The sequence below is a fragment of the Staphylococcus parequorum genome (assembly GCF_039237145.1).
GTDB classification, from domain to species: Bacteria; Bacillota; Bacilli; order Staphylococcales; family Staphylococcaceae; genus Staphylococcus; species Staphylococcus equorum_A.
Map to the genome: position 1 here is coordinate 1,038,086 of NZ_CP150682.1, position 57,671 is coordinate 1,095,756.

The following is a 57,671-nucleotide window of genomic DNA, read 5'->3' on the forward strand; positions in this document are numbered from 1 at the left end:
TACATGAATTCACTTCAACGAATGAAGGTGTGATGCATGCATGTGGACATGATATACACATGGCCAGTATATTAGCGGTAGCAACAAGACTTAAAGATATTGAAAGCCAATTAAAAGGACGTGTCCGTATTATTTTTCAACCTGCAGAAGAACTGGGTTATGGGGCGCTACATATCACTGAATCAGGAGCGATTGATGACGCAAAAGCTGTATTAGGCTATCACAACTATCCGTCGTTAGATGTGGGTGAATTTGCAGTGAAGTCGGGTGTAATTACATCGTCTGTAGACCGTTTTGAATTTAAAATAAAAGGTACAGGTGCGCATGCTGCTAAACCAGAACAGGGTAACGACCCTGTCATCGTTCTAGGACAATTAATTAATAGTGTTCAATCGATTGTAAGCAGAAATTTATCTGCTTTTGATAGCGCAGTCGTAACTATAGGTGAAGTATCTAGTGGCAATACATGGAATGTTATTGCTGATCAAGCGTACGTCCAAGGTACTGTGAGAAGCTTTGATGAAGATAAACGTGTTTATATTGAAGAACGACTTAGAGCAATTGGAAGTGGACTTGCAGAAGCCTTTGATGTCGAAATAGAAACACTATATCATCGTTTACCAGGTGCCGTTAAAAACGATGAAAAATTAACGAATGACGCTATCGAAGTAGCCAAACAAGTTGGATATAATGTAGAAGTTATGGATAAACCTTTAACAATTGGCGAAGACTTTTCTGGTTTTGCAAATAAATATCCAAGTGTCTTTGCATTCATTGGGTCGAATAGTGAATATGATTTACATCACCCTAAGTATGACCCAGATGAACGTATTCTAGAAAAAGTGCCTGAGTATTTTGTTACATTTGTTCAAAAATTATTGAACGAAGTATAAGTTGTTAAACACTTTGTATATGTATTAACTCCTATAAAATTTGGGTAATGTATAGATATAATAATTATTTAAGGAGTGTTGTATTATGGCAGCCCAAGATCCAAGAACAAAATTTTCAAATGAAGATTTTCCAAAACAAGAACAAACGCTTCCTGGTTTACAAAAAGAATTAGAACCTAAACCAGATTGTGGGGAAACTTCATATATTGGTTATGGTAGATTAACAGATTATAAAATGTTAGTGACGGGTGGAGATTCTGCCATTGGAAGAGCTGCTGCTATAGCGTATGCGAAAGAAGGCGCAGATGTAGCGATAAATTATCTTCCTGAAGAACAAGCAGACGCCGAAGAAGTACAAGAAGTGATTGAATTAGCAGGTAGAAAAGCTGTTTTAATACCAGGAGATCTCCGAAATGAACAATTTAACTATGATTTAGTTGAGCAAGCTTATAATGAATTAGGTGGTTTAGATAATGTAACCCTTGTAGCAGGACACCAACAATACAGAGATGATTTAAAAAGTTTCGATACAGCTTCATTTACTGAAACATTTGAAACAAACGTTTATCCTATATTTTGGACAGTTCAAAAAGCACTAGATTATTTACAACCGGGTGCTACAATTACGACAACATCATCCGTGCAAGGGTATAATCCAAGTCCTATCCTACATGATTATGCAGCATCAAAAGCAGCAATCATTTCATTAACTAAAAGTTTATCAGAAGAATTAGGTGCCAAAGGTATTCGTGTGAATTGTGTAGCACCTGGGCCATTTTGGTCACCCCTACAAATATCTGGCGGACAACCACAATCGAAGATACCTACATTTGGTCAAAAAGAAGTGTTAGGTAGAGCAGGGCAACCTGTTGAACTTTCAGGAGTATATGTACATTTAGCTGCTGAAGAGTCGAGTTATACGACTGGGCAAGTTTATGGTGTAACAGGCGGAACTCAGTTAGACTAATGATATCAAAAGTTAGTAATCTCTTATAGATTATCTAGCTTTTATTTTTTGAAGGGTATGGTAATAAAATATGAAACAATTTAAAGCAGATACACTCTCTAAAAAACAAAATTATAAATTATTGAGTGGGAGTATAATTCCAAGACCGATTGCATTTGTTACTTCTCAAGATAAATCAGGTCATTTAAATGCAGCGCCATTCAGTTTCTTTAATATAGTGAATAGCGCACCGCCAATGATTATGATTTCTACGGTCCGTTCAGAAGGTGAACGAAAAGATACCTCAGTAAATATCGAAGAAACCGAAGAATTTGTCGTTCATATTACTGATGAAACAATTGTTGAAGAAGTTAATAAAACGGCAGCACCAATAGAGCGTAAGCGTAATGAGCTAGAAAGAACAAATTTAACATGTATTGATTCAGAACTTGTTTCTGTCCCAGGGATACAACAAGCAAAAGTCCGCATGGAATGTAAATTAAACAGAATTATTCCATTGGGCGATCCACAAGAAGGTTCTGATTTAATTATTGGTGAAGTCGTTATGTTCCATATCGATGATGATGTATACTTTGAAGATAGTAAAATTGATGCTCAGGCATTAGCAGCTGTCTCGCGCTTAGCCGGCAATGACTATGCGTCGTTAGGAGAAACATTTACGATTGTGCGACCTACTGAATAAGGTGTCGCACTTTTTGTATATAGCGTATGATTGCAAAGTAATGTTGACAAACGTGCTTTAACGTATTAAGCTAAATCAGTATTTGACGAATTACAGTTGAAAATGTACTGTAATAGAACAATTTAATAACTTATCTAGAGAAGTGGAGGGACTGGCCCGTCGATACTTCGGCAACATGATGATGCGTGTGCCAATTCCAGTAGCATAAATGTATGCTAGAAGATAAGAATGAAAACACAACGTTTACTCTTTTCTTCAATAGAAAAGAGTTTTTTTATTTTCAAAAAGGAAAAACAAAGAAATAGCGATGAGTAAATTTCACGCTTTTACCCTTATAGAAAGTTGGTTTTGTATGGAGAAGATAAAGAAAGGTAACGCTTGGGCATTGATTCCATTGCTCGTATTTGTAGGCTTATTTTTAGGTGTAGGTATTGGTACGGGTGATTTTTCAACAATGCCTTTAAATGTAGCAATTTTAGTAGCATCTATTGTAGCTTTGATTTTAAATAGAAAAGAAACGTTTCATAAAAAAGTGGAAGTCTTCACAAAAGGCGCGGGTCATTCAAATATTATTTTAATGATGCTCATCTTTATACTGGCTGGAGCCTTCTCTCAAACTACTGAAGACATGGGTGGCGTGCAATCTACAGTTAATTTAGGATTGTCACTTATTCCAGAAAATTTAATTATCGTAGGCTTATTTATTATTTGTATGTTTGTTTCGCTTTCAATGGGTACCTCTGTAGGTACAGTAGCAGCAATAGCGCCTGTTGGATTTGGATTGAGTCAAGCAACTGATGTCTCAGCAGCTATTACGATGGCTACGGTTGTAGGTGGTGCAATGTTTGGTGATAATTTATCAATGATTTCAGATACAACAATCGCAGCTGTACGTACTCAAAAAACAAAAATGAGTGATAAATTTAAAGTGAATATTAAAATTGTGTTGCCAGGTGCTATATTTACGATTATAGCTTTGTGGTTTTTAACAAATGGAGCACAAATTGATGCAACTAAAAGTTATGACTATAACATTATCAAAGTCTTACCTTATTTAATGGTACTGATATTAGCATTAATTGGTATTAATGTGATTATTGTACTTATAGGTGGTATCGCATTATCAGCAGTAATTGGCCTTATAGATGGATCATTTGGTTGGACGGGATTATTAGGATCTATTTCAAAAGGTATTATTGGTATGGAAGATATAGCGATGATTGCCTTACTTATCGGAGGTCTTGTAGCACTTATTCAACATAACGGCGGTATTACATGGTTACTTCACTTTGTTCGTAATAGAGTGAAATCAAAACGTGGCGCAGAATTAGGTATAGCTGGGTTAGTCAGTGCAGCGGATATTTCAACAGCGAATAATACGATATCGATATTGATGGCTGGTCCACTAGCAAAAGAAATTTCGGAAGAATACGATGTAGACCCAAGAAAATCTGCAAGTATTTTGGATATGTTTGCGAGTTGTTTCCAAGGACTCTTACCTTATAGTCCACAGTTAATTGCAGCAGCAGGTGTGGCATCTATATCTCCATTTGAGTTATTACCTTACTCTATTTATCCTATGATTTTAGGAGTTTGTGGTTTGATTGCAATCTTCTTTAACTTACCAAGATTAAATAAAAAATAAGGGGTTAAAAGGGAAGGAGAATCAGTGCATTGTTTGTATCTGATGAACCTCCCTTTTTATTATGTTGGAATATAATGTAATTTTATAAAAAGTTCTTAAATACATGTTTTTACGGAAGTGACGTTTAAAATTTTGACGTTTACTGACTATTGACGATAAAATATAGAAGTTGATCGTTTTAAAGTAAAGACTAGAACATTTTATGATTCATATGATTATTGTTTAGAAGTCTTGTAGAATAGGTTAGAATAGAATTAAGAGTGAAAGTAGGTGAACAATCGTGGGTAAATATAATGTTGAAAATGAATACGTTGAGATTCGACTTGAACGACTATTTAAAGTTGAACCAGAATTATTATATCAAGCATGGACAGATCAACGTTTTCTTAAACAATGGTTTATGACAACAGATAGAACAAATAAATCAATTCATATTAACGCTGAACAAAATGGAAGTTATGAAATAGTTGACGTTCGTAAAGGGAAAGAAAATGTAGTAAAAGGTTCTTTTATTACGTTAACACCGTATGAATATATCGTCATGACAATTGGTATGCCAGAGTTAAGTGATTCTGAAGATACAATTGAAATTGAAATATTCGAAAGAGAAGCGGGCATCACACAAATGATTTTTAATTATAAAGCTTTTGTGCCAAAAGAACGTAGATATACAACACTGGAATATAAGCAGAAGAAAAAAGAATATCATGATTCTACTGCGCATGGTTTTGAAATATTATTTGATAAATTACAAGTGGTATTGGAAGAATTTGAATCAGACCTTTAACATGTAATGAGATGTTGTGAATATAAACTGTTAGCAAAGTTGTCGCTTTGTTGGCAGTTTTTTTGTGCGCTTTCGCCCAAGTATAACTTCTACTGTACAATATATATTTCATACTCGCTTGCCTAGGGCATGGTCTCAGCTTGTATATAGTCTTCGGTTCATGCTGTTCCTCTCAGGCGTCTCGTATGAAATTAGGTTGAAAATACCGTAGAACAAATTAAAATAACACCACGCCATAAGTAGATGTTAATGGTGTGGTGTACTGATATTTGAACTTAGAGATGCTTAGTTGTATTGCAATAGTAATAAGCTCAGCATAAAGTTTGTGAATTATTAAGAAATAATTTCACCTTTTTCTATGCGCTCGTTAAACTTACGCAATAATGTTTCGAAAAATATGTGATAACTTATAAAGCTTGAATAATCTATACCGTCAGCAAGATAAAAAGTGTTGCTAGAGACATAAATATTATAATCAGCTTTTTGAGCAAGTGTATTATCATTTAAAGTAGTTATGGAGAAAAAATACTTTTGACGTAACTGTAATAAGTTGGTGATATCTGTTAATTGATGAGATTCACCAGAAAGAGAAATAATGAAGAAAATATCTGTAGGTGTTGTTCTATTAAGGACCATTTTAAATTCGTGTACATCATGTAAAACAATAATATTTTTATGAATTGTTAACAAAATACGTTGCGCTTCTTGGGCGACATTCATTTGCGCGACGCCTGTCCCATACAAATAGACGGTCTCTGCTTCATTGATTTTATCAGTGACAAGATTATAATCAATGCGTTCTAAATATGTAAAAGTATTTTCGACGTCTTGTTTAAAACCTTCGATAGAGTCTGAAGGGAGATTATGAGATTTTTCAGTTTCAAACTTTAAATAAGATTTAAAGTCACTATAACCATCAAAACCTAATTTACGTGTAAAACGATGAATAGTTGCATTTGAAGCATGTGTATATTCTGCTAAGTCTTGAATTTTCATTGTTTTACATTTTGTCGTATGTGTATTGATAAAATGAGCAATATGTAAGTCATTCTCATTTAATTTATTAAAGTTATTATTAACGCGTTCATCTAAAAACAATATGATAACCTCGCACTTCATGAAAATATTTTCAACTTTTGGAAATATAATCTGATTATACAAAACTATTCGTAATATAGTCAAACCATTGCTTATATGTAAGCGTTTCCTTTAGTATTGAGATAAGATTTGAAACAGACGTATCTAAAAAATGATAAGTTTACATATAAGTATTTGAATGTAAGTTATCTAAATTTAATAGAACTTGGGGGTATATTTTTATGAACGCAATTAAACGATTTGGGAGTGCGATGATAGTTCCAGTGCTGATGTTTGCTTTCTTCGGTATTGTCTTAGGGTTTGCTACATTATTTAAAAATCCGGCAATAATGGGAAGTATTGCAGAAGATGGGACGACTTGGTTTAGAATATGGTCCGTAATAGAATCTGGTGGTTGGGTAATATTCGATCATATGGAAATTGTATTTGCTGTCGGATTGCCACTTTCTTTAGCTAAAAAAGCACCTGGTCATGCTGCACTAGCAGCGTTAATGGGCTATCTCATGTTTAATACATTTATTAACGCTATTCTTACACAATGGCCACATACATTTGGGGCTAATTTTGAAAAAGGAGTCGAGAATGTTACTGGACTCAAAGCAATTGCTGGGATTGAAACGTTAGATACCAATATTTTAGGTGGTATTATAATTTCTAGTATTGTGACATGGATACATAATAGGTTCTACAGTAAGAAACTGCCTGAAATGCTAGGTGTGTTCCAAGGATTAACATTTGTAGTAACGATTTCGTTTATTGTTATGTTGCCGATTGCATTGATAACATGTATTGTTTGGCCGACGATTCAAGGTGGTATTTCTTCATTACAAGGATTTATCATAGGATCGGGTTACATTGGGGTATGGCTATATCACTTCTTAGAAAGAGTACTTATTCCAACAGGTTTACATCACTTTATATATGCACCAATTGAAGTAGGTCCAGTAGTGGTAAACCACGGATTAAAAGCAGAGTGGTTTGCGCATGTAAATGAATTTGCTACGAGTACGAAGTCATTGAAAGAACAATTCCCTTATGGATTTATGTTACAAGGTAATGGTAAAGTATTTGGTTCGATAGGTATTGCATTAGCAATGTATTCAACTACACCTAAAGAGAATAAGAAAAAAATTGCAGCGTTACTTATCCCAGCTACATTAACTGCTGTAGTTGTAGGTATTACAGAACCATTAGAATTTACATTCTTGTTTATTGCACCTTATTTATTTGTATTGCACGCACTATTAGCTGCAACAATGGATACACTGATGTATGGATTTGGCCTCGTAGGTAACTTTGGTGGCGGTCTATTAGACTTCTTTGCTACCAATTGGATACCTTTAGCACAAAATCATTGGTTAACATATGTAATTCAAATCATTATTGGTCTTGTATTTACAGCTATTTATTACTTCTTATTCAGATTCTTAATTTTAAAATTCAATATTCCACTTCCTGGTCGTAAGAAAGATGAAGAAGACGTGAAGTTGTATAGTAAACATGATTATAAGAGTAAAAAAGGCAGTGATGACAAAGGAAACGCAACATCTACTGGTAATGAATACGAAGATAAAGCAAATTATTATTTAGAAGGCCTTGGTGGTAAAGAAAATATCAAGGACGTAACAAATTGTACGACACGCTTAAGATTAACAGTGAATGATATAGATAAAGTAGAAGATAGTGGTTATTTCACACATAATCAAATGGCACATGGATTAGTTAAAAGTGGTAAAAATGTCCAAGTCGTTGTTGGTATGTCAGTACCACAAGTAAGAGAAGCCTTTGAAAACATCGTTAACGAGGAAGAGTAAGATTAAATAGATAATAAAAAATAAGCACAGCCCGTATGGAATCGTTCCATGGGCTGTGCTTTATTATATAAACGAATTACGAAATTCTAGCTTTATTCATTAATCTTGGTTGATATATTGCACCAAGTACATCAATGTTATGAGTAGCAATCATTTGGATGAGTTTTGCGAAAACTTTAGGAGAACAAGAAACATTTATTTTATCTCTATTGAAGGTATATGTAATATGCTCCGTTTGATTGATTAAGTTCAAAATATCAATGACTTTGTCTTTAACAAAAGCGTCGTAAAGTCCATCGATAGTTAGTTCAAAACGTTTAGAAGATAACAATAAATGATCAAGATCTAATAATTTTTCAGAATGATTACTTTCTATAATTTGATAAATTAAATAATTATGGAAGCTCAGAAAACTAATAATATATGGTAACTGGTATTTTGGTAAGTTGACCTTTAATGCATACAAGTTATTTTCTTTAAAAATTGAAAACTTGAATGAGTTGCAAAAATTAATTTGCTTACATAATTTAGTTAAATTTTTACGTGTGGCACGTTTGTTAAGTCCACCTATATTTAACACAAAAGTTTCCGTTCTATCTAAAAACATATTATACCTCCATATCTATATAAAGTGTCATATGGATATTAATCATAATATTCTTTACACTTAAAATTATACAAGTTTTTATTTCTATTAAATTGTACCACTCTTTTAAAATGTTGACACTAGGTCTTTAGAACGAAGTTGAAAATTATTTTTGAAGTTAAATTTTTGGCTTTTAAAAAGTTGGAATATTTTGAAAATTCAGTTGTATAGCTGTTTAAAGTATGATACATTTTTCATTATTAATACATAGAGGAAGTGTTTAGAGATGTTATCAAAAGTGAGTAAGTTTGCAACAAACACATTCTTGATATGGATGTTAATCGCTGCAATAATTGGCTTTATTTTTCCAACTCAGTTAGCTACGTTAAGTGGTTGGGTGCCATATTTACTTGGTATCGTAATGTTAGGGATGGGATTGACCATTGACCCGAAAGATTTTAAGATTGTATTTCAATCGCCAAAGTGCGTAATAATTGGTGTGATTTTGCAATACACAATCATGCCTTTAGCGGCTTTTTTAATTGCTAAATTATTTCAATTACCACCAGAAATTGCAATTGGTGTGATATTAGTTGGGTGTTGTCCAGGGGGAACATCAAGTAACGTTATGAGTTATTTAGCAAATGCGAATGTTGCGTTGTCTGTAGCTATTACAAGCGTCTCTACGTTACTTGCTCCGTTCTTAACGCCAGCATTAATTTATTTATTCGCACATGAATGGTTACAAGTTTCATTTATGAGTATGTTTTGGTCAGTAGTGCAAGTGATACTTATTCCTATTGCGATTGGTTTTATATTACAAAAAGTATTTAAAAAATTCGCTGATAAGACTGCAACTGCATTGCCAATCGTTTCTGTAATTGCTATTTCACTGATACTCGCTTCTGTAGTAGGTGGGAGTAAATCACAAATACTAGAAACAGGATTGCTCATTTTTGCAGTAGTCATACTACATAACATTGTTGGTTATGTATTAGGATATACATTAGCAAATATATTTAAACTGGAACGCGCTGATAAAAAAGCTGTTTCGATTGAAGTTGGTATGCAGAATTCAGGGTTAGCAGTAACATTAGCTACTGTACACTTTAGTCCTTTATCGGCAGTGCCTGGGGCAGTATTTAGTTTGGTACACAATATTACCGGACCAATTTTAGCAAAATATTGGAATAAACGGTAATAACACTAGAAGCATAAATAATGAGGCTGGGACATATCACATGTCTCAGCCTCAATTTCTATATTACCATTTTAAAATCTAAACTACATATTTCGATTTTAAAATATGATAAGCTAGCATTAATATAATTTAACGAAACAACAAGTGGACAGAGGAGGATATATTATGTATAGAGCAGTCATATTTGATTTTGATGGCACGATTATTGATACAGAAAGGCATCTATTTGAAATCATTAATAAGCACTTGAAAAAACATAATTTAACTGAAATAACATTGGATTTTTATCGTCAATCTATTGGCGGAGCTGCGACGGATTTACATCATTATTTAGAAAGTCAATTAGGTAAAGAAAATAAGCATGAAATTTATGTCGAACATAGTAGCACAAGCGTTGATTTGCCAATCATTGATGCAATGAAACAGTTAATGGACTATTGCAAAAAATGTCATATACCCATGGCGATTGCGACGAGTAGCTATAGAGCTGACATCAAACCAGCTTTTGAAAGTCTAGGATTAAGCAATTATATCGATATCGTTGTAGGTAGAGAAGATGTTGAAGCGGTTAAACCAAGCCCTGAGCCATACCTCACTGCTGTTCAAAAACTGAATTACAATCCTGGAAATTGTTTAGCAATCGAAGACTCAGTTAATGGTGCAACTGCCGCAGTTTTAGCTGGTTTAGATGTTATCGTCAATACAAATACAATGACAGAAAAACAAGATTTTAGCGAAGTGGCATTTACTGGAAAAGATTTAACCGGTGAAGAAATCATTACGACGTACTTTGAGAAAAATAGAGGCTAATTAAATGAGTGGATATTTAATTTTATTTTTCTTGGGTGGACCCATTGTATTGGCGATAAGTAATTTGGTATTAGGTCCGATTTTTAATAAAAAAATACCTTTTAAAATACAATTTAGATCATTTATGGTAGGAACGGTGGTTTATTTGTTAGGCGCTAGTTTAATATATTATTTTGTGCTTCAAGATAAATTGTAAATTTGGACCTGATTTTAAATATAAAAAGGGAGCTTCCATATGGAGGATCCCTTTAGCACGCAAACAAAGCACTGTTGCGAACTCAACTGCATTATATATGTTAGCTTATATTTAATATAAACATTGTTAATTATAAAAGTTGGAAAATCAATGTTGCTACAACGAGGACAAGTAGTATTGAATCTATACCTACCATGATTGCAAAACGCGTATTTTTTTCCCCAGTTTCTTTAGAGGCTTTTACTGCTTTTAAATTAGGAATCAAACTTACAATCAGTAAAATAATTACAATAACGCCTATAATCATACTCATGATTTGTCACCACCATTTTTATTTTTTTCTATATATTCCCAAACATAACCAGCGATGATACCAACAATTAAACCGACAATAATACCAACTTTTATAGTAGATATTAAAGCACATATGATAATAGCTAATAACAATGCGATTGGAATCGTGATACCAAATTTATATTTTCGTTCTGGTGAATCAACAATAGAAAATAAGACATAATATAATATAGCAAATACTACAATTACAAGTAGACTTTTTAAAATTAATTGTCCAATTGAACTATCTGAACCAGTAACATAATTTAATAAGAAAAATAACACACCAAAGATAAGAGAAACTGTAATTGTTTTTTTAAGTAAAATTTTATTCATGTTGAACTCCTTTGTAATAAAATCTAATGAAAATTATACCATAGAAAGTTTGAAATATAGAACGTCACAAAATTAATGCAACCTTTGCCCGTCATATTGATGATGATCATTTAAATATGCGTAAAACAATCCGATGATCAAACCCCCGCCAATATAGTTTCCAATTGCAGCACCAAGTAAATTGATTAATGTAGGAATAACTGCCAATAAATCACTTTGATAAACGAGTCCACCAGCAAATAATACAGAATTATAAACGACATGTTCATAACCCATAAAGGCGAATATGGATACGCCAAACATCATGACAAACATTTTAGCTAGAATGTCATCAATTTGCATGGCGATAACTAATGAAATATTGATAAAAAAATTCGCGAATATCCCTTTGATTAAAATTGCTAAAAATCCTGCGGCAAATAGTTTATGCTCTATTGTAATTTCAAGCTGTATGAACATCTCCGGAGACATAATATCTGAATGTCGTGTGAGTGTGAAAAATATTAATCCTCCTGCCACGTTTCCTATAAAGCATAAGGTGAAAATTTTTAAGACACGCATAGGGCTAATAACATGATAATACAATCCAACAGTGAAATACATAAAATTACTTGTTAATAATTCTGAATTGGTGAATAGTATTAGCACTAATGCAAAACTAAAGGCAACGGATGAAACTAAATTTGTAACACCAGAGGGCACATCGCTTCCAAGAGAAGCTTTAATCAACAATATGAATACAGTAATAATACCTAATATAAAGCCAGCCATGGTTGCACGTAATAAATAACGTTTAAAGTAAAAACTTTGAAGTACATCCTTGGTTCTAATCGTATCAACTACATGATCAATCCACGCCTTACCATAGAAGACTTTATCCCATTTAATGTTTTTCTCATTCAATTACGTATCCTCACTTTCGATAGATTAGGACAAGTATACTATGACAATCAGTATTTGTGAATAAATTCACAATATCTCCATAATAAATTTTATGAATTATATTTGAAGTAGGTATGTTCCACTGTGAATCACTTTAAATAAATCGTGATGACATTTGAAAAATCAAAAACAGTGAAATTCATAAAATTACTTTGCTTTTTTTGACGAAATAAAATACAATTAATAACGGAAATGTAAGCCCTTACATAAATCGAAAATAATTGTTCCAATTTTTAGATTTTATAGTATAATGGCGACATGATAAGTGTTTCATCTTTATTTATAATCGAAAGAGATGGGGTTTGAATTATGAATGAGAACAATGAGTTACAGAGGGGACTAGGTGCGCGTCAGATGAGAATGATTGCACTTGGTGGAACAATTGGAGTCGGACTGTTTTTAGGAGCTACAAGCACTATAAAATGGACAGGTCCTTCAGTTATATTTGCATATTTAATTGCAGGTATATTTATATTTTTAGTAATGAGAGCAATGGGAGAGATGGTTTATTTACACCCAACTTCTGGTTCCTTTGCTAACTTTGCAAGTGATTACATACATCCAGTAGCTGGTTATTTAACAGCCTGGAGCAATATTTTCCAATGGGTAGTTGTTGGTATGAGTGAAGTAATAGCTGTTGGAGAATATATGAATTATTGGTTTCCTGATTTACCGCAATGGATACCAGGCGTTATTGTAGTAGTATTATTGGCTTGTGCAAATCTTGTGTCAGTTAAAGCTTTTGGTGAATTTGAATTCTGGTTTGCAATGATCAAAATCGTAACGATTATCTTAATGATAATTGCTGGTTTTGGAATTATCTTCTTCGGGTTAGGTAATGGAGGAGAGGCAATTGGACTTTCTAATTTATGGGCTCACGGTGGTTTTATGCCTAATGGTTGGTTAGGGTTCTTCTTTGCACTATCTATTGTAATTGGTTCATATCAAGGTGTAGAGTTAATTGGAATCACTGCCGGAGAAACAAAAGACCCACAAAAAAATATAAAAAGTGCAGTTAATGGCGTCATTTGGCGTATATTAATTTTCTATATTGGAGCTATTTTTGTAATTGTTACAGTTTATCCTTGGGATCAATTAGGTAACATTGGTAGTCCATTTGTTGCTACATTTGCAAAAGTTGGTATTACATTTGCTGCTGGACTAATAAACTTTGTTGTACTTACTGCAGCAATGTCTGGCTGTAACTCAGGTATATTTAGTGCAAGTCGTATGACATTGAATTTATCTCAAAAAGGTATGCTACCTAAATTCTTTGGTAAAGTTATGAAAAATGGTGTGCCAGTCTGGACTGTAATTGCAATTGCATTAGGTATTTTAATCGGTGCATTATTGAACGTTATTTTACCATTATTTATTAAAGGTGCAGATAGTATATTTGTATATGTTTATAGTGCATCTATATTACCAGGCATGGTGCCTTGGTTTATGATTTTAATTAGTCACTTAAGGTTTAGAAAAAATCATCCTGAAGAAATAGAAGGGCATCCATTCAAAATGCCAGGTGGGGCTTTTACTAACTATATTACAATGGCATTCTTTATTGTCGTATTGATAGGTATGCTATTTAATAAAGAAACAGTAGTCTCAGTAGTAATAGGTATAGTATTCTTATTATTCATGACGATGTTCTTTTTCTTAAAAGGCTATCATAAGTTAGGTAAAGATAAACAAATTTAACATAGGTTGATAATTCAACTGAAATATAGGTTAGCTATTTTATGACTGAAACTACTAAGTTATAAAATAGCTAACCTTTTTATTATAAAAAATAGCTCTAAAACTGTGGATATAAGTGCTTGTATAACTACTGTTTTACAGAAAATTTACATTATTAAAATATTGACGCAAAATTAATGGATTACACTTAACATGTAAGCACAATAATACATATCAAAGGAGTTATTAATTTATGAAACTATTTAATAAGTTAGCAACTGTAACTGTAGCTAGTGCAATTGTTGTTGGCTCGGCATTAGGCAATGTACAACCAACATATGCTTCTGGTAATGGAAAAGCATCAAATGATACACCTGATGTATCTTATATGGGAAATACTGAAAACCCTAAAAATGTAATATTCTTAGTAGGCGATGGTATGGGGCCATCTTATAATTCAGCGTATCGTTATTTCGCAGATAATCCTGAAACAAAAGAAATGGAAAAAACTGCGTTCGATAAACATCTTGTCGGTAATCAACGTACAAATCCAGCTGATCCAAAAGAGAATGTAACGGATTCAGCAGCATCTGCTACTGCATTTAGTTCTGGTCATAAAACATATAATGGCGCAATAGGTGTAGATGAAAATAAAGAAAATGTTAAAACAGTATTAGAACAAGCGAAAGAAAATGGTAAATCTACCGGTTTAGTTTCAACTGCTGAGATTACAGATGCAACACCTGCAGCTTATGCATCACACGTAGATTCACGCGATAAAAAAGATGAAATCGCACAACAATTTTATAATGATAAAATTAACGGCGAACATAAAGTAGATGTCTTACTCGGTGGTGGTGCAAAATATTTCGGTGAAGAAAATGGTAATTTAACAGATAAATTCAAAAAAGATGGTTATGATGTTGTAGATAATAAAACCGATTTACAAAAATCAACAAGTAAACAAATATTAGGTTTGTTCGCTGATGGAAATATGCCATTACAAATAGACGCACCTGATAAAAATCCTAAACTATTAGATATGACAGAAACTGCAGTTAATAAATTACAGCAAAATGATAAAGGTTTCTTCTTAATGGTGGAAGGCGCTTCGATTGATAAAGCAGGGCACCCAAATGATGTTACTGGTGTAATGTCAGAAATGGAAGGTTTTGAAAAATCATTTGATTATGCCATGAACTATGCTAAAGAACATAAAGATACACTTGTAGTAGCAACTGCAGATCACTCGACAGGTGGTTTATCAATTGCCAAAGGTGAAGATTACCTCTGGAACCCTAAAGTAATTCACGATATGAAACATTCAGGCACATACATGACTGAACAAATTGCCAAAGGTGAAGATGCTGAACAAGTAATTAATGAAGGTTATGGTTTTGATGTAGAAGCAGCTCAAATTGATAAAATTAAAGATGAAGCTGAAAAACTGAAAAAATTAAATGAAGATGATGAGGCATATGAAGGGCAATTACAAGAATTACAAAATGCAATTCAAAAACCAATCAATGATAAATCGAATACGGGGTGGACTACAACCGGACATACAGGTGAAGACGTGAACACATATGCGTTTGGTCCCGGTAGTGATAAATTCCAAGGAAATATAGATAATACAGATAATGCTAAAAACATTTTTGAACTTTTAAAAAGTGAAGCTAAATAAACAAAATATCAATATTTAGGGTAACTTGTAATAAGGGACTAAAAATCGCTATACGTTTTACTAGTCCCTTATTCAAATTCATAAAAAAGCACCTATCGAAACAGCGTATTATGCTGACGATAGGTGCTTTTCTTTAATATAGTTCAACTTAACATATCGATTAATGTTTAAATTGAATTTTAGATAAATGCTTACGGTAATTATCTAAAGCCATTTTAGACTGCGTAATAGAGTCTAGTGCACTTTGATAATTCAATGCAATATAACGATAGTAAAGTATATCTACTGTAAAAAGTTGAGCAAATAGTGATGTTGTTGCAGCCATACGCAGTTCGTTTTCATCCGTTTGACCATATATTAAAGTATGGTCTGAAACTTTTGCGACTGGGTTATCATTAGAACTAGAAATTGTAATAATTGGAATGTTATAGTCCATTGCGACTTTAGCCATAGATTGCATTTCACTGTGATTACCTTGATTTGTTACAAAGATAATACAATCATTTTCATCGTGTGTCGCTAACGTTGACATAAATAAATGCGTTTCTTGTAACAAACGGACATTGAGTCCAATGCGGGATAATTTTTGAAATAAATCAGTAACGATGACGAGTGAAGCACCATAACCAAATAGGAATATTGTATTTGAACGCTTCATTGTTTCACAAATACTGTCAATACTATATTCATCTATGTACGTTGATACATAGTTCATCGTGTCTGTTGCACGAGATAGCATTTTTGTTTTTAACGTATCGACTGACTCATTATCCGCTAATTCGAGGTGATTATTATGGATTGCATCATCAGGTAAATAACGAGAGATGGCAATCTTTAATTCTTGGAAACCTTTATCTGTAATTTTTTTACTAAATCTAACGATGGATGCTGTGCTAGTATGAATCTCGTTAGATAAGTCTTGAACTGACATATTGATAATTTTATGTGGTGAATTCAAAATAAAATCTGCAATCTTTTTCTCACTTTTAGTTAACTGAGCATAATTGCTGTCAATTTTGTAAAGTACGTTGGTCATAGTTAATCACCTAAGCTATCAGATTCTCTCATAGTCTTCGTCGTACCTAAGAAATAGGTGAAGACGAAACCACCTGCATACGCAGCGAGTAGTCCTGCAATATATCCTAAATACATATGATCTGAAATCAAAGGTAACAATGAGATCCCACTAGGTCCGATTGCAGTTGCCCCAATGTGACCAATACCTCCAACAACAGCGCCACCAATACCTCCACCAATACATGCAGTGAAGAATGGTTTGCCTAACGGTAAAGTGACACCATAAATTAAAGGTTCTCCGATTCCTAAAAATCCTACAGGTAGTGCACCTTTGAGTGTATTTCTTAAAGTTGTATTTTTTCTACATCTTACCCATAAAGCTAAAGCAGCACCAACTTGACCAGCGCCTGCCATTGCAGCAATAGGAAGTAAATAAGTTGCACCCGTTTGATTGATCATTTCAATATGAATAGGCGTAAATATATGATGTAATCCTAACATAACTAGTGGTAGGAAAAAAGCACCGATGATAAAGCCGCTAAAAACGCCACCGATACTGATTGTAGCATTGATGACAGATACTAAACCGTCAGAAACAAAACCAGCTAATGGCATAAAGATAAATATAGTTAATAAACCGATGATAAATAACGTAATAGTAGGTGTGACAATAATATCTACTGCATTAGGGACAATTTTATGTAATCGTTTTTCAACGATACTAAGAAGCCAAACTGCAAAAATAACGCCAATAATACCACCTTGACCAGGTTGTAGTGGTTCGCCTGTAAAGATATTAATAATCGCATTTTCATCAGTTAATCCTGTGAGTAATGTAGTACCACCAATAACACCACCTAATCCTGGTGTTGCGCCGAATTCTTTGGCTGCATTAATACCTGTAAAGATAGCTAGATAAGCTAACATACCATCTTTAATTACATTGAACACTGTGACAAGTTGTGTAACCCAGTCACCTGAAATTTGACCAGCAGCTAAAAGGTTACTTAATACTGCTGCAATACCACCAATTAATCCGGCACCAATAAAGGCTGGAATTAACGGAATAAAGATATTGGCAATTGTTTTTAATAATTTATTAAAGGCGCCGCGCTTTTGTTTACTTTGAATTGCTGTTTTATTTTCTTGTGCTTTTGCTTCAGCATCAGCTTTATAATTCGTTGAATTATGAGGGATTGTTTCCCCTAGACGTACACCGCTTAATTGAGATATATGATCCGCTACTTTATTAACAGTACCTGGACCAACTACTACTTGCACGCGTTCGTCTTTTACGACGCCCATAACACCTTGAGTTGCTTTTAATTTATCATAATCTACTTTGTTTTCATCAATCACTTTAATTCTTACACGTGTCATACAATTAATAACATTATCCATATTATCAAGACCACCAACAGCGTCTATAATATGTTCTGCGAGTTTTTGTTCTTTTGTCATCCTATATACCTCCTTATTGCATCATAGTTATATGGTTCATGTGGCAACGTGACATTGCTATTCAAATCAGTGTAAATTAATTTTTTATTGCTTGTTTAATAATATTGTCATTTTGACGTAATTTTGTTTCTGCTTCAGCTTTTGAAACATCACATAGATACATAACGACTGCTTGTTTAAGGTTTTGGTCTGCGTCATTATAAAGCTTTTGAGCTTGTTCATATGGAATATCACAAATATCTTGAATAATGCGCACTGAACGATCAACTAATTTATGGTTTGTGGCTTTTACATCTACCATGAGGTTGCCATAAACTTTTCCCACGCCAACCATCGTGATTGTGGAGATCATATTAAGAATGAGTTTCTGTGCTGTTCCTGATTTTAATCTCGTAGATCCAGTTAATACTTCGGGACCGACATTAGCTTCTACAGGGAATTCAGCTAGTTTGCTAATTTCTGTATCGACATTGCATGAAATGGCAACTGTATGGGCACCTAACTCTGTAGCGTATTTTAAACCGCCTTTGACGTAGGGCGTAGTTCCACTGGCCGCAATGCCAATAACTACATCGTTGTCTGTTAAGTCAATGTGTTTTAAATCATCATGTGCTAGTGATTCACTATCTTCAGCACCTTCGACTGCGACTGTCATAGCAGGTTGTCCACCGGCTATTAATCCGATGAATTCATCAGGTGTTGTATTAAATGTAGGCACACATTCTGCTGCATCGAGTACGCCGAGTCTTCCACTCGTGCCTGCACCCATATAGATAATACGGCCACCTTTTTTAAATTGCTTCGTTGTAACTTCAATGACTTTAGCTAAGTCAGGCAATATTTGTTTTATCTGTTGAGGTACTTTTTGATCTTCTTCATTCATAGTCTCTAAAGCTTGTTGAATAGTCATTTCGTCTAAGTGCATTGTAGCTTCATTTCTTGATTCAGTTATTAAATTACTCATCTTTACAGCTCCTTATTCTTGTACGTAAATTCAAATGTGTCATTAGGCTGCATACATTGAATTAATGGTAAATCGTTCTTTATCACTTCACCTACAACATTGATATGATCATGCGGTGGTAAATCATTTTTAATAATCTGTAATTCACCTTGATAACGTCCGTTCAGTTTATTATCCACGGTTATAGCACCGAAATTACGACCATTTGTTGAAAAGGGTTGAATCTCTGTATCACAATAAAGACGAGCTTCTTGTGATCTAATAACGTGAGCTGGATTATCAGCACGTACCGTATGAGGTTTAAATAATATTGATGATACTTGGTCATCTAAAAGCTCAATATTTAAGTTGAAATGTCTGTGGTGTAAAAAAGTAATGAGTTGTTGTGCAGTATGTGAATCAATGAGTGGATCTCCAATCATTACATGTTCGACTAAGTTATCTTTAAGTAACTGTGCACTTTGAATAGGATGCTGATATCTTGTGGATTCAATTGTTGGCAAACCTTTATATAGAGGGCCACGCAACGTTGAACCAGTGATGAAGCCAAATATATCTGCGTGTGCGTTATATTTTAAAATTAAATTATTTTGTGACGCTACGAATTGCGGCTCCAAACCGGTATCAGGTCTCGGATAATAATTATGGCAATAACAGAGATAAGTAAAATCTTTAAGTTCATGGTAAAGCTGTTGCAATAATTGCTCTGAGATGATGCTAGCATTGATACAACATTTGAATCCGTTACTGATAATATCGTTGACGACATTTAAAGAAGTACTATGATCGATACGGATCATAAATTCGGCTGTCTCATATTGATGTAAAAATTGGTAGAAATTGTGATCCAGCAACAAAGGATTGATATCAATCATATATGTAAGCTGATCATTAGATAAATAATCTAAAAGTTCTCCCAAATAGCGATATTTAGTACTTTCGTTTTCTTCAGGAATTTGTACAGATGTAAAAATGGTGCTGTAACCTGAAGCAATCATCCGTTTGATATATGGTTTGTCGATGGGCTGTCCAAGATATATAGAAAATCCATGCATTACTATCACTCCTTATATTGCTGTAATCGTTTTCATTGTACAACACATGAAAAACTATTACAATTTTAATTTATAAAAATCTTTTAAGTGTAATATTGTTACAAAAGAGGAGTTAATAATTGGTGGATACGAAATAAACGTTGCTGAATATCACTTATATATTTCGTTGTATTACCTATAGTTAGTTCATCTATAGGTTGCTCAATTTGATCAGAAAGAAATTTAAAGTAATTGTAGTGAATAAGAGAAGTGTGATGCTTTGAGACGCTTTTTAAAGCTGCGTATTCTTTATCGATATAATCATGAATATTTTGTTTGAAGTCGTTTTTCTTTTTATGATTGGTGACGATTGCGAATTTATATATTTCTAGTAAGTTTAATAATTTACTGATGTGTTGTTCTAAATGATGAAATTCTAAGTTATACATAAAGACTTCCTTTCATATGCTTATCGAAAAAATATAATTAATAAAAAATCCAACTGAGACAATTAGGACTCAGTTGGATTTAAAAATTGCTGATAATTATTTATTGTAATGTCTTGAGTCTTGATTGTCTTTTCAAATGAATATGAGATATCGTGTATATCAATAATAGGAATCTCATTTGTTTTACCCAAACCAATTTCAAAGACGACTGCTTTCCATAAACCTTTTTCACATAATAATCCGATAAAAATAACATTTTCAGTGCCTATATTTGTACCGTTATTGTATTCCATTGCCATAACATTTCTTTCAGTACAATAAATGAGGACTTCAGAAAATATAGGTGGTAAATTTGTATGTTGTCGGTGATCAAATTTAATATAACGATCTAGCTTTTTCAAAGCGCGTCGCATTTTTGTATAAGGTAAATTCAAACACTTTTTAATAATTGCATTAACTTCTTCTTTATAAGGTAACGTAGTGTAAGACTGACTTTCATTAAGCACTAAGAACAAAGCGGATAGTTGATTCTCAGTCAGCTCAATCTCATAACTATTTGGTGTTTCTTGAAGTTGGTAGCCACCTAGTTTACCGTGCTTTGCTAAAATTTTCACACCTTGATCTTCTAAATCTTGAATATCTCTTAAAATCGTTCGTTTTGATACTTCTAAATTTTTTGCTAACTCTGAAGCGGTAATTTGTCTATTCTCTTGAATAGCTAGAACAAGTTTATTTTGTCTCTCGCGTTTATTCATTAGAAAGTCACCTCCCAAATGATTACATATTACATTTATTATATCATAAAAGTGACAATGACGACATTTAGAAAAACTTTTTTTTAAAAAATAAAGAAAACGCTTACATTCGTTAAAAACTTATGTTAATATGTAGTTAGTAACAAGGGGGTAGCGAGTAGATGACAAAGGGGTAGGCTATTACATATAGTTTTGTTAACATCTAATTCGTTCACGTTACTAATCAAACATCTTCAATATTTATTACTTACTTTCCTTTCTATTTAACCGACTAGCTACGCTGGTCGGTTTTATTTTTATGTCATAACGTCAATATGTGTGCCAAAATGTTTTGATGGTTATGATATATCATATATTTCATTAATATTTCTATGATAAAATATAATAAATTAAAGATAGTTGATCCTTAATAAGGAACATAATAATTTATAAATATAAAGAGGTGCCTATACATGGAAAAAGAACAATTAATTTATATCGATGATGCTGTGAGAGCTTGGCTTGAAACATTGGATGAGATCATCCCGAAGTTAATTGAAGATATGGTTACAAGTACGAAACAAAATAGATTTGATTTAGTGACAAATGTTGATAAATCAATACAAAACAACTTTGAACAATTTTTAAACCAAAACTTCCCGGAACATCAGTTGTTTGCTGAAGAAAAGTCAAATGAGGAAGTGCGTCCTAAAGAAGGGCATGTATGGGTTATGGACCCTATTGATGGAACGACGAATTTAGTTAAACAACAAGAAGATTACTGCATTATTCTAGGTTATTTTGTTGATGGTGAACCAGTGCTGTCATATATTTATGACTACCCACATGGTCAACTGTACAAAGCAGCTAAAGGATACGGTGCATATGTGAATGGTAAACCATTAGAAAAACCTGAAAGTATTGATTTACAAGACGCGATTATTTCATTTAATACATTAGTTATGAATGATGAAACGATTCATGGTTTAAATGATGCTTCATTTAGTCATCGTTTTATCGGATCTTGTGGTTTAGATTCAATCCGTGTAATCAAAGGACAATTTGGTGCCCATGTTAATACAAATCCCAAACCTTGGGATATCGCAGCACAATTCTTGTTTGCAAGTGAACTTGGACTTAAAATGACAACTTTAGATAATACGCCACTAGACTTTTCTAAAGCAGGTCCATTTATTATTAGTAACAATGCTTGTCATGAAAAAGTATTAGGTATACTAAATTCAGGAGATGGATACAAAATACAATAAGCAATCACTGTATTAAATATTTATTATATAAATAATAGGTCTAAAGCACTATGCCAAACCCAACTTATTAATATATAATGTATTACTAAATGAGAGAAAATTGAATACAGAAACGGAGAATGATAAGAGTGAATCGTTCTAAAAAAAATAAAAAAATGGGATTACCAACAAAATTAATATTGTGGTTCTTTGGTATATTAGTTTTATTAGCTTTATTAGCAGTTATTTATCTAGGATTTAAAATATTTTCTGTTGGTGGATCAATTCATAATCCTTTAGACAGAGATAAATCTTCATTAAGAGATAAAGACGTAAACTTAGATGATGGTGACCCATTTACGATTGCGCTGTTTGGTGTAGATTCTGACGCTAAAAGGGATGCAGATGGTGGTGGACAACGTAGTGATACAGTAATGGTATTATCAATTAATCCGCAGAAAAAAACGACAGAAATTGTCAGCATTCCACGAGATACACAAGCAGAAATTGTCGGTAAAGGTACTACTGAAAAAATCAATCATGCATATGCGTATGGCGGACCTGACATGGCAGTGAAATCAGTAGAGAATTTATTGAATGTACCTATTGACCACTACGCAACGATAGATATGGATGGTATGCAAGATATGATAGATACTGTCGGTGGTATCAATGTAACGAGTAACGCATCATTCTCATATGATGGGTATCAGTTTAGTGAGGGCGTTCAATCCCATATGGATGGAAAAGAAGCGATGGCATTTATTAGAAGTCGTAAAGAAGATGGTGCTGGTGGAGACTTTGGTCGTCAAGAACGTCAACAACTTGTTATCCAAGGCTTAGCTAATAAACTTACAAGTATCAGTTCAGTTACACATTTTAATTCATTAATGAATCATGTTGAAGATAATGTGAAAACGGACCTTACAGTTGGAGAATTAAACAAAATAAGAAGTAATTATAATGACGCGAACGAACAAGTCAATAGACATCAATTAGATGGACAAGGTGGCATACAAGATGATGGCTTGTACTACTTTATACCAAGTGAGAGTTCACTTAGTGAAATAGAAACAAACATTAAAGATAATTTAGGAATGTAATTTGAATGAACTATAGATTTTGGCGAATGCTAAAATCTATAGTTTTTTTATTATGCCAATATATATGAAATAATATAAAACTTATTAATTAAGAAAAATTCTATGAATATTAAGTTTTGGACTATAAAGTACATCTAATATAATAAAATGTGAAATAAGGTGGAAATCCTTAACATTTATACGAAATAGATATACAATATAGATAACATTATCTTAAAAAAGTGTGGGCTTTTTAGATGGAATGTTATTCAGCACCTAATAGATATATATAACGCGGGCATCATAAATAATAATAGGGGTGAAGAGAATGCAAGAACATTTGATTGTCTCATTGGATGGCAAAGATTATCTTGTAGAACCTGGGACGAATTTACTTGAGTTCATCAAATCTCAAGATACATTTATTCCATCAATATGCTATAACGAATCGCTAGGTCCAATACAAACTTGTGACACGTGTACTGTTGAAATAGACGGTAAAATGGCACGCGCGTGTGGCACAACAATTGATAGACCGATGATTGTTAATACGCAAAATGATAACGTACAAACAAGCCAAAAAGAAGCTTTAGACAGAATCTTAGAAAATCATATGTTGTATTGCACAGTTTGTGATTATAACAATGGCGACTGTGAAATACATAATACAATGGACCAATGGGGTTTAGAGCATCAAACTTATGAATATAAAGAAAAGCCATACGAAAAAGATTACGGTCCTTTCTATCGTTATGATCCAAATCAATGTATCTTATGTGGACGTTGTGTAGAAGTATGTCAAGATGTTCAAGTAAACGAAACACTTACAATTGATTGGGAACGTCAACAACCACGAGTGATTTGGGATAACGATACATCAATCAACGAATCATCGTGTGTAGGTTGTGGTCAATGTGCAACAGTTTGTCCATGTAATGCAATGATGGAAGTCAACATGGAAGGCAGTGCCGGATATATGACTGATTTAGAGCCAGGTTCATTAGCTGCTATGATTGATTTAACGAAAAAAGCAGAACCGGGTTATGGTCCATTGTTCGCAGTTTCTGACTCAGAAGCAGCAATGCGTGAAGAACGCATCGAAAAAACTAAGACAGTATGTACATATTGTGGTGTTGGTTGTTCTTTCGATGTATGGACAAAAGACAGAGAAGTTATAAAAGTTCAACCTCAACAAGAATCACCAGCTAATAAAATTGCAACGTGTGTTAAAGGTAAATTCGGTTGGGATTATATTGATTCAGAAGAACGTCTTACAAAACCATTAGTACGTAAAGATGGTCAATTTGAAGAAGTTGAATGGGATGAAGCACTGAAAGTTGTCTCTGACAACTTTAATAAAGTTAAAGCAACTCATGGTTCAGATGGTTTAGCATTTATATCATCTTCAAAAGCAACAAATGAAGAGTCTTACCTTATGCAAAAGCTTGCAAGACAAGTCATTGGCACAAACAACGTAGATAATTGCTCACGTTATTGCCAAGCACCAGCAACAAAAGGACTATTTAGAACGGTAGGTCATGGTGGTGACTCTGGTTCAATAGACGATCTTGAAATTGCAGATATGGTCGTGTTAATTGGTACGAACACAGCAGAAGCTCATCCAGTTATTGCTTCACGTATTAAACGTGGTCATAAGCTATATAACAATACTTTAAATGTGTTTGATATACGTAAGCATGAAATGGCTGAACGCGCAGATAATTTCTATCAGCCTAAACCAGGCACTGATTTAGTTTGGTTGTCAGCAGTTACTAAATACATTATCGATAACGATCTTCATGATAAAGCGTTTATCGACAAATGGGTGAACAGTTTTGAAGCATATCATAAATCATTAGCGCCATTTACAATGGAGTTTGCTGAAGAAACAACGGGTATCTCTAAAGAGGCCTTAATAGACTTTGCACATCAAGTTGTTGATGCAGAATCAGTATCAATCGCATGGGCAATGGGCGTAACACAACAAGACATTGGTAGTGACACTTCGACAGCGATATCTAATTTATTATTAGCAACAGGTAACTATAGAAGACCAGGCACAGGCGCTTATCCATTACGTGGTCATAATAACGTACAAGGTTGTAGTGATATGGGAAGTATGCCTGATAAATTCCCAGGATACCAAAGTGTTACTGATGAGGAAATAAGAGCGAAATTCGAAAGAGAATATGGTGAAACATTACCAAACGAAGTAGGCAAAGATAACCATCAAATGATGGAAGGTATTCATGAAGGTGAAATTGATGCTCTTTATTTATACGGTGAAGATACAGGTATTGTCGACTCAAACATCAACTATGTACAAGCTGCATTAGAGAAAGTTGGTTTCTTAGTCGTACAAGATGAATTCTTTACATTTACAGCTTCATACGCAGATGTAGTGTTACCAGCTAGTCCATCATTAGAAAAAACAGGTACATTTACAAATACAGAGCGTCGTATTCAACGTCTATATCAAGCTTTAGAACCAAAAGGCGATTCTAAGCCAGACTGGGAAATTATTCAAGCTGTAGCGAAAACGTTAGGTTATGATTGGAACTATACGCATCCAAGTCATATTATGGACGAGATTGCAAGACTCACTCCGTTATATTCAGGTGTGAACTATGATCGTTTAGAAGGATATAATAGTTTACAATGGCCAGTAGCAGAAGATGGTACAGATCAACCGACACTTTTCTTAGAAGGCTTTAACTTTGATGATGGAAAAGCGAATTTCTATCCATTAACATTTGATAATTTCTTTAAAGTAAATGAAAAATATGATTTACACGTAAATAATGGTCGTGTATTAGAGCATTTCCATGAAGGTAATATGACTTATAAAGTGCCAGGGCTTCAATACAAAATGCCAAATCCATTTGTCGAAGTGTCTCCTGAATTAGCAGAAGATAGAGGCATTCACGAAGGTGCAGAAATTAAATTGATTTCTGATACTGGTGAAGTAGAACTTGTGGCCCATGTCACAGATAGAGTTAAAGGTAAAGAAATCTATATTCCATTAAATAACAATGCTATGGAATATGGTGATCAAGGTGCCATTAACTTATTGACAAATAGTGATGTAGATAAAGACACAGACACACCATCTTATAAACGTACAAGTTGTCGTATGGAAGTGAAGACACGAAGAGGTAAATCACCACTCAATCCTACAAACTTCCGTGTAAACAAACAACGTCAACCACAATATAGCGTTCGAGTTGAAGACAAATGGAATCGTAAAGATTATACTTTCCCAGGAAGTCAGGTGGATAAATAATGGCTGAAAGAATAACAAATATTAAACGCATGCAAAAAACTGAAGCAGAGGTTAAAGAAGAAAATTTAGCTGAAGTGACCGATGCGATTGTAGCAAATAAAGACAGCATTTTAAAAGCGATTAATATCATTAGTACTTTAGATGATGCTAAATTGCTAGATGCTATGTCAGGTGCAGTTAAGAGTAGAGGTGTTATAGCCAATAAATTCTCTGTTGAATTAAATAAAGAACAATATTCAGGGTTAATTTCAAATATGGCTTCACTTGTATTTTTATTAGGCGATTTAGATGTAGATGATTTATCTGGGATGTTAAATAAAGTAAATAAAGGCTTACGCGTCGCAAATCAAGCCAATCCAAATCAAAAAACATCTATCACTGGTTTGATGGGTATGTTGAAAGATGATGAAATGAATCGTAGTTTAACATATATGATGAATATGCTTAGAGGAATGTCAAGATAAGCACTTTTAAATAAATATATAGTTAGAGGCTGGGACATAGCACATGTCTCAGTCTCATTTTTTATATTAGCAGTGGTTGACTGAATTGAAAATGCGTTTATATCAAGCTTGTATTCAACTTTACAGTCAGCTGTGCCGGGGTGGACGACGAAAATTTATTAGAAAAATTATATTTCTGTCCACTTCCTAACTGTTTATTGTTTTAAAAATGACATATTGAAACAATGGGAACTATGATACAATTTCTATTATTAGAATTAAATTTTATATATTTTTAAGGGCGAGGAGTGGAGGACTTATTAACGCGAAAATGATTAAAATCATGGCGATTATCTCAAATGTATTTCTAGTTTTGGGAATTATATTTTTAATAATGATGAATATGGTTATGGCAATTACAATGTTTGCTGTTTCATTAGTAATCAGTTTAATGATATTCAATATGTTGTTTAGAGATAAGAAAGCTATGAGGATAGCGCTTAACATTTCTTTTGTAGTTGTCTTAATTGCTATTATTATTGCTTATGTTACATTAACTAAATAAGTGTAAGCTAGGGAGTTATTATATAATGAATGGAATTTTAAAGAAAAGATTAACATTATTTATTATGCTCATTATCATCGTCATATTTGCGATTTTATTAATTATAAATGAAACACATCTATTTGATAATCAAAAGACACATTCTTTTAATGAAGCGGTAGATAAGCAACTTGGTGAAGGCACTTTAAATATGACAGAAAAAAATGGTCGATTTGTCGAGGCTTCAAAAACTGATGTTAAAAAGGCTATGGATGTAAATAATGACAAAGATAACTTAAATCATATGGATATATCTGAAAAAGTATCAATGTCAGAAAAAGAAGTAAATGATATTTTAAAAGATAAAGGTATATTGAAAAATAAAGGTGAAGCATTTTTAGAAGCACAAGATAAATATGAAGTTAATGTGTTATACCTTGTGAGTCATGCGCTTGTTGAAACTGGCAATGGTAAATCTGAATTGGCCAACGGTATAGAAGATGATGGTAAGCATTACTATAATTTTTATGGTATAGGTGCATTTGATGAAAATGCAGTACACACAGGTAGTAGTTTTGCTAAAAAGCAATCATGGACTTCACCAGAACGCGCAATTATGGGCGGAGCTAAATTTATAAGAGGCAATTACTTTGAAAATGAGCAATTATCGTTATATCAAATGCGCTGGAATCCAAAATCACCTGGAGAACACCAATATGCTAGTGATGTAGAATGGGATGAAAACATCGCCACATTTATGAAGGTTTATTATGATAAACTGGGTATAAAGAAAGATCATATTAATAAAGACTATTATTTATAAAAGTTGAGTTATCATATATTTATAGGAAAGATAACAGGTGTTTTCATGATACGTTTGTTATCTTTTTTGTGTGATGACTTATTGCCAATACTTAAGTTAATATCAAAGGACTTATTAATATATAGTTTTGCAAAAGTGTTAATATTGAATAGACTAGGAAAATTTGGAGTGAATTGAAAATGAAAATAGCTATAGTTGGCGCGGGCATTGGTGGATTAACAACTGCAGCATTATTAATTGAACAAGGACATGATGTCAAAGTATTTGAAAAAAATAAGGAAGTAGCTGAAATAGGCGCAGGCATCGGCATCGGTGGTAACGTTATTGAAAAATTAGGAAAGCATGATTTAGCAAAAGGCATTAAAAATGTCGGGCAAATTACTGATACGATGGAAGTGCGAGATGATAAAAATAACTTGCTATCCAAAGTGAAGTTAAAAAAGAATACGGTGAACTTAACAATGTCTCGTCAAGATTTAATAGATGTTATTCAATCTTATGTACCAGACACAGCAATCTATACAAATCATTTTGTGACTCATATTGATAATGGCGATTTAAAAGTGACTATACATTTTGATACACAACAAGAAGAAGCATTTGACTTATGTATTGGTGCAGATGGTGTACATTCTAAGATAAGAAATACGGTTGAACCTAATAGTAAGCCTGAATATCAAGGCTATACGGTATTTAGAGGATTAGTAGAAGATGTGGATATTAAAGATGCTCAAATTGCTAAAGAGTATTGGTCGCCAAAGGGTAGAGTAGGTATAGTTCCCTTATTAAACAACCAAGCCTATTGGTTTATTTCTATTAATGCGAAAGAAAAAGATAGTAAAATGAAAACCTATGGTAAACCTCATTTACAAGCCAGATTTAACCGTTTTCCAAATGAAGTAAGAGCCGTATTAGATAAACAAAGCGAAACAGATATTTTACTAAATGATATTTATGATCTAAAACCACTGAAAACCTTTGTTTATCAACGTGCTATTTTACTTGGTGATGCAGCGCATGCAACGACACCAAACATGGGACAAGGGGCAGGACAAGCAATGGAAGACGCCATTGTCTTAGCAAATTGTCTTGAGTCATATTCGTTTGATGAGGCGTTACAACGCTATGATAAATTACGTGTAAAACATACTAAAAAAGTAATTAAACGTTCTAGAAAAATAGGTAAGCTCGCACAACGTAGTAATAAACTGGTTGTAACTGTAAGAAATGGCGTTGCAAAAGCTTTGCCTAATAAGTTAGTTACGAACCAAACTAAATTTTTATATAAATCCAAAAGTAAATAAACTTGGTATATTTCAATAGAAAGCACCCATCCATATTTTTAATGGATGGGTGCTTTAATTTGTACTAAGTATTTAGAACTAAACTTTTAGTAACTCATTTGTTAATTTACTAAAAACTTAGGTTTTTTATCATTTAGCTTACTAATTGTGTCATTCGCAACAATTTTAGACATCATATCACGAGATTCAAATGTCGCATTACCAATATGTGGTGTGAGTACTACATTGTCTAGTGATTTCAACTCGTCATTTATTTCTGGTTCAAATTCGAAAACATCTAAAGCTGCGCCCTCAATTTCTTTATCTTTTAAAGCTTGTACTAAAGCTTGTTCATGGACGATAGGGCCTCTCGAAGCATTAATTAAATAACTCGTTGGCTTCATCATTTTAAATTGTTCAGTGTCAATTTGATGATGTAAATCTGGATTATATGCAGCGTTAATTGTTACAAAATCTGCATTTTTTAATAAAGTTTCTAAGTCTACATACTTGGCGCCGATTTCACGTTCTTTATCGACTTTTTGGTTAGGGCCAGTATAAAGCACATTCATATCAAATGCTTTGGCACGTCTTGCTACAGCAGCACCAATTTCACCTAAGCCAATAATACCAATCGTTTTACCAGAAACTTCTCTGCCACGGAAGAACAGTGGCGCCCAGCCATCGAAGCCAGTTGTACGGCATAATTTATCACCTTCAGCGATACGTCTTGCAACTGCAAGTACGAGCGCAAAAGTTAATTCAGCTGTAGAATTTGTTGAAGCTTTTGGTGTGTTTGTAACGTCAATGTCTTTTTGACGAGCATAGGCTACATCTACGTTATTAAAACCTGCACCATAGTTTGCGACGATTTTTAAATTGCTACCGGCATCAATTACTTCTTTATCTACGTTGGTAGACAAAAGACTAATTAATGCATCAGCATCTTTAACCCCTTGCTTTAAAGTATCTTTATCAATGATACCTTCGCCTTCATACATTTCAACCTCATAACCTTGATCTTTTAACAAGTCAAAACCTACTTCGGGTACTGGACCTGCGATATAAACTTTTACCATGTATAATCCCTCCATTGTATATTTAGTATAGTAAATTTCAAAGCACTAAACAAATTATTATATTTATTAAAGAAATAGTTGGGTGAACTTTTTATATAATGCCTAAAAAGCAATAGAAAGCGATTTCTATGTTACTTATTTATATATTTTAATGTATATAAGTCAAACATAGCCATTCTCAAAAAAAGCAATAATCCATTGTTAAACAGTGGATTATTGCTTTTATTTTAATATCATGATTTAGAAAGTATCTTTTTATTATTTGTTTTTCTAACTTATAAGCTTTAAGCCTACAATTGAAAGAATAATCAAGCCAATAAAGAATATACGTTTTGCATTTTTAGATTCATTGTATATCAACATACCTACAAGTGTGCCACCGCCAGTACCGATGCCACTCCAAATTGCATAAGCAGTTCCCATAGGAATGTCATTCATTGCTACTTTGAGCGTGCTAAAACTACAGATAAAAGCAATTGCTAATAAGACTACTAAAGATTTCTTTTTAGTGCGTGTAATTTCATTTAATATGACTACACCGACTACTTCTAATAGCCCTGCAATAAGTAAAATAAACCAAGCCATTAGTTTTCAGCCTCCTCTGTAGTTAATTTTAGACCGATAATACCTATTACCAATAGTATAATTAAGATGATTTTCATAAAGTTAAAAGGATCACCGAAAAATAACATATCCACTAAAACAGTACCAACTGCGCCAATACCTACGAATACGGCGTAAACCGTGCCAACGGGTAATGATTTACACGCAGAAATAACAAGAAAGAAACTTATAATAATAATGATAATCGTACCAATCCAACTAAGTAATGAATCAGCAGTATTTAAGCCAGTGACCCATAATATTTCTATAAGCCCAGCAAGTATAACTTTAAACCATTGCATCGTTGTGCCTCCTTTTTCACCAAACGCTCTTATTTTCTCAAATATTCTATTATACTGCAATATTAAAAATAATCTAAAAATATTGAGCACTTAATACTGAATTTTTAGATTCGTTTTAATTATAGCGCGTGTTGTCTTGCTTAATTACTTTGATGTGGTGAACATTTATAAATGTTCAATCAATCGATATGTCTGAATAATTGAGTATATTGTTTTAAAAAGGCAGTGGTTTGCTTGGACGCTTGACTAGTTAATAAAGCACGAATTGAAGACTATAGGTTGAGGTAGCGTCCGCGAAAAGTGTGCATAAAAAAAGTGTCAACAAAGTTTTAGACTTTGTTGACACTCTATAATGTTCTAAATCCTGTTATTCTAATTTATATTGTAGTAGCGAATATTAGTTAACGTGGATGTAGTTATATGAACTTGCTTCACCAGCAGAGATAGTACGTTCACTTACAGAGTAAGGTCCGCCGCTATAATTCATTTCTGAAACATTTACTGAACCGTCACTGTTTACATTTTCAACGTATGCAACGTGGCCCATTGGTCCTTCAGATGATTGTAAGATTGATCCAGCTTCTGGAGAGTTGTTAACTGTGTAGCCTGCAGATGAAGCTGCTGACGCCCAGTTATTTGCATTGCCCCAAGTAGAACCGATACCTCCGCCTACTTTATCAAATACATACCAAGTACATTGACCTGAAGTGTATAAGTTAGCACTTGAGCTTGCAGTTTCTTGTGTAGTAGTTTGGTTTGTTTGTTGAGTTTGTTCTGCTGCACTTGCTTCATTTCCTTGATCTAATCCTACGATTGCTGCGCCAATACCTGCTGTGATAGTTGTTGCTGTTACTAATTTATTCATAATTAAAAAATCCTCCCAAATTTGTTCGTTCTTTATATTTATTATTTATGTTATTCGTTCGATAGTCTTTAAAGTTAATGTTTTTATTTTTCGCTTTGCTTTCAACGACAAGTAATACTCTAACAGATGAATTTAGGTTTGTGTGGTTTGTTACGCTTTTGTAAAACAATTAAAAAAACCTCACATATCGTTGTAATAAACGACATGTGAGGTTACAGAAAGGTATCGGCTCGTAATAGTTTGTAAAGAGCTGTGGTATAAGGTTTTACAATAAATTAACATTCAAAATAACTAATTTGTATTACAAGAGTTGTAATAAGTCACAAAATTTAGATTCGTTTTATTTGAAAAATCTAATTGAAAGTGGTGGTAAATAGTCTTCTCCATTATATGCTTTTACAGCAGCTACGATAGTAAATATGAAATTCAAAATAGCTATAATAGGGAATAAGATAAAGCCTATTATGATAAACATCGCTATTGAGCAACGATTAACCAAATCATATAAGAAAGTAAAAAGTTGAAGTAATTTTTACCAGCCTTGTCAATGAATGGTGAATCTTCACGTTTAATAAGCCAAATAATAAGTGGTGCTATTAACGAAGTGAAAAAACTTAGCACATAGATTAAAGTTCCCATTAATCTATCGTCGCTACTTGGTTCTTGATTTATTACTGTAGAAGATTGGTTTGTATTATATTGTTCATCCATATGAATCACGCCTCCCTTATTAGCATAACTATAACAAATATTATTGTTGATTGGTATTTAATTTTAAAGGCTACAATTTAATTTTACAATTAAAAAATTGGAAAAGTGAGCATTTTAAAACGTCGTACATTTAATTGGATGAAACAAATGAATATAATGCAATTAGTAAAGGTTGAATACCAGTGTTTATAAGAAATCTAAATTGGATATACATTATAGTAATGTTTAAAACACTCATACATACAAATCATTAGAGAAAGAAGGGTATTTATGAAGATAGCAATCGTAGGATCAGGGAATGGTGCTGTTACAGCAGCATTAGATATGAAGCATAAAGGACATGAGGTGAAGTTATATTGTCGAAATCAATCTATTGATAAGTTTGACAAGGCAATAGCACAAGGCGGATTTACGTTTAATAATGAAGGGGAAGAAACGTTTATCGAATTTACTGATATCAGTGATGATATGGAATATGTTGTTAGTGATGCAGAAGTCATTCAAGTCATTATACCGTCTACATTTATTGAACACTATGCGCGTACGATGGCGCCATTTATTAATGATAAGCAATTAATATTCTTTAATATGGCAGCGGCAATGGCTTCGATTCGATTTATGAACGTCTTAGAAGATATGCGTATAGAAGTTATGCCGATATTTGCTGAAGTGAACACATTAACTTATGGGACGAGAGTGAATTTTGATGAAGCTCACGTGGACTTATCATTAAATGTAAGAAAAGTACATTTTTCAACTTATGATAAAGAACATTTAAGTGACAGCTTTGACAAGATTGAATCGCTATACCCATATGTTGTCAAAGAGGAAAGTCTTTGGAAAACAAATCTTGAGAACGGGAATCCAGAAGTGCATCCAGGTCCAACATTACTCAATGTTGGACGTATCGATTATGCCGATGACTTTGCATTATATGAAGAAGGCATAACGAAACACACCGTTCGTTTACTGCACGCCGTAGAGTTGGAACGATTAACTTTAGGACGTAAGTTAGGCTTTGAATTATCTCCAGCTAAAGAAGCGCGTATTGAACGTGGTTATTTAGAAAGAAAAGACGAAGATGAACCTCTGAATAGATTGTTTAACACGAGTCCAGTATTTTCACAAATCAAAGGACCAAATCATGTGAAAAACCGTTATTTAACAGAAGATATTGCATACGGACTCGTATTATGGTCTAGTCTTGGTCGTGAAATTGAGGTTGAAACGCCAAATATTGATGCCATTATCGTGTTAGCATCTACTATTTTAGAACGTGACTTTTTTGAAGAAGGACTCACGATTAATGAATTAGGCAAAGAAAAGCTGGGGCTTAATTAATTTGAACTAACAATAGGGGGACTGTGTATGACAAGACAACCAACATTTTTAGAATCAATTTCTACTATAATAGTAATGATTATAATTGTAATCACAGGATTTGTTGTTTTTGAAATTCCAATACAAGCTTTATTAATTTTAGCGTCAGCATATGCTGCATTTATAGCAAGACGTGTTGGGTTGAAATGGCAAGATTTGGAAGAAGGTATCACACATCGGTTAGCAACAGCAATGCCAGCTATCTTTATCATTTTAGCAGTCGGAATTATCGTAGGTACATGGATGTACTCTGGGACTGTTCCGGCTTTGATCTATTATGGCTTAGAATTTTTAAATCCTAATTTATTTTTAGTATCTGCATTTATTATATGTGCAATTACTTCAGTTGCCACAGGGACAGCATGGGGCTCTGCGTCTACTGCGGGCATAGCGTTAATGGCTATAGCGACACAATTACATATTACGCCAGGTATGGCAGCAGGTGCCATAATTGCAGGTGCGGTGTTTGGTGATAAAATGTCACCACTTTCAGATACGACAAATTTAGCAGCTTTAGTAACAAAAGTGAATATCTTTGCGCATATAAGAGCAATGATATGGACGACTGTACCAGCATCAATCATCGGCCTAATCGTTTGGTATTTTGCAGGTAGGCAATTTGGTGGAAATACTAATACATCACAAGTGAATCAAATGCTTAGCGAATTATCTCAAATTTATAATATAAATATTTTTGTATGGATTCCCTTATTAATTATTATTACGTGTTTATTATTAAAAATATCGACTGTACCTGCAATGCTTATTTCAAGTTTGAGTGCAATCATTGTTGGCGCATTTAATCATGGATTTAATATTGTAGATGGATTTAAGTCCACTTTCGATGGTTTTAATAAAGGCATGGTACCCGCAAGTGGTGGAGAATTATCGGATAGAGCCATTAATTTGGTCGAGCAAGGCGGCATGATGAGCATGACAGAAATCATTGTTACTATTTTTTGTGGGTATGCTTTCGCAGGTATTGTTGAAAAAGCTGGTTGCTTAGATGTTATTTTGAAAACAATATCTAAAAATATTAATTCCGTTGGACAATTGATACTAGCGACTGTAATCGGTAGTCTAATAATGGTACTCGCAGCTGGTGTGGCATCTATAGTCATTATCATGGTCGGCGTGTTAATGATGGAAATGTATAATGATATGGATTTAGATCGTTCTAATTTATCAAGAACGCTAGAAGATTCAGGTACAATGATTATTCCACTTATTCCATGGGGAACATCAGGCATTTATTATACACAACAGTTAGGTGTTTCGGTGGATCAATTCTTTATTTGGGCAGTTCCTTGTTATCTATGTATCATATTCGCAATTTTTTATGGATTTTCAGGTATTGGCATTAAAAAAGCAAAAAGCTAATAAACTAAATGATTTAAAGGTATACAATTAACAGAGAAAAAACAATAAATCTTAATATAAAATATGAATTATAAGTTTAAAAATATATAATTCGGTTATATATAACTATGGATGAGGTGATTCTATGTTATACCTAGTGATAATTGTAGCGATATTACTATTGGCATCAGGAATTCATCAATATTTCAATGTAGATAAAAAATTAAAAACTCCTTCTATAATCTATTTTGCAATCGGTTTTGTATTGTATATTGTAGCGATATTACTTTATAAGACCGAATTGTTAGATAGTTCAACGATAATACATGAAATTTTACTAACTACGATATTTGGACTTATTATATTTTGGATTAATTCTCATCGAAATAAGAGTAGCGATACAATTTACTATACGGTTATTATTGTTATATTAACAATCGTATTAGCGATTTTACCGTTGGCACCGACGTCAATAATTTCATTGCAAACGATGTTTATTGTAAGACTTATTTTCTCAGTTGTTTTACTCATAGTAGGTGGATTTGTATTATATAAACGGATAAAGGCAAAGCTTCAGAAAGTTTCCCGTTACTTTATTTGATGGCCTTTATATATTGGATAGCGATAGCGTATTGGTTTTAAAAAATATAAGACTTTAGAAGTCTGAAACCTAAATAGGGACTGGCCCTATATAGTAGGAGTGGGATAGAAATCAAATTTTGATTTCTGTCTCACTCCTTTTCTTATTCCATAACATAGTGGAATAATCACTAAAATGCATGATTTTATATTATAAGTAGAATGTCATAAGAAAAAATGGCAAAAAAAAGACAACCCATAAGGATTGTCTTTTTTATTTAAATCATTTATTAGTGAATATAGTTGTAAGATGAAGCTTGGCTAGCTGAGATTGTACGTGAAGTAACAACGCCAGCACCTTGGCCGTAGTTCATTTCAGAAACGTTAACTGAACCGTCGCTGTTTACATTTTCAACATAAGCAACGTGACCCATTGCGCCAGTTGATGATTGTAAGATTGAACCTTGAGAAGGTGAGTTGTTTACAGTGTAACCTGATGCAGCTGCAGCGCTTGCCCAGTTGTTTGCGTTACCCCAAGTAGAACCAATTTTACCGCCAACTTTATCAAATACATAATATGTACATTGACCTGAAGTGTAAAGGTTGCTTGATGAACCTGAAGTGTTAGCCATTGAGTTTGATGAACTTGATGGTGCGCTAGTAGTTGTTACTTGAACATTACTACTTGAAGTAGAAGTTGAAACAGCTCCGCCTCCACCAGTACCTTGGTTATTTGTTGTATATGATTGGTTTGAGTTATTGTTAGTAGCTGTAGAACCGTTTTGATTGTAGCTATAACCACTGTTATTGCTTTGAGCAGCAGTGTTATTGCTTTGAGCATTGTTGTTGTGACCTTGGTCAGAATTGCTTGGGTTCCAGTTACCTTGCCAAGTGTAATCATAGTTACCTTGTTGGTCTATTGTATATGAATAGCTGTATGATGTTGGATCATTTGGGTTATACCCACCATTGTTATTTCCTGAAGCGTCTGCATCATTTTGTGCAAAAGCAAAAGTAGCGATTCCTGCAGTAGCGATAGTAGCTGTAGCGATTTTTTTCATTGTTAAATTTCCTCCTAATAATTGTAAATCATTTATCCCAGTCTCTTAAAGACATTATTTATAATTTTTTTCGCTGTTTTAACGACAAGAATTACTTTATCAGAAAAATGTCTGTTTGTGGGGTTTGTTATCGTTTTGTAATTTAGTTCTAATAATAAAGTGCTTAATGTAACAAAAGGAAGATGGGTGTTTAAGGCTTAAAAGCCCGTTAATATAATATTTACAAAATTTACAGTGTATAATTGCACTTCAGTTTATTACAAAGCTGTAAAATAACAGAAAATTACAAACAATAAAATATGAGAGAATTTAGTTATTTAAATATATGAAAAAACACTTTATATAAAGACTATATAAAAAGTATTGAATTAAGGTTAATGTGAATTAAAAGCCGTCTTAATAGGAAAGGAAAGAATTAGAGCATTGAAATTGACATGTTCTAAGGAAGTATTTAATATAGAGGTATAAAAATTATACTTAGTTTGTGAGGTGATTATTTGAAAATAGAACTTGGTTTGACATCATTTGCAGATAATATTGATATTCATATGGAAAGTGGACGACAAGCAGCTATAAGTAATGGACAAAGAATTAGAAATATAATAGAAGAAATAGAGACAGCTGACCAATATGGTTTAGATGTATATGGTTTGGGAGAACATCACCGAGCAGATTATGCAGTATCTGATCCCGTTACAGTGTTAGCAGCAGCAGCTCGTAATACAACGCATATAAAGTTGAGTAGTGCAGTAACAGTATTATCTTCAGATGATCCTGTTCGAGTTTACGAACGTTTCTCTACATTAAATGCAGTTTCCAATGGACGTGCAGAAATAATGGTGGGCAGAGGTTCATTTATTGAATCATTTCCATTATTTGGTTATGAGTTAAAAGACTATGAACAACTCTTTAATGAGAAAATAGATTTATTAATGACCATTAATAAACATGAAATTGTAAATTGGGAAGGGGAGTTACGACCTTCTATTGAAAACTTAAGTGTTTATCCTAAGGCGGAGCATGGGCCTTTACCAATTACGATTGCAACTGGAGGAACACCAGAATCTTCATTAAAAGCAGGAGCATTAGGATTACCTATAACTTATGCTATAATTGGCGGTGACCCAAAAAGGTTTAGAAGAAACATAGATATGTACAAATCTATTGCTAGATCTTACGGACATAATATAAATGAATTGCCTATTGCTACGCATTCATGGGGCTATATTGCTGAAACAGATGAATTGGCTAAACGTGAGTTTTTCCCATCGGTAAAAGCGAGTCATGATATATTAGCCAAAGAACGGGGTTGGTCACCATATGATGAAAACAGCTTCGATCGTGAAGCAGGTCCACATGGCGCTTTGTATGTTGGAAGTCCGGAAACCGTTGCACAAAAGATAATTGAAACAATTGAAACACTAGGTCTTACTCGTTTTATGCTTCATACACCTGTAGGTTCTATGCCACATGATAAAACAATCAATACAATTAAATTATTAGCAGAGCGAGTAAAGCCTATTGTAGATAAATATTTTGAAAACAAATAAAAGGAGCGTTTATAATGATATTACGTTATTTAACAAATTTAAAATTAGCTAAGGAATTATATGGTGCATCAAAACCTAAACTTAAAGGTGACCAGTCAATGAAAGAATCTTTTGTTGAAGTGTTTAATTTGCCATCAAATGCAGTGCCATTGGCAGGAGCACTTGAAGCATTAAGTGCTGTATTTTTCGTTTTAAGCTTTGCAAGTAAAAGATTATCACGTATTGCATCACTTTTAACAATTTCAGTTTTAGGTGTAGCAGCAATTAAACACTTTGAAGCAGGACATGGTAAAGCAGGTGCTAAACATGCATTAGATTTATCAGGTTTAGCAGCATTAAGCTTCTTAGATACAATTGATATTAAGAAAAAATAATAATGGTTGAACTCAATCATTTAAAATAGCAATCGTTTAAATGCACAGCAAATGTTGGATAATAGTCTAACACGTGCTGTGCATTTTTGTATGAATTTTTATGACATATTTAAGATATCAAAATGCATTATTTTAAATAGAGATATTTGATAATTGAAATTTTTATACCTATGTCTTTTTTTAGTAATAAAAAGGGTGAATGAACCACTAAAATTTAAAAATAAAAATAAAAGATTAAAAAAAGAGTAGGAATTGTTCATATTTTTCATAGTTAAGCATATTGAATTAAAGGCGTTAAATAGGATAAAATTAAGTTATTAACATCAAGATATAACAAAAGGAGTGGTTTTGTGAATGAACAAAATTTCAAGTCACTAAATGAACTTATTGCAACTTATCAACAAGGTAGGAAATTTTTTAAAACAACGAAAAAGAACTATAAACTAAATTATGAAGAAGTACTGATATTAAATTATCTATATAATTGTAAAGAAAATGACGTCATTGCAAAAGAAATTGCTCAATACTCAGAATTGAAACCCTACTATTTAACGAAGGCTTTGCAAAAGCTTATCAAAATGGATTTTTTAAATAAAAAAAGAAGCAATATAGATGAAAGAACTGTGGTAGTATATATAAATCAAGCACAACGTGATAAAATTAATGAACTTATAGAGAACTTACAGGAACAGTTTTAAAGTGTGAAAGCTTGATGATAATAAGGTTGTGCGTAAGTCTAAAAGATTTGAATATTCTGAATAATGTAATTTTATAATTATAGTTATATATTGTACGAAAATATGATTTGAGAACCAAATTAAATGTGCTATACTAATATTTGTCGAATGAAAGCGCATACAAAATGGTTTGGAAAGGTGTTTTTATGAATTTATTAATCGGGATCATATTTTTAGGGATTGTTTTAGCATTGTTTACATTGTTCACGAGTAAAGCACCAAATGGAGGCAAGGCCATGGGGGCCCTTGCTAACGCAGCTATTGCTTCATTTCTAGTAGAGGCTTTTCACAAATATGTAGGCGGTGACTTGTTTGGTATTCCATTCTTAGGTGAGTTGGGTGATGCAGCTGGAGGACTTGGCGGTGTTGCAGCTGCAGGACTTGTAGCTTTAGCTATGGGGGTATCTCCAGTTTATGCATTTGTAATTGCTGTCTCATGTGGAAGTATGGATCTTTTACCTGGCTTTGTTGCAGCTTATATTGCGAGTTTCGGTATGAAATGGATGGAACAAAAATTACCAGATGGGCTTGATTTAATTGCTGCGATTATTGTCATCGCGCCTATTACACGTTTAATTGCTATTGGTACAACACCTTTAGTAGATGCGACGTTATTACAAATTGGAAATATCATTAAAGAATCTACGACTTCAAGTCCTATTCTTATGGGCATTGTACTTGGTGGTATTATTACTGTTGTTGCTACTGCACCTTTAAGTTCAATGGCATTAACAGCATTATTAGGATTAACTGGTACGCCAATGGCTATCGGTGCTTTAGCAGTATTTGGTTCATCGTTTATGAACTTTGTATTATTTAAGCGTATGAAATTTGGAGATCGTAAAACAACGATTTCAGTTGCAATAGAGCCTTTATCTCAAGCAGACATTGTGACAGCAAATCCAGTACCAGTATATTTAACCAATTTTGTAGGTGGTGCGCTCTCAGGTGTAATTATCTCTATGTTTGGTTTAGTAAATGAGGCGACGGGTACAGCTACACCAATTGCAGGGCTTATGGTTATGTTTGGATTTAATAATGCATTAACTGTAATAATTGTGGCACTCATGTGTGCATCAGGTAGTGCACTTTGTGGTTATATAGGCTCAGTTGTTTTTAAAAACTATCCTATAGTTACTAAAGATGAATTACAACATGGCGCAATGCCGAAAAAGGTAAAACAATATTATAAACTTAAAGCGCAATGTATGGAAAGTTTAGCTTAAATATAATAAAGTATAAAAAACTGTTTCTGAAATAACATTTCAGAAACAGTTTTTTTGTTTGATATCGTTACCTAAGAAGCATTTGCGCTTAAGTAACGCGTCGTATTACGTTCCATTTTTGCAAAGATGAACTCTAATATTATTGCTAACAACCAATAAAATATAGCTGCTACTGTATATACAGGAATAAAACGATAACCTTCATTTGCAATAACACGACTGACTGCCATAATTTCAGTTACTTGAACAGCGAATGCTAGGGAAGTACCTTTGATTAACATAATGAATTGATTTTCTATGTTAGGCAATGCATAAGCAAAAGCTTGTGGTAATACAATTTCTTTATAAATGTTGAATTTTGATAGTCCGACTGTTTGCGCAGCTTCAATTTGATTTTGGTCTACGGATTGAAGACCGCCTTTAATTGATTCAGAAAGATACGCTACGGCATGAAAAGAAAAGACGATAAAGGCAATCGTTAAAGGTGAGAATATGTCAGGATTGATTGTCCAAGAGAACTGATCATTTAAAAAAAGTATAAATGAAGGTATTCCATAATATAGTATGAACAATTGAACGATTAATGGTGTACTTCTAAAAAATGAATTATACACGATTATAAGTTGAGATAAGACAGGCACACGTTTGATACGAATAATCGCAAATAACGTTCCGATAATAAGACCTACGAACATTGCTACAATGGAAATAATAATTGTATTCGGTACGCCTTTAAGTACTTCACTTATAGTATATAAAATGAATGACAAAATGATTTTCCTCCTTAAACGCTATATGGTTTTTGTGTTCGTTTATCAATTAAAGTAAAGGTACCTTGAATAATTAGAGCAATAATCCAATATATGATGGAAATTACGATGTAAACCTCTAGCATGCCGAGTCCGTAATTATTTCCAATGATGAGTTTGACTTGTCCCATCATATCGATGATACCAATGGTGAAAGCTAACGAAGTATCTTTTACAAGTTCTATGATTTGAGTCATTAAATTCGGTATGCTATTTCGTAAAGCTTGAGGTATAATAATATCTTTTAAAATTCTAGGATAAGATAAACCAATTGTTAATCCAGCTTCAATTTGACTATAATCTACGGATTGATAACCTGCTCTGATAATTTCAGAAAGGTATGCACCTGTATGTAAAGTAAAGGCTAAGATAACAAAAAACAATCTACTGAAATGGTTAATATCTATATGAATAAGTAACAATAATTGTGGTAATGCAAAATATACTAAAAAGAGTTGTAATAATAACGGTGTACTCCGTATAAATGAAAGATAAACTCTTACAATAGGAGCAAGTACTTTTGTCTTTTTAATACGAATCATTGCTAAAATAAAACCAAGTATGATTGCGAAAAAGAGTGAAACAATTATCATCAATAAAGTTAAAGGTAATTGTTGCAACACTTGTCCAAATAAATCTAACCAATTGACTGACCCCATTAGTTTGTCACCTCCAATTTATCTTTCTGATCATTGATTTCACTTAAGTCATCAAAAACATTAATATCAAAATATTTTTTTGAAAGTGATTGTAATTTGCCTTCATCTTTAAGTTCTTGGGTTGCGCGATCCACGTCATCGTGAAGTTTTTGGTGTTTTTTATTATAAACGATATGTAATGGTTCTTTCTTCACAATACCTCCTATTTTAACGTCGGCATTTATCTGTTCTTGAATTGCTTTATATGTGTTCCAATTTAAAAACATGGCATCACGACGTCCTTGGCTGACCATTTTTAAATTGTCACCATTTGAAGGTTCTTGTATTGTATTGATGTCGATTTTGGAACTATGGTCTTTATTAAACTGTGTGAGTATAGAATATAAACCGCCACTTGGCGCCATAGGAGTAATTTTTTTACCAGGTAAATCTTGTAAACTATGTATGTCACTGTTGTCTTTGTTTACAACTAATAAAGGTAGCGCATAACTGTAAGGCTCATCTTGATAGAGAAACTGTTTTTCACGTTCTGGTGTTTTGAAAAACCAATTTATTCCCATATCAAACTTGCCTGAACCAATCCCAACTAAATTCGATTCCTCTTCACCGACTTCATATTTAAAATCATATTGAGGTAATTTCTTTTCAATTAATTTCATATAATCCATATCTAAGCCGACAAACTCATTATCTTTATTTGTATATAAATAAGGTGGATTAACTTCAGCAGAAAGTGCTACTTTAACTTCTTTTTTCTGAGATTTACTATCGGAAGCATCATTATTACCACATGCTGTTAGTACGGAAACCATCATTAACATTAATAAAAATGTGAAACTTCTTTTTAATGTCATTAAATGTCACGCTCCGTTTCAACTCTGTTTAAAAAGCGATGGATTCTTTCAGATTTTGAATCTTCCAATACTTCTTGTGGCGTTCCACGATGGATGATTTGCCCATCATCAATAAATATAACTTGATCAGCAATTGCTTTTGCAAATTGTATTTCATGTGTAACGAGTACCATCGTCATACCTTCTTGAGCAATCGATCTAATCAGAGATAAGACGCTTTGAATTGATTCAGGGTCTAAAGCAGAAGTAGGTTCATCTAGTAAAAGAACTTTTGGATTGAGCGCAAGTGCACGAATAATACCTACACGTTGGCTTTGACCTCCAGATAGCTGAATAGGGTATTTATCTTTTTGATTTAATAAATTCACGCGCTCTAAATAAGATGTGGCAATATCATTAGCTTGTTTGGTATTGTAATTTTGACCATGTATTAAACCTAAAGTGATATTTTCAAGTATTGTTTTGTTTTTAAATAAATTGTAATTTTGAAACACCATAGCTGATTTTTTACGTAATTTAGCAATATCTTTATTTGTATGATGTGCAGCATCAAAAATTTCATCCCCGATTTCAATGGTGCCAGATTTAGGAAGTGCGAGTGCATTTAACGTTCTAAGTAAGGTTGTTTTCCCAGAACCACTTGGTCCTATAATTGCAGTAACGGTGCCTTGTTCTTGGGCAAAGCCGACATCATTAAGTATCGTGTTTTCGTTGTATTTATGTATAAGATTTTTAACTGTAATCATTCAATTTCCCCCAGTGTGTCAATAAATACAAAGTATCATATTAATTCTTATCGGTAAAGTAGGATTTATTGCTGAAAAGCTTTCTTTCAATAATGGCGAGTGTTAAACTAAGTTTAAATAGGAGTAAAGTTAATGATGAGGTGATGAAAGTGAATTATTCCGCATTAATACATACGGATATTCAAGAAAAATGGATTGCAAAACTAGATACAGTTAAAACGCAATTTAAAGAGAAAGCGGAATATAATGATATCCATTCGCGTTTTCCTTATGAAAATATTGAATGGTTAGTAAAAGAAGGGTACACACTGCTTACTTTACCTAAAGCGTACGGTGGTGAAGGAGCAACTGTTGAAGATATGGTTATAATACAAAGCTATTTAGGATCTATTGATGGAGCGACTGCACTTTCTATAGGATGGCATTTAAGTGTAGTAGGCCAGTTATATGAACAACAAATGTGGGAACCCAATATGCTAGATCGCTTTGCTAAAGCAGTGAAAAATGGGGCATTAGTAAATCGAGCAGTTAGTGAAGCTGATACTGGCAGCCCAACACGTGGGGGAAGACCTGCGACAAACGCTGTTAAAGTAGATGATGGATTTGTGGTTAATGGAGTAAAAACGTTTACTTCAATGAGTAAAGGACTGACCCATTTTGTTGTGAGTGCTTATTATGAAGACATCGATCAAGTTGGCTTTTTCTTAATCGAAAAAGATACACCTGGTGTAGAAATTGCAGATAATTGGAACATGATAGGTATGCGTGCAACTGAAAGTCATGATTTATTATTAAATGATGTACACATCCCACAAGAAAACTTTGTTGAAATAAGAGGCGCCGGTGGTAAAAAACCGAATGGCTGGATTTTACATATACCAAGTGTGTATCTTGGTATTGCTCAAGCAGCAAGAGATTATGCTGTTGATTTTGCGAAAAATTATAGCCCAAATAGTATTGAAGGCACAATCGGTGATATACCAACTGTGCAACAAAATATTGGAAAGATGGAAGCGCAATTATTATCTGCGCGCCATTTCTTGTGGAGCACAGCGGCTTTATATAATCATGAGATTTCAGGTAGCCAAATATGGAATGAAACCTCAGCAAGTAAAGTGTTAGTAATGAATCAAGGCTTAGAAGTTATAGATATTGCTATGCGTATTGTTGGTGCTAAAAGCCTTCAAATGGAAAGACCATTACAACGCTATTATAGAGATATGCGCGCAGGTTTACACAATCCGCCGATGGAAGATATGGCATATACGAACATTGCACATAGTGTATTAGATCATTTTTAAAAATATATAAACAAACAGTTAAAATACATTTAGACAAATTGTCTAAATGTATTTTTTTGTTATTTAAAAAATGTGAAGATACTTATGATTACTATTGTAAATTTACTTTAGTCATTATATAATCAATTGGTAGTGATAATCATTTTCAATGGAGGAAAATTTATGAAAAAATTATTGTTTCCGTTAATTGCTTTAGTGCTTATTTTAGCAGCATGTGGCAATAATTCGGACAGTGACTCAAAAGCTGAAACAAAGTCTTATAAATTAGATAGTGGGAAAAAGATAGATATACCAAAAGATCCAAAACGTATAGCAGTAGTTGCTCCTACATATGCTGGTGGAATTAAATATCTTGGTGGAAATATTGTTGCAGTAAATGAACAAGTCGATAGTAGTAGCCTCCTTAAAGATAAATTTAAAGATGTTGAAAAAGTTGGCGAGAATGATGTTGAGAAAGTAGCAAAAACGAAACCAGATCTAATCGTTGTATATTCTACTGACAAAAATATTAAAAAATATAAAAAAATTGCGCCGACAGTCGTATTTGATTATGGCAAACATAAATATTTAGACCAACAAAGAGAATTAGGTAAGTTACTTGGTAAAGAAGATGAAGTAAAAGAATGGGAAGACAAATGGAAAGCGCAAACTAAAAAAGACGGTAAAGAAATTAAAGATAAAATTGGTGAAGACGCAACAGTTTCAATTTTTGATGAATTCGAGAAAAAACTATATAGTTATGGTCCAAACTGGGGTCGTGGCGGAGAAGTATTGTATCAAGCATTTGGACTTAAAATGCCTGAAAAATTAAATGATTTAGTTGAAAAAGAAGGCTGGGCTGAAGTGAAACAAGAAAAAATAGCAGATTATGCTGGCGATTATATTGTTTCGACAAGTAAAGGGAAATCAACACCAGCCTATGCCAAAACCAACCTATGGAATAACTTACCAGCAGTTCAAAATGACAATGTGCTTGAAGTGCAAGCTGAAACTTATTGGTATAATGACCCATATACTTTAGAATTTATGAGAAAAGATTTGAAAGATAAATTTTTAAATAACTAATATACATGAGTTAAATTAATAAGCATTATGATCAGCTTTAAAAAAGCGCAATTCAACGGATTAATACAGTTGAGTTGTGCTTTTTTTATTGTACATAAGATATTGTAAACTTTTTGTTTTTAATAGTTAACATTTATGGTATAATTTTTTTCATTAGGAGGATTGACTATGACGACAAAATATTTAGTATACACTGCTTTAATGACAGCAATTATTGGTGTATTAGGATTTGTGCCAGCGATTCCATTACCAATTATGCCAGTACCAATCGTTTTACAAAATATAGGGATTTTCTTAGCGGGAATTTTACTTGGACGTAAATACGGTGCGCTGAGTGTAATCGTATTATTATTACTTGTAGCAACTGGATTACCATTATTATCTGGCGGACGTGGCGGTATAGGTGTATTTGCAGGCCCCTCTACTGGCTTTTTAATCATGTATCCAGTAATTGCATATCTAATTGGTTTAGTAAGAGATTTGTATTTCAAAAAAATAAACTTTACTGTATTATTAGGTACAACAATTATCTTTGGTGTTATTTTATTAGATATTGTAGGTACAATTGTTATGGGGCTTATGACTAATTTACCGATTTCAAAATCAGTGACTTTATCCCTTGTCTTCATGCCTGCGGATTTAGTCAAAGCAGTTATTGCAAGTTTGATTGGTAATATTATGCTGAATCATAGTCGGTTTAAACAATTAATAAAATAAATATATAAGGGTAGGTGATTGAATCGTGGTGATTTCGATGAATGATATATTTCAACAAGGTGATGTTTATGTCGATGATACACTAAAGACAATCTATCTAACACCTGAAGAACCCTTAGTATATGACGTGAATAAATGGGATTATAAACAAATGCCTTCTATTATATCTTGGGAACAAGATATGAAAACTCAATTAGATATGCATAAAAAACAAGCATCTCATCATTTAGCATTTACGTTTCCTGAGAATACACTTTTAGATCAACAATGGTTAGATAAAATTCAAACATATGATTTTGAACTAGGACTAATGGAACTTTATGCAATTGAGTCACAGAATATAAAAAAACATGAAAATGATCAAATTAAAGTCATGTTTGTCACTGAACAAACATTAGAAGATTATATTACAATTTATCGTCAATTTGCTGAACCCTTTGGCAAGGCGTACGCAGACGAAAGTATTGAAGTAATTCGCAATCAATTCAATAAAGATAGTAAATCTCGTGTAATCGCATATAAAGCAGATGTGCCTGTAGGGATTTTGGATTTAATCATTTCACAATGTACTGTGGAAATTGATGGCTTCGGTGTAGATGAAAGTTATCAGAAACAAGGTATTGGCAGTATGATGCAAACTTTTGTTGCGGAAATAGCTGATACGAAACCGATTATATTAATAGCTGACGGTGAAGACAGTGCTAAGGAAATGTATATTCGACAAGGTTACATATATATAAGTTACTGCTATCAGATTTTAAAAGAAAATGCTAAATACAGTTAATTAATATAATTATAGAAACTGAGACATAAATACTCAGGCTCAAAATAAAAGGACTCATCCGTATCAAATGGATGAGTCCTTTTTATATTTAAAAATTTGTTTTTGCAAAGGTCTAGATTATAAATTAATTCTCGTATGATTCAACAGGTGTTATACGTTCCGGATGACTGTAAATGTTGAAATTACCATCTCTAATAAATCCTATGGCAGTAATATTTAAATCTTGAGCAAGTGTCACTGCCAATGTCGTCGGTGCAGATTTCGATAAGATGACACCAACACCGATTTTCGCAGCTTTGATTAATATTTCTGATGAAATACGACCGCTAAATATCAACACTTTATTACGTACAGGTATATGTCTTTGTATACAATAACCATACAATTTGTCTAATGCATTATGACGACCAATATCTTGACGATGCTCAAAGAAGGTATCTCCATCACTAATTGCAGCATTGTGAAGACCACCAGTTTGTTTAAAAATTTTACTGGCGCTTTGCAAACGGGTCATCATATTGAGTACTTGAGTTGGATTTAACACAATTTTAGACATCGAAGTCTTTGCGACTGCCGCGTCATTTTGAAAATAAAACTCTCGACTTTTACCACAACAAGACGCAATCATGCGTTTCGTTGAATATTCGAAACGTTCACCGAGAGATTTGGTCAATTCAACATGAGCAAACCCTTTACTATCATCTATTTGGATAGATTTTAGGTCACCATTTTTAAAAATAGCCCCTTCAGATGCTAGGAAACCTAAGACAAGCTCTTCTAAGTGGTTCGGGCTACAAATTATAGTCGCAAATTCTTCACCATTTACCATAATTGTTAATGGAAACTCAGTAACGTAATGATCTTTTGTTTCTAATAACTTACCGTTCTCAAACCGTACAATGGGTTGATTGGTCAATATATCTTCATGCATGAGTACACCCCGTTTCATATTCACTTCTCCATTCTAGCGCATTTTTCAATGTAAAAAAAAGATTCAGTTTATGAATAAAGCAAAGGATTTTTAATTTGCCCATTGTAATATTTATAACAATTTTTAAAATGGTCCAGATTGATTAAATGGATATATACAAGTAAACTTATGGTAAACAATTAAAGAGGTGAATTTCGATATGGCTAGTATAAGAGATATTGCACGCGAAGCAAAGGTAAGTCCTGGCACTGTTTCACGCGTATTAAATAATGATCCAACATTGTCAGTTTCAAAAGATACGAGAGAAAGGATTCATCGTGTTGCAAATGAACTACAATATCAAAAATCGGCTAGAAAAAACAAAAGCATTCAAATCATTACCTATGCATCTCGAGCTAAAGAAATGTCAGACCCTTATTATAGAGAAATACGCTTAGCAATAGAGGCTGAAGTTAAACGTTTGAATTTGTCTTTGAAGCGTACAATTAGAATCGATGGTAACGATAAAAATCTAGATTTATATAATGTTGACAAGGCAGGGGCAATTATCGTAGTAGGTAATTTTTCTACGGAAGCATTGAATACACTACGTGATTATAATAAAAATATAGTTGTCATTAACAATCCTAATACACCAAAATCAATAGATGCTGTCTACTCAGATTTACACTATTCTATGACCAACTTATTGAACGAAATCAAGGCATTAGGCATGACGCAAATTGCGTATATCGGTGGTAGTCATATGATTAGAGATTTAGCCGGTACGCCGTTTTCAAATCATACAGATGTTAGATATGAAGCGTATAGAGAATGGTGCTCTGAACATCAAATTAGCGAAATAACTATGATTGACGGTTGGAAAAAAGAAAATGGTGAAGAAGCTGTAAAAACATTGTTAAATGCGCATCAGTTACCTGAAGTTTTTATAGCAGGAAACGACATGATTGCTATAGGTATATTACAACAAATTCAATATGAAAAAATAGCAATTCCAAAAGATGTTAAATTGATAAGTTTTAATGATTTAGAAGTCATACAATATGCTGTGCCTTCTATAAGTAGTGTGCACATACCAGTAGATGAATTTGGTAGAACTGCAGTGCGAATGGCAGAAGAGCGCATTAATAAAACGAGACATGTTGCCATCCATGTCGTGGTAGAAGCACAGCTTAAAGAGCGGAATACTTTTAAAACAAAAAGACAATCTTAATTGACAAAACATTTAGTAAACAAGTAAACTTTAATTATGTTTACTAAAGAGAATATCATTATAGATAAAGTGATTTATATAGAAGGAGTGGGTTATTATGTTACAAGCCATGCATGATAAGTTTGAAACTTTGTTTGGCGTTAAGGCTGAAGTCAGTGCTTTTGCTCCGGGACGCATTAATTTAATAGGAGAACATACGGATTACAACGGTGGGTATGTTTTTCCAGCTGCGATTGAGTTGGGTACATATGGACTAGCTACAAAGCGAGATGATAAACTTATTCAACTTTATTCAAATAATTTTGAAGATGTTGGTATGATTACATTTACATTAGATGAATTAGAATTCGAAGCGGCACATGATTGGGCAAATTATCCTAAAGGTGTAGTTAAATATTTAAGCGAACAATTCTCTGACATAGACCATGGTTTCAACATTTTAGTTGAAGGAAATATTCCAAATGGGGCAAGTTTATCATCGTCAGCGTCTATTGAATTATTAACTGGTTGGCTCATTAAGCAGTTGTTTACTTTAGATTTAGAACGATTAGCACTTATAAAAATAGGACAGCGTGTTGAAAATAAATTTATTGGTGTCAATTCAGGCATTATGGATCAATTTATTATTGGTATGGGTAAAGCTGAACAAGCAATATTACTAGATACTGCAACTTTAGAATTTGATTATGTACCTGCTAAATTTGGAGATTATGTCATATCAATTATGAATACAAACAAGCGACGTTCCCTTACAGAAAGTAAATATAATGAACGTAGAGCACAATGTGAGTCGGCATTAGCTTCGTTGCAACAAGCACTTGATATTGCATCACTAGGGGAGCTGTCAGTAGAACAATTTGAACAGCATCAAGATCTTATTGAGGATGAAGTGAAGCGTCGTCGTGCAAGACACGCAGTTTCGGAGAACGAACGCACGAAAAAAGCACATAGAGCTTTAGCAGAAAATAACTTTAATCAATTTGGAAAGTTATTAAATGAATCTCACGCATCATTAAAAGAAGATTATGAAGTTACAGGGATAGAATTAGATACTTTAGCAGAAACAGCTCAGCAAGTTGATGGCGTATTGGGAGCTAGAATGACAGGTGCTGGTTTCGCAGGTTGCGCAATTGCTTTAGTGCATAAAAATAGTGTAAAACAATTGGAAAATGAAGTTTCTAAGCAATATATAGAGCACATAGGTTACGCTCCATCATTTTATCATGTGGGTATAAGTGATGGCGTTAAATCATTATAAGTTATTAATCAATGAATAGAGAAAGGATTTTGTATATGTCTGTTTTAGTTTTAGGTGGCGCTGGTTATATAGGAAGTCATGCGGTAGATCAATTAATTACAAGAGGATACAACGTTATTGTAGTAGATAATCTAGGTACAGGACATAGAGCAGCTGTGCATAGCGAAGCTACATTTTATGAAGGAGATATTCGAGACAAAGTCTTTTTAGATGATGTCTTTAATAATGAAAGCATCGAAGGTGTCTTCCATTTTTGCGCCTATTCTTTAGTTGGTGAATCTGTAGAAAAACCGTTAGCCTATTTCAATAATAATGTGCACGGATTACAAGTGTTATTAGAAGTTATGTATGACCATCAAGTAGAACATATTATTTTTTCTTCGACAGCTGCAGTTTATGGTGAACCAGATTCAGTACCTATTACTGAGGAAGATTCTAAAACACCTACAAGTCCATATGGTGAAAGTAAGTTGATGATGGAGAAAATGATGCACTGGAGTCATGAAGCATATGGCGTTAATTATGCAGCGCTACGTTATTTTAATGTTGCAGGTGCTAAAGAAAATGGTGCCATTGGTGAAGACCACCGTCCTGAGACACACCTTATACCAATTGTATTAGAAGTCGCACTTGGACAAAGAGAGCACTTAACAATATTCGGTGATAATTATGATACAGAAGATGGGTCATGTATTCGCGATTATCTTCATGTCGTTGATTTAATAGATGCGCATATTTTGGCGTATCAACATTTACAAAACGGCGGAGCATCTGGTGCATTTAATTTAGGAAGTAGTCAAGGTTATTCGGTATTTGAAATTCTAGAAGCTGCAAGAACAGTAACAAATGAACCTATTAAAGCAGTGGTAGGTGAAAGAAGAGCAGGCGACCCAAGTAAATTAATCGCATCAAGTGATAAGGCGCAACAAGTGCTTGGCTGGAAACCGCAACACGATAACATTAACGATATTATTAATTCAGCGTGGCAATGGCATCATCAACATCCAAATGGATATCAAGAAAATGTGGAGGGTTAATGCATGTTATTAAATCAACAATTAGTACAACAATTTGTATCACAAGCAATTTCGTATGGTGATTATGAAGAAGAAGATAGCATTTATATTCAAAACCAACTATTGCGTAATTTAAATGCAAAAGGTATTGATGATTCAGCAGTCTCTGAATTAAATAAAGATGCAACGGCAAATGAAATTACACAATATTGGATTCGCCAAGCTATTAGTGAAAATTGTATTGAAGATGCATTATATAGTAAAGAAATTGTTGAAGCTCAAATTTTAGACTTAATTACACCACGCCCATCGGTAATTAACCGCAAGTTTAACGAGGCATATAAACAGTCACCAGAAGCGGCTACAGATTATTTTTATGACATAACTAAACGTAATCACTATGTTAAAGAAGATGCAATTGCGAATAATATTAATTATGATGTTGCTACTGAATACGGAGATATTGAAGTCACGATCAATCTATCAAAACCTGAAAAAGATGCACAGCAAATTGCAAAAGCTAAAGAAGCACCAGCTACCGCTTATCCGAAATGTGCATTATGCATAGAAAATGAAGGCTTTAAAGGATCAGTGCTACAAGCTGCAAGAACAAATCACCGTGTGATTCGCTTGAATTTAAATGGTGAACAGTGGGGCTTTCAATTTTCGCCATATGCCTATTTTGCTGAACATAGTATTGTTTTATCTGAACAACATGTCCCTATGGAAATCAATAAAAATACTTTCATTAACTTGTTAGATTTTATAGATCAATTTCCTCATTATTTCATTGGGTCTAACGCAGATATACCACTTGTGGGGGGATCAATTTTATCGCATAATCATTATCAAACTGGAAGACATGTATTTCCGATGGATAATGCTGCTGAAATAAATCAATTTACTATTGCTAATTATCCATCAGTTCAAGCTAGCACTTTAAATTGGCCAATGAGTGTGATTCGTTTGAAAGGTGACGATAGAGCGCAACTGATTGAAGCGGCTACTTATGTCATGACACAATGGAATCAATATTCGGATGATAGTGTAGATATTAAAGCATTTAGTAGTGATGGTGAACGTCATCATACGATTACGCCAATCGCAAGATATAGACAACAACAATATGAATTAGACATTGTCTTACGAGACAATCAAACTTCAGAACAATTCCCTGACGGCATCTTCCATCCACATAAAGACGTGCAACATATCAAGAAAGAAAATATAGGCCTAATTGAAGTGATGGGGACTGCTATATTACCAGGACGACTAAAACAAGAATTACAACAAGTTAAAGATTATTTACTAGATAAAACTCAAATAGATTTAGGAATACATCAACAATGGGCTGAAGAAATGAAACAATCATATGATATTAATGTAAATAATGTCGATGAAGTTGTAGATAAAGAAGTAGGATTTAAATTTAAACGTGTATTAGAAGATGCGGCGTATTTAAAAATACAGAACAAGGTCATCACGCGTTTAAACGCTTTATTGAACAACTATAAAATAGCACATCAAAATCATCAAAACATACGCTTACAAAAGGCCAAAATACTATCATTTAGGTCTTTTGTTTTTTTATGAATAAGAATATAATTATAAGTGATAGGAGTTGTTTTAGATGAAAATAAAATATTTAATCGTAATGTTTATGACGCTATGTCTAGTATTAACAGGATGTTCAAATGGAAATAGTGAGCGCAAAAATGATAGCAATTCTGAGGAGAATGATAAAAAACAAGAATTACATATCTCAGCAGCAGCGAGTCTGACTGATACAACTAAAGAATTGAAGCGAGCGTTTGAAGCAAATCATAAAGATGCCAATGTTACATTTAACTATGGTGGGTCTGGTTCATTAAGACAACAGATTGAAAAAGGCGCACCTGTAGATGTGTTTATGTCAGCAAACAAGAAAGACGTTGATGCATTACAAGATAAAGATAAAGCACAAAATACATATGAATATGCTAAAAATAAACTCGTACTTATTGGTGCTAAGGACAGTAATTATAAATCAGTGGGAACGCTACAAGAAGGCGATAAATTAGCCATTGGTGAGGTGAACTCGGTGCCAGCGGGTAAATATGCTCAGCAATATTTAAAAGATAATAATTTATATGAACAAGTAAAACCTAATTTAGTATTTGCTAAAGACGTGCGACAAGTACTAAACTATGTTGAAAAAGGTAATGCACAATTAGGGTATGTGTATAAAACTGACTTATATCAAAGTCAGCAAAATGGCGAGAGTCATGTTAAAGAAATCAATACAGTTGATTTGAAGCAACCCATTGTTTATAAAGCAGCGACAACATCTGATAAGCAATTAGCTAAAGCATGGATCGACTTTCTTAAGACAGACGAAGCTAAAGAAATATTAGAAAAATATCAATTTGAAGCATAGGAGGTTTTAGCAATGATAGATGTTACACCATTTTGGATATCACTCAAAGTAGCTGTTATTAGTACAATCATCGTTACTTTTATTGGTATCGTTATTTCGAGATGGTTGTATAAACGACATGGTTTTATTGCTAGAATCTTAGAAAGTATAATTATTTTACCTATTGTGTTACCACCAACAGTTATGGGATTTATTTTATTAATTGTGTTTTCACCTAGAAGTTTTATTGGTGCATTTTTTACGGATGTATTGCATTTACCAGTAGTTTTTACACTGACTGGAGCAGTTATTGCATCTGTGATTGTGAGTTTTCCATTGATGTATCAGCATACTGTCCAAGGCTTTCGTAGTATAGATAATAAAATGCTCAATACTGCCCGAACGATGGGTGCAAGTGAAAACAAGATATTTTTTAAATTAATTTTACCGTTGTCAAAGCGTCCAATATTATCAGGCATTATGATGAGCTTTGCCCGAGCGATAGGAGAATTTGGTGCGACACTGATGGTTGCTGGTTACATACCTAATAAAACCAATACGTTACCTTTAGAAATATACTTTTTGGTAGAACAAGGTAAAGAAAATCAAGCATGGTTGTGGGTGATCGTCCTTGTTGCATTTGCTATTACAGTAATTGGCACAATCAATGTGTTGAATAAAGACCGTTATCGGGAGGTAGATTAGTTGTTGGCATTACATTTAGAGCATGCGCTCAAAAACACACAATTACATATGAGTCTCCAAGATACTAAACCTAAAATTTATGCAGTTAAAGGCCCATCAGGCATTGGTAAAACAACAATTTTAAATATTATAGCAGGATTGAAAAGTGCAGATAAGGCACATATAGAAGTAAATGAACATATTTTAACTGATACGCATAACAATATAGATGTGAAAATTCAACAGCGTAATATTGGCTACTTATTCCAAGATTATCAATTGTTTCCTAATATGGATGTGTATCAGAATATAACTTTTATGGCGCAACCTTCCGAACATATAGAGACTTTAATGCATCAATTAAACATTACGCATTTAAAATCACAGTTTCCAATGAGACTATCTGGAGGAGAATCCCAACGTGTGGCATTAGCAAGAACGTTAAGCACTAGACCAGACCTCATATTATTAGATGAACCATTTTCAAGCTTGGATGATACAACTAAAGATGAAAGTATTCAATTAGTAAAGCGCATATTTGAAGAGTGGCAAATACCAATTATTTTTGTAACACATTCTAATTACGAAGCAGAGGCACTGGCTCATGAAGTGATTAATATTGATTGAGATCGCACACAAAAATAAATATAAATGACAAATTGAATAAGTGGCTGTTATTTTCTATATCGGAATCTAACGGTCATTTTTTAAATAAGGGGGTAAGATAATGAATATCGAGTTTTTAGGAACAGCAGGGGGTATTCCTACGCTTTATAATTCAGTATCTCAACATAAAGAATCGAGTTTGCGAACCGGCCCTGGAATATATATTCATGATATCCAATTACTAATAGATACTTCTGAGGATATATTCACTCAACTACGACGTGCTCAAATTTCTGAAATAAAACATGCTTTATACTCACATTGGCATCCTGATCATACGATGGGATTGAGGATTTGGGAGACATTAAATTATGATTTTAAAAATAAAAAACCAAATTCTAGAAAGACAAAGATATATATAACTCAGCAAGAAGTAGCAGATTTCAAAACTTATTTAGGTCATTGGAATCATTTGAATTATTTAACTCAAATTGGCGTGATAGAGTTAGAAGTGGTAGAGAATGATGCTCTATTAACAATAGATGATATTAAAATAGAATGGATTCAACTTCCTGAAAGTATTGCTTTTGGTTTTTATATCAATGCCATAGAACAGAGCATATTGATTATACCTGATGAAATGAAAGGTTTCGTACCTTCACAAAAATTCCAAAACATAGATGTTGCTATATTACCTTTTGGAAGTAATGAAGTTAATCCAATTACTGGTGAGCGTTTACTAGAAAACGGGGTACTAAAGGAATCAAATGAATTAAGTTTTGATGAAAGTGT

57 protein-coding genes, 2 pseudogenes and 1 riboswitch (2 of these 60 running past the window's edge) are annotated in these 57,671 nt (G+C 33.3%); of the genes and pseudogenes, 37 read left to right on the top strand and 22 right to left on the bottom strand.

Annotated features, from left to right (window positions below; genetic code table 11):
- The 5 genes from AAA453_RS04750 to AAA453_RS04770 form a co-directional block, all read left to right on the top strand.
- A protein-coding gene (locus tag AAA453_RS04750) for an amidohydrolase (protein WP_427706648.1) crosses the window boundary here: on the top strand, window positions 1-893 show its 3' portion. The gene continues 232 nt to the left of window position 1, outside the view; only the last 893 of its 1,125 coding nucleotides appear in the window; the start codon falls outside the window, past its left edge; the stop codon is at window positions 891-893.
- A gap of 85 nt (window positions 894-978) precedes the next feature.
- The gene (locus tag AAA453_RS04755; protein ID WP_285323719.1) at window positions 979-1,860 is read left to right on the top strand and encodes an SDR family oxidoreductase; all 882 of its coding nucleotides are present in this window, start codon (window positions 979-981) and stop codon (window positions 1,858-1,860) included.
- Window positions 1,861-1,930: 70 nt separating this feature from the next.
- Window positions 1,931-2,542, top strand: a complete 612-nt coding sequence (locus AAA453_RS04760; protein ID WP_427706650.1) for a flavin reductase family protein — start codon at window positions 1,931-1,933, stop codon at window positions 2,540-2,542.
- Between the two features lie 127 nt (window positions 2,543-2,669).
- Window positions 2,670-2,771, top strand: a riboswitch (SAM riboswitch).
- Between the two features lie 123 nt (window positions 2,772-2,894).
- A complete protein-coding gene (locus tag AAA453_RS04765; RefSeq protein ID WP_427706652.1) occupies window positions 2,895-4,187 on the top strand; it encodes a Na+/H+ antiporter NhaC family protein in 1,293 nt (430 codons plus the stop codon).
- A gap of 280 nt (window positions 4,188-4,467) precedes the next feature.
- The gene (locus AAA453_RS04770; RefSeq protein WP_046465894.1) at window positions 4,468-4,974 is read left to right on the top strand and encodes an SRPBCC family protein; all 507 of its coding nucleotides are present in this window, start codon (window positions 4,468-4,470) and stop codon (window positions 4,972-4,974) included.
- 333 nt (window positions 4,975-5,307) lie between these two features.
- Here AAA453_RS04770 and AAA453_RS04775 read toward each other — a convergent pair whose 3' ends face one another.
- The gene (locus tag AAA453_RS04775; protein ID WP_046465893.1) at window positions 5,308-6,072 is read right to left on the bottom strand and encodes a MurR/RpiR family transcriptional regulator; all 765 of its coding nucleotides are present in this window, start codon (window positions 6,070-6,072) and stop codon (window positions 5,308-5,310) included.
- A gap of 221 nt (window positions 6,073-6,293) precedes the next feature.
- On the opposite strand from AAA453_RS04775, the gene AAA453_RS04780 reads away from it, so the two are divergent.
- A complete protein-coding gene (locus AAA453_RS04780) occupies window positions 6,294-7,886 on the top strand; it encodes an alpha-glucoside-specific PTS transporter subunit IIBC (RefSeq protein ID WP_427706654.1) in 1,593 nt (530 codons plus the stop codon).
- 76 nt (window positions 7,887-7,962) lie between these two features.
- Here the strand turns inward: AAA453_RS04780 and AAA453_RS04785 are convergent, their stop codons facing one another.
- Entirely contained in the window at window positions 7,963-8,493 is a 531-nt protein-coding gene (locus tag AAA453_RS04785) for a hypothetical protein (RefSeq protein WP_046465891.1), read from the bottom strand.
- Between the two features lie 265 nt (window positions 8,494-8,758).
- On the opposite strand from AAA453_RS04785, the gene AAA453_RS04790 reads away from it, so the two are divergent.
- The 3 genes from AAA453_RS04790 (at window position 8,759) to AAA453_RS04800 (ending at window position 10,679) form a co-directional block, all read left to right on the top strand.
- Window positions 8,759-9,673, top strand: a complete 915-nt coding sequence (locus AAA453_RS04790) for a bile acid:sodium symporter family protein (protein ID WP_069817605.1) — start codon at window positions 8,759-8,761, stop codon at window positions 9,671-9,673.
- Window positions 9,674-9,838: 165 nt separating this feature from the next.
- Window positions 9,839-10,483, top strand: a complete 645-nt coding sequence (locus AAA453_RS04795) for an HAD family hydrolase (RefSeq protein ID WP_318420451.1) — start codon at window positions 9,839-9,841, stop codon at window positions 10,481-10,483.
- A 4-nt stretch (window positions 10,484-10,487) separates the two neighbouring features.
- Window positions 10,488-10,679: a hypothetical protein gene (locus AAA453_RS04800; protein WP_046465888.1), complete on the top strand. Its 192-nt coding sequence runs from the start codon at window positions 10,488-10,490 to the stop codon at window positions 10,677-10,679.
- Between the two features lie 130 nt (window positions 10,680-10,809).
- Here AAA453_RS04800 and AAA453_RS04805 read toward each other — a convergent pair whose 3' ends face one another.
- The 3 genes from AAA453_RS04805 to AAA453_RS04815 all read right to left on the bottom strand — a co-directional run bounded on the left by AAA453_RS04805 (window position 10,810) and on the right by AAA453_RS04815 (window position 12,251).
- Window positions 10,810-10,992, bottom strand: a complete 183-nt coding sequence (locus AAA453_RS04805; protein WP_002506889.1) for a hypothetical protein — start codon at window positions 10,990-10,992, stop codon at window positions 10,810-10,812.
- Window positions 10,989-11,348 (bottom strand): hypothetical protein, encoded by a 360-nt coding sequence (locus tag AAA453_RS04810; RefSeq protein WP_046465887.1) that lies wholly within the window; start codon window positions 11,346-11,348, stop codon window positions 10,989-10,991. The genes AAA453_RS04805 and AAA453_RS04810 overlap by 4 nt, the downstream gene beginning before the upstream one ends.
- A 72-nt stretch (window positions 11,349-11,420) precedes the next feature.
- On the bottom strand, window positions 11,421-12,251 hold the full coding sequence (locus AAA453_RS04815) for a formate/nitrite transporter family protein (RefSeq protein ID WP_427706656.1): 831 nt from the start codon (window positions 12,249-12,251) through the stop codon (window positions 11,421-11,423).
- 348 nt (window positions 12,252-12,599) lie between these two features.
- Here AAA453_RS04815 and AAA453_RS04820 point away from each other — a divergent pair, with 348 nt between their 5' ends.
- Window positions 12,600-13,988, top strand: a complete 1,389-nt coding sequence (locus AAA453_RS04820; RefSeq protein ID WP_427706659.1) for an amino acid permease — start codon at window positions 12,600-12,602, stop codon at window positions 13,986-13,988.
- A gap of 232 nt (window positions 13,989-14,220) precedes the next feature.
- On the top strand, window positions 14,221-15,651 hold the full coding sequence (locus AAA453_RS04825) for an alkaline phosphatase (RefSeq protein ID WP_427706662.1): 1,431 nt from the start codon (window positions 14,221-14,223) through the stop codon (window positions 15,649-15,651).
- A gap of 160 nt (window positions 15,652-15,811) precedes the next feature.
- Here the strand turns inward: AAA453_RS04825 and AAA453_RS04830 are convergent, their stop codons facing one another.
- The 6 genes from AAA453_RS04830 to AAA453_RS04855 form a co-directional block, all read right to left on the bottom strand.
- Window positions 15,812-16,687 carry a MurR/RpiR family transcriptional regulator gene (locus tag AAA453_RS04830; protein ID WP_046465883.1) on the bottom strand — a complete coding sequence of 292 codons (876 nt, stop codon included), beginning with the start codon at window positions 16,685-16,687 and terminating at the stop codon, window positions 15,812-15,814.
- 2 nt (window positions 16,688-16,689) lie between these two features.
- Window positions 16,690-18,129: a PTS transporter subunit EIIC gene (locus tag AAA453_RS04835; protein ID WP_046465882.1), complete on the bottom strand. Its 1,440-nt coding sequence runs from the start codon at window positions 18,127-18,129 to the stop codon at window positions 16,690-16,692.
- 76 nt (window positions 18,130-18,205) lie between these two features.
- Window positions 18,206-19,093 (bottom strand): N-acetylmuramic acid 6-phosphate etherase, encoded by an 888-nt coding sequence (gene murQ, locus AAA453_RS04840; protein ID WP_427706664.1) that lies wholly within the window; start codon window positions 19,091-19,093, stop codon window positions 18,206-18,208.
- Between the two features lie 2 nt (window positions 19,094-19,095).
- Window positions 19,096-20,148: a MupG family TIM beta-alpha barrel fold protein gene (locus AAA453_RS04845; RefSeq protein WP_427706666.1), complete on the bottom strand. Its 1,053-nt coding sequence runs from the start codon at window positions 20,146-20,148 to the stop codon at window positions 19,096-19,098.
- Between the two features lie 98 nt (window positions 20,149-20,246).
- Window positions 20,247-20,576 carry a hypothetical protein gene (locus AAA453_RS04850; RefSeq protein WP_069817610.1) on the bottom strand — a complete coding sequence of 110 codons (330 nt, stop codon included), beginning with the start codon at window positions 20,574-20,576 and terminating at the stop codon, window positions 20,247-20,249.
- Window positions 20,577-20,638: 62 nt separating this feature from the next.
- Entirely contained in the window at window positions 20,639-21,331 is a 693-nt protein-coding gene (locus AAA453_RS04855) for a helix-turn-helix transcriptional regulator (RefSeq protein ID WP_046465878.1), read from the bottom strand.
- 452 nt (window positions 21,332-21,783) lie between these two features.
- Between AAA453_RS04855 and AAA453_RS04860 the strand changes: the two genes are divergently transcribed.
- From AAA453_RS04860 to AAA453_RS04890, 7 genes are all read left to right on the top strand, one after another.
- Window positions 21,784-22,578 (top strand): inositol monophosphatase family protein, encoded by a 795-nt coding sequence (locus tag AAA453_RS04860; protein ID WP_069817611.1) that lies wholly within the window; start codon window positions 21,784-21,786, stop codon window positions 22,576-22,578.
- Between the two features lie 128 nt (window positions 22,579-22,706).
- Window positions 22,707-23,660 carry an LCP family protein gene (locus tag AAA453_RS04865; RefSeq protein WP_285323738.1) on the top strand — a complete coding sequence of 318 codons (954 nt, stop codon included), beginning with the start codon at window positions 22,707-22,709 and terminating at the stop codon, window positions 23,658-23,660.
- 307 nt (window positions 23,661-23,967) lie between these two features.
- Window positions 23,968-26,922, top strand: coding sequence for a formate dehydrogenase subunit alpha (gene fdhF / locus AAA453_RS04870; RefSeq protein WP_427706668.1), 2,955 nt, complete (start codon window positions 23,968-23,970; stop codon window positions 26,920-26,922).
- Window positions 26,922-27,386 carry a DUF1641 domain-containing protein gene (locus tag AAA453_RS04875; RefSeq protein ID WP_046465874.1) on the top strand — a complete coding sequence of 155 codons (465 nt, stop codon included), beginning with the start codon at window positions 26,922-26,924 and terminating at the stop codon, window positions 27,384-27,386. The genes fdhF and AAA453_RS04875 overlap by 1 nt, the downstream gene beginning before the upstream one ends.
- A 310-nt stretch (window positions 27,387-27,696) precedes the next feature.
- Entirely contained in the window at window positions 27,697-27,930 is a 234-nt protein-coding gene (locus AAA453_RS04880) for a hypothetical protein (RefSeq protein WP_080947915.1), read from the top strand.
- Window positions 27,931-27,955: 25 nt separating this feature from the next.
- Window positions 27,956-28,732, top strand: a complete 777-nt coding sequence (locus tag AAA453_RS04885; protein ID WP_427706671.1) for an N-acetylglucosaminidase — start codon at window positions 27,956-27,958, stop codon at window positions 28,730-28,732.
- Between the two features lie 179 nt (window positions 28,733-28,911).
- Entirely contained in the window at window positions 28,912-30,036 is a 1,125-nt protein-coding gene (locus tag AAA453_RS04890) for an FAD-dependent monooxygenase (RefSeq protein ID WP_427706673.1), read from the top strand.
- A 101-nt stretch (window positions 30,037-30,137) separates the two neighbouring features.
- On the opposite strand, the gene AAA453_RS04895 is transcribed toward AAA453_RS04890, so the two are convergent.
- From AAA453_RS04895 to AAA453_RS04915, 5 genes and pseudogenes are all read right to left on the bottom strand, one after another.
- Window positions 30,138-31,094 carry a 2-hydroxyacid dehydrogenase family protein gene (locus tag AAA453_RS04895; RefSeq protein ID WP_427706675.1) on the bottom strand — a complete coding sequence of 319 codons (957 nt, stop codon included), beginning with the start codon at window positions 31,092-31,094 and terminating at the stop codon, window positions 30,138-30,140.
- A 270-nt stretch (window positions 31,095-31,364) separates the two neighbouring features.
- Window positions 31,365-31,679 carry a DMT family transporter gene (locus tag AAA453_RS04900; protein ID WP_069817616.1) on the bottom strand — a complete coding sequence of 105 codons (315 nt, stop codon included), beginning with the start codon at window positions 31,677-31,679 and terminating at the stop codon, window positions 31,365-31,367.
- The gene (locus tag AAA453_RS04905) at window positions 31,679-31,999 is read right to left on the bottom strand and encodes a DMT family transporter (protein ID WP_046465869.1); all 321 of its coding nucleotides are present in this window, start codon (window positions 31,997-31,999) and stop codon (window positions 31,679-31,681) included. Before AAA453_RS04905 ends, AAA453_RS04900 begins: the two co-directional genes overlap by 1 nt.
- A 397-nt stretch (window positions 32,000-32,396) precedes the next feature.
- Window positions 32,397-32,864: a CHAP domain-containing protein gene (locus AAA453_RS04910; RefSeq protein WP_285323746.1), complete on the bottom strand. Its 468-nt coding sequence runs from the start codon at window positions 32,862-32,864 to the stop codon at window positions 32,397-32,399.
- Window positions 32,865-33,204: 340 nt separating this feature from the next.
- A pseudogene (locus AAA453_RS04915) lies at window positions 33,205-33,575 on the bottom strand (DUF4870 domain-containing protein).
- Between the two features lie 270 nt (window positions 33,576-33,845).
- On the opposite strand from AAA453_RS04915, the gene AAA453_RS04920 reads away from it, so the two are divergent.
- From AAA453_RS04920 to AAA453_RS04930, 3 genes are all read left to right on the top strand, one after another.
- On the top strand, window positions 33,846-34,916 hold the full coding sequence (locus AAA453_RS04920; RefSeq protein WP_427706677.1) for an NAD/NADP octopine/nopaline dehydrogenase family protein: 1,071 nt from the start codon (window positions 33,846-33,848) through the stop codon (window positions 34,914-34,916).
- Between the two features lie 27 nt (window positions 34,917-34,943).
- Window positions 34,944-36,335, top strand: coding sequence for a Na+/H+ antiporter NhaC (gene nhaC, locus AAA453_RS04925; RefSeq protein WP_427706679.1), 1,392 nt, complete (start codon window positions 34,944-34,946; stop codon window positions 36,333-36,335).
- A gap of 124 nt (window positions 36,336-36,459) precedes the next feature.
- Window positions 36,460-36,915, top strand: a complete 456-nt coding sequence (locus AAA453_RS04930; RefSeq protein WP_427706682.1) for a hypothetical protein — start codon at window positions 36,460-36,462, stop codon at window positions 36,913-36,915.
- Window positions 36,916-37,183: 268 nt separating this feature from the next.
- Here the strand turns inward: AAA453_RS04930 and AAA453_RS04935 are convergent, their stop codons facing one another.
- Window positions 37,184-37,954: a CHAP domain-containing protein gene (locus AAA453_RS04935; protein ID WP_427706684.1), complete on the bottom strand. Its 771-nt coding sequence runs from the start codon at window positions 37,952-37,954 to the stop codon at window positions 37,184-37,186.
- Window positions 37,955-38,451: 497 nt separating this feature from the next.
- On the opposite strand from AAA453_RS04935, the gene AAA453_RS04940 reads away from it, so the two are divergent.
- From AAA453_RS04940 to AAA453_RS04955, 4 genes are all read left to right on the top strand, one after another.
- Entirely contained in the window at window positions 38,452-39,504 is a 1,053-nt protein-coding gene (locus tag AAA453_RS04940; protein WP_069817621.1) for an LLM class flavin-dependent oxidoreductase, read from the top strand.
- Window positions 39,505-39,518: 14 nt separating this feature from the next.
- Window positions 39,519-39,878, top strand: a complete 360-nt coding sequence (locus AAA453_RS04945) for a DoxX family protein (protein WP_046465861.1) — start codon at window positions 39,519-39,521, stop codon at window positions 39,876-39,878.
- Window positions 39,879-40,228: 350 nt separating this feature from the next.
- Window positions 40,229-40,576, top strand: a complete 348-nt coding sequence (locus AAA453_RS04950; protein ID WP_427706686.1) for a transcriptional regulator, SarA/Rot family — start codon at window positions 40,229-40,231, stop codon at window positions 40,574-40,576.
- Between the two features lie 185 nt (window positions 40,577-40,761).
- Window positions 40,762-41,841 carry a PTS sugar transporter subunit IIC gene (locus tag AAA453_RS04955; protein WP_427706688.1) on the top strand — a complete coding sequence of 360 codons (1,080 nt, stop codon included), beginning with the start codon at window positions 40,762-40,764 and terminating at the stop codon, window positions 41,839-41,841.
- 71 nt (window positions 41,842-41,912) lie between these two features.
- Here the strand turns inward: AAA453_RS04955 and AAA453_RS04960 are convergent, their stop codons facing one another.
- Genes AAA453_RS04960 through AAA453_RS04975 form a run of 4 tightly spaced genes read right to left on the bottom strand, consistent with a single transcriptional unit; the run spans window position 41,913 to window position 44,909 of the window.
- Window positions 41,913-42,611 (bottom strand): amino acid ABC transporter permease, encoded by a 699-nt coding sequence (locus AAA453_RS04960; RefSeq protein ID WP_069817622.1) that lies wholly within the window; start codon window positions 42,609-42,611, stop codon window positions 41,913-41,915.
- Between the two features lie 14 nt (window positions 42,612-42,625).
- On the bottom strand, window positions 42,626-43,309 hold the full coding sequence (locus AAA453_RS04965) for an amino acid ABC transporter permease (RefSeq protein ID WP_427706690.1): 684 nt from the start codon (window positions 43,307-43,309) through the stop codon (window positions 42,626-42,628).
- A complete protein-coding gene (locus AAA453_RS04970) occupies window positions 43,309-44,163 on the bottom strand; it encodes an amino acid ABC transporter substrate-binding protein (RefSeq protein WP_427706692.1) in 855 nt (284 codons plus the stop codon). The genes AAA453_RS04965 and AAA453_RS04970 overlap by 1 nt, the downstream gene beginning before the upstream one ends.
- Window positions 44,163-44,909 (bottom strand): amino acid ABC transporter ATP-binding protein, encoded by a 747-nt coding sequence (locus tag AAA453_RS04975; protein WP_046465855.1) that lies wholly within the window; start codon window positions 44,907-44,909, stop codon window positions 44,163-44,165. Before AAA453_RS04975 ends, AAA453_RS04970 begins: the two co-directional genes overlap by 1 nt.
- Before the next feature lie 143 nt (window positions 44,910-45,052).
- Between AAA453_RS04975 and AAA453_RS04980 the strand changes: the two genes are divergently transcribed.
- From AAA453_RS04980 to AAA453_RS04995, 4 genes are all read left to right on the top strand, one after another.
- Window positions 45,053-46,210 carry an acyl-CoA dehydrogenase family protein gene (locus tag AAA453_RS04980; RefSeq protein ID WP_427706695.1) on the top strand — a complete coding sequence of 386 codons (1,158 nt, stop codon included), beginning with the start codon at window positions 45,053-45,055 and terminating at the stop codon, window positions 46,208-46,210.
- A gap of 162 nt (window positions 46,211-46,372) precedes the next feature.
- Window positions 46,373-47,275, top strand: coding sequence for an ABC transporter substrate-binding protein (locus AAA453_RS04985; protein WP_427706697.1), 903 nt, complete (start codon window positions 46,373-46,375; stop codon window positions 47,273-47,275).
- A gap of 168 nt (window positions 47,276-47,443) precedes the next feature.
- Window positions 47,444-47,992, top strand: a complete 549-nt coding sequence (locus AAA453_RS04990; RefSeq protein WP_046465852.1) for a biotin transporter BioY — start codon at window positions 47,444-47,446, stop codon at window positions 47,990-47,992.
- Window positions 47,993-48,029: 37 nt separating this feature from the next.
- Window positions 48,030-48,776, top strand: coding sequence for a GNAT family N-acetyltransferase (locus AAA453_RS04995; protein ID WP_427706699.1), 747 nt, complete (start codon window positions 48,030-48,032; stop codon window positions 48,774-48,776).
- A gap of 124 nt (window positions 48,777-48,900) precedes the next feature.
- Here the strand turns inward: AAA453_RS04995 and fdhD are convergent, their stop codons facing one another.
- Complete coding sequence (gene fdhD / locus AAA453_RS05000; RefSeq protein WP_427707046.1) at window positions 48,901-49,707, bottom strand: formate dehydrogenase accessory sulfurtransferase FdhD; 807 nt, start codon at window positions 49,705-49,707, stop codon at window positions 48,901-48,903.
- A 199-nt stretch (window positions 49,708-49,906) separates the two neighbouring features.
- On the opposite strand from fdhD, the gene AAA453_RS05005 reads away from it, so the two are divergent.
- From AAA453_RS05005 to AAA453_RS05040, 8 genes and pseudogenes are all read left to right on the top strand, one after another.
- Window positions 49,907-50,920, top strand: a complete 1,014-nt coding sequence (locus AAA453_RS05005; RefSeq protein ID WP_427706701.1) for a LacI family DNA-binding transcriptional regulator — start codon at window positions 49,907-49,909, stop codon at window positions 50,918-50,920.
- A gap of 97 nt (window positions 50,921-51,017) precedes the next feature.
- On the top strand, window positions 51,018-52,178 hold the full coding sequence (locus AAA453_RS05010; RefSeq protein WP_427706703.1) for a galactokinase: 1,161 nt from the start codon (window positions 51,018-51,020) through the stop codon (window positions 52,176-52,178).
- Window positions 52,179-52,213: 35 nt separating this feature from the next.
- On the top strand, window positions 52,214-53,215 hold the full coding sequence (galE, locus tag AAA453_RS05015; protein WP_427706705.1) for a UDP-glucose 4-epimerase GalE: 1,002 nt from the start codon (window positions 52,214-52,216) through the stop codon (window positions 53,213-53,215).
- Window positions 53,216-53,218: 3 nt separating this feature from the next.
- A pseudogene (gene galT / locus AAA453_RS05020) lies at window positions 53,219-54,708 on the top strand (UDP-glucose--hexose-1-phosphate uridylyltransferase).
- Window positions 54,709-54,824: 116 nt separating this feature from the next.
- Complete coding sequence (gene modA, locus AAA453_RS05025; protein ID WP_427706707.1) at window positions 54,825-55,610, top strand: molybdate ABC transporter substrate-binding protein; 786 nt, start codon at window positions 54,825-54,827, stop codon at window positions 55,608-55,610.
- A 12-nt stretch (window positions 55,611-55,622) separates the two neighbouring features.
- On the top strand, window positions 55,623-56,294 hold the full coding sequence (gene modB, locus AAA453_RS05030) for a molybdate ABC transporter permease subunit (RefSeq protein ID WP_427706709.1): 672 nt from the start codon (window positions 55,623-55,625) through the stop codon (window positions 56,292-56,294).
- Window positions 56,295-56,900 carry an ATP-binding cassette domain-containing protein gene (locus tag AAA453_RS05035; RefSeq protein ID WP_427706711.1) on the top strand — a complete coding sequence of 202 codons (606 nt, stop codon included), beginning with the start codon at window positions 56,295-56,297 and terminating at the stop codon, window positions 56,898-56,900. It abuts the gene before it with no gap.
- Window positions 56,901-57,000: 100 nt separating this feature from the next.
- A protein-coding gene (locus AAA453_RS05040) for an MBL fold metallo-hydrolase (protein ID WP_427706713.1) crosses the window boundary here: on the top strand, window positions 57,001-57,671 show its 5' portion. 160 nt of this gene lie beyond the right edge of the window; the window shows 671 of its 831 coding nt (coding positions 1-671); it begins with the start codon at window positions 57,001-57,003; its stop codon lies beyond the right edge, outside the window.

Coding starts and splice junctions, on each gene's coding strand:
- AAA453_RS04860 (WP_069817611.1), top strand. CDS start 21,784: ATGGAAAAAGAACAATTAATTTATATCGATGATGCTGTGAGAGCTTGG.
- AAA453_RS04875 (WP_046465874.1), top strand. CDS start 26,922: ATGGCTGAAAGAATAACAAATATTAAACGCATGCAAAAAACTGAAGCA.
- nhaC (WP_427706679.1), top strand. CDS start 34,944: ATGACAAGACAACCAACATTTTTAGAATCAATTTCTACTATAATAGTA.
- galE (WP_427706705.1), top strand. CDS start 52,214: ATGTCTGTTTTAGTTTTAGGTGGCGCTGGTTATATAGGAAGTCATGCG.
- AAA453_RS04810 (WP_046465887.1), bottom strand. CDS start 11,348: ATGAATAAAATTTTACTTAAAAAAACAATTACAGTTTCTCTTATCTTT.
- AAA453_RS04805 (WP_002506889.1), bottom strand. CDS start 10,992: ATGAGTATGATTATAGGCGTTATTGTAATTATTTTACTGATTGTAAGT.
- modA (WP_427706707.1), top strand. CDS start 54,825: ATGAAAATAAAATATTTAATCGTAATGTTTATGACGCTATGTCTAGTA.
- AAA453_RS04995 (WP_427706699.1), top strand. CDS start 48,030: ATGAATGATATATTTCAACAAGGTGATGTTTATGTCGATGATACACTA.
- murQ (WP_427706664.1), bottom strand. CDS start 19,093: ATGAGTAATTTAATAACTGAATCAAGAAATGAAGCTACAATGCACTTA.
- AAA453_RS04930 (WP_427706682.1), top strand. CDS start 36,460: ATGTTATACCTAGTGATAATTGTAGCGATATTACTATTGGCATCAGGA.
- AAA453_RS04910 (WP_285323746.1), bottom strand. CDS start 32,864: ATGAATAAATTAGTAACAGCAACAACTATCACAGCAGGTATTGGCGCA.
- AAA453_RS04965 (WP_427706690.1), bottom strand. CDS start 43,309: ATGGGGTCAGTCAATTGGTTAGATTTATTTGGACAAGTGTTGCAACAA.
- AAA453_RS04825 (WP_427706662.1), top strand. CDS start 14,221: ATGAAACTATTTAATAAGTTAGCAACTGTAACTGTAGCTAGTGCAATT.
- AAA453_RS04945 (WP_046465861.1), top strand. CDS start 39,519: ATGATATTACGTTATTTAACAAATTTAAAATTAGCTAAGGAATTATAT.
- fdhD (WP_427707046.1), bottom strand. CDS start 49,707: ATGCATGAAGATATATTGACCAATCAACCCATTGTACGGTTTGAGAAC.
- AAA453_RS04855 (WP_046465878.1), bottom strand. CDS start 21,331: ATGAATAAACGCGAGAGACAAAATAAACTTGTTCTAGCTATTCAAGAG.
- AAA453_RS04795 (WP_318420451.1), top strand. CDS start 9,839: ATGTATAGAGCAGTCATATTTGATTTTGATGGCACGATTATTGATACA.
- AAA453_RS04920 (WP_427706677.1), top strand. CDS start 33,846: ATGAAGATAGCAATCGTAGGATCAGGGAATGGTGCTGTTACAGCAGCA.
- AAA453_RS04760 (WP_427706650.1), top strand. CDS start 1,931: ATGAAACAATTTAAAGCAGATACACTCTCTAAAAAACAAAATTATAAA.
- fdhF (WP_427706668.1), top strand. CDS start 23,968: ATGCAAGAACATTTGATTGTCTCATTGGATGGCAAAGATTATCTTGTA.
- AAA453_RS04985 (WP_427706697.1), top strand. CDS start 46,373: ATGAAAAAATTATTGTTTCCGTTAATTGCTTTAGTGCTTATTTTAGCA.
- AAA453_RS05010 (WP_427706703.1), top strand. CDS start 51,018: ATGTTACAAGCCATGCATGATAAGTTTGAAACTTTGTTTGGCGTTAAG.
- AAA453_RS05005 (WP_427706701.1), top strand. CDS start 49,907: ATGGCTAGTATAAGAGATATTGCACGCGAAGCAAAGGTAAGTCCTGGC.
- AAA453_RS04835 (WP_046465882.1), bottom strand. CDS start 18,129: ATGACAAAAGAACAAAAACTCGCAGAACATATTATAGACGCTGTTGGT.
- AAA453_RS04895 (WP_427706675.1), bottom strand. CDS start 31,094: ATGGTAAAAGTTTATATCGCAGGTCCAGTACCCGAAGTAGGTTTTGAC.
- AAA453_RS04890 (WP_427706673.1), top strand. CDS start 28,912: ATGAAAATAGCTATAGTTGGCGCGGGCATTGGTGGATTAACAACTGCA.
- AAA453_RS04785 (WP_046465891.1), bottom strand. CDS start 8,493: ATGTTTTTAGATAGAACGGAAACTTTTGTGTTAAATATAGGTGGACTT.
- AAA453_RS04880 (WP_080947915.1), top strand. CDS start 27,697: ATGATTAAAATCATGGCGATTATCTCAAATGTATTTCTAGTTTTGGGA.
- AAA453_RS04830 (WP_046465883.1), bottom strand. CDS start 16,687: ATGACCAACGTACTTTACAAAATTGACAGCAATTATGCTCAGTTAACT.
- AAA453_RS04935 (WP_427706684.1), bottom strand. CDS start 37,954: ATGAAAAAAATCGCTACAGCTACTATCGCTACTGCAGGAATCGCTACT.
- AAA453_RS04955 (WP_427706688.1), top strand. CDS start 40,762: ATGAATTTATTAATCGGGATCATATTTTTAGGGATTGTTTTAGCATTG.
- AAA453_RS04975 (WP_046465855.1), bottom strand. CDS start 44,909: ATGATTACAGTTAAAAATCTTATACATAAATACAACGAAAACACGATA.
- AAA453_RS04800 (WP_046465888.1), top strand. CDS start 10,488: ATGAGTGGATATTTAATTTTATTTTTCTTGGGTGGACCCATTGTATTG.
- AAA453_RS04980 (WP_427706695.1), top strand. CDS start 45,053: ATGAAAGTGAATTATTCCGCATTAATACATACGGATATTCAAGAAAAA.
- AAA453_RS04790 (WP_069817605.1), top strand. CDS start 8,759: ATGTTATCAAAAGTGAGTAAGTTTGCAACAAACACATTCTTGATATGG.
- AAA453_RS04850 (WP_069817610.1), bottom strand. CDS start 20,576: ATGTATAACTTAGAATTTCATCATTTAGAACAACACATCAGTAAATTA.
- AAA453_RS04820 (WP_427706659.1), top strand. CDS start 12,600: ATGAATGAGAACAATGAGTTACAGAGGGGACTAGGTGCGCGTCAGATG.
- modB (WP_427706709.1), top strand. CDS start 55,623: ATGATAGATGTTACACCATTTTGGATATCACTCAAAGTAGCTGTTATT.
- AAA453_RS04970 (WP_427706692.1), bottom strand. CDS start 44,163: ATGACATTAAAAAGAAGTTTCACATTTTTATTAATGTTAATGATGGTT.
- AAA453_RS04845 (WP_427706666.1), bottom strand. CDS start 20,148: ATGCATGGATTTTCTATATATCTTGGACAGCCCATCGACAAACCATAT.
- AAA453_RS04755 (WP_285323719.1), top strand. CDS start 979: ATGGCAGCCCAAGATCCAAGAACAAAATTTTCAAATGAAGATTTTCCA.
- AAA453_RS04885 (WP_427706671.1), top strand. CDS start 27,956: ATGAATGGAATTTTAAAGAAAAGATTAACATTATTTATTATGCTCATT.
- AAA453_RS04900 (WP_069817616.1), bottom strand. CDS start 31,679: ATGGCTTGGTTTATTTTACTTATTGCAGGGCTATTAGAAGTAGTCGGT.
- AAA453_RS04990 (WP_046465852.1), top strand. CDS start 47,444: ATGACGACAAAATATTTAGTATACACTGCTTTAATGACAGCAATTATT.
- AAA453_RS04765 (WP_427706652.1), top strand. CDS start 2,895: ATGGAGAAGATAAAGAAAGGTAACGCTTGGGCATTGATTCCATTGCTC.
- AAA453_RS04905 (WP_046465869.1), bottom strand. CDS start 31,999: ATGCAATGGTTTAAAGTTATACTTGCTGGGCTTATAGAAATATTATGG.
- AAA453_RS04780 (WP_427706654.1), top strand. CDS start 6,294: ATGAACGCAATTAAACGATTTGGGAGTGCGATGATAGTTCCAGTGCTG.